Genomic DNA, 57,671 nt, shown 5'->3' on the forward strand with positions numbered 1-57,671 from the left:
GGCGGATTCGCCCCTTTTGTTTTTTTAAGTTTTAAATCAGCCTGCTACCTGAAAAAGTAAGGACGATTTTAGGTTTTTTAGATGTTAAACGATCTGTTACTCTCTATTCCCTTTATGACTCAAGCCCGTGTAGATTTGGTACTCAGTGGCTTCTGGCCAATGGTAAAAGCTGCATTTTTGGTCTCTATTCCGCTGGCGATTGCCTCATTTATCATCGGTATGCTTATTGCAGTGAGCGTAGCATTGGTACGAATTAGCCCTTCTACAAGCATTTTACACCGCCTACTACTTTTGTTTGTAAAAAGCTATATCTCGATTATTCGAGGCACACCTATGTTGGTACAGATCTGTATCGTATTTTACGGCTTACCTGCGATTGGCATTTTTATCGATCCTATTCCAGCAGCAATTATAGGCTTCTCGCTGAACATTGGTGCTTATGGTTCAGAAACTATTCGTGCCTCAATTTTGTCTGTACCAAAAGGTCAATGGGAGGCAGGCTACACCATCGGTATGAGCTATATGCAAACTTTCCGCCGCATTATTGCTCCTCAAGCATTCCGAGTTGCCGTTCCACCTTTAAGCAATTCTTTTATTGGACTATTTAAAGATACCTCACTTGCCTCAATCGTAACTGTAACTGAAATGTTCCGCGTTGCACAACAAGTGGCAAATATGTCGTATGATTTTTTACCCGTTTATATTGAAGCTGCAATTATCTACTGGTGCTTCTGTTGGGTGCTATTCTTAATTCAGGCAAAATTAGAAGTTCGCTTTAACCGCTTCGTAGCAAAGTAAAATAAGGCGAAGTAAGGGAAAACTATGATAAAAATCCGTAATATTCACAAAACCTTCGGGCAAAATACTATTTTGCGAGGCATTGATTTAGATATTCAAAAAGGGCAAGTGGTGGTCATTCTGGGCCCATCTGGCTCAGGAAAAACAACTTTTCTACGCTGTTTAAATGCCTTAGAAATGCCAGAACAAGGCACCATAACATTTACCGATAATACGCCGCTAGTAGTTGATTTTGCGAAAAAACCAAGTAAAAAAGATATTTTAGCACTACGGCGTAAATCAGGTATGGTATTCCAAAACTATAACCTCTTCCCACACAAAACCTCTCTGGAAAATGTGATGGAAGGCCCTGTCTTTGTACAACAACAAGCGGTCGAAATTGCTAAACAAAATGCAAAACGCTTACTCGCAAAAGTTGGGCTATCAGATAAAGCTGATCTCTACCCATTCCAGTTATCTGGCGGACAACAACAGCGAGTCGGTATTGCTCGTGCATTAGCCATTCAGCCAGATTTAATGCTATTTGATGAGCCCACTTCCGCCCTTGATCCTGAATTAGTGCAAGATGTATTAAACACAATGAAAGAACTTGCCAATGAAGGCTGGACAATGGTTGTAGTTACCCACGAAATAAAATTTGCCCTTGATGTCGCAGATATCGTTGTGGTAATGGATGGCGGTGAAATTGTCGAACAAGCCTCACCACAACAATTATTTAAAAACCCACAACACGAGCGAACAAAACGTTTCCTACATCAAATTCGTGCGGATAAATAAAGTAAAATGTCGCCAAAGTAGCGTTTTTATCAAAATGTGATGAGCACTACATTACTCAATAAAAAATCAAGGGCTAATTCTAATTAATAACTAGAATTAGCCCTTAAATAACGTATAAATCTTAATGTTTTAATTTAAGCTGCAGCCCATAGCCCGCCAAAAATTTGATAGAACAAACTGTTTAACAGTAATAATCCGAAACCTAAAATCATTACAGAGAAATCTAACATACCTGTTCTTGGTAAGAGTTTACGAATAATGCCTAAAACAGGTTCGGTAATTTGGGCAATTATATAATCTAGCGGATGATTTCCCTGTGTTACCCAACTCATTAATGCTCGGATTAAAGTCGTGAAAAAGAGAATTTGTCCAAAGGTTTTCACTAAACTTAATAATCCAATTAAAACAGCTCTCGGCACATCAACACCAAATAAAATAAACTGCAAGGCAACTAAAGTTGCCGCAATGAAAAGCGCAGGAAAGCAGATATTTCTGACCGTTGGAATAAGCTTTCCAACGGGAAAAACGAAAGGCTCCGTCATTTTAAGTAAGGTTTGCGAAATAGGCAAACGTGGATCAACTCGGCAAAATTGTAGCCAAGTTCTTAAGACTAAAATAAAACTAAGGAAACCAACAATTAACGAAATAACAGGGGCTAAAAATTCCATCTATTTATCTCTTTTATACTTTAGTTAAAAAAACAAGCGGTCGTTTTTAAGAAAAAATTGGCAAATTTTCAGAAAAATATGACCGCTTGTATCTGTATAAATTAATTAAGCTTGTGCTGGGTAATCCCACCAGATATCAAATAACTCGCTTACTTGAACATTTTGTAAGCCGTTGTTTTCTAACCAAGTTTTAACTAATTGGCGGTGAGATTCATCACATTTGCCTAATTTTTCTAAGCAGATTAAACCTTCCCAATTTAAGTAGCCGTTTGCTTCTAACGCTAGGCCGTTTGGTCTAATCACCTCATCAATGAAACGATCAACAGTTTCATCAATTTGATCAATACCTGTGCTTTCAGCAAAGCTGAATTTAATTAAAAAACCTAGCTCTTGGTATTCGCCCAAGTGCATTTTTTTACGCTGACGTGCATTACGCTGAACTGCCATTTTTTCTCTCCTCTATTAAGTAAACTGTCACTCTTTTTTAATAAAATATAGATCCCATACACTATGACCAAGCTTGTGTCCTCGCTCTTCAAACTTAGTTAAAGGACGGAAATCTGGACGCGGTATAAAATCATTCGTTGCTGATGTATTTTGCAATTTATCGTCAAATTGGCGTAATACCTCAAGCATATGCTCAGCGTAATTTTCCCAATCTGTTGCAAAATGAATAAAGCCATTCGGGCCCAATTTCTGAATAACTTTTGTGATAAACTCAGGCTGAACAATACGACGCTTGTGGTGTTTTGCCTTCTGCCAAGGGTCTGGAAAATAGAGCTGTAGACCACCCAATGAGCCATCTGCGATACTATCTCGTAAAATCTCAGTTGCATCGTGGCAAATCACCCTTAAATTTTTTATTCCTTTTTCTAAAGCGTAAGCAATACAAGCACCAACACCTGGTGTGTGAACTTCAATCCCAATATAGTTTCGCAACGGATTTTGTGCTGCCATTTCCACAAGCGATTTACCCATACCAAAACCAATTTCTAGCACAACAGGATTATTATTACCAAAAATCTGCTCAAAATCAAAAGGCGTTGGTTGATAATCTAGCCCTAAATTAGCCCAATTATTATTCATCATATCACGCTGATAATCGCTTAAACGACCTGTACGTAACACAAAACTACGCACTTTTCTTAAATAACGACCATCTTCGGTAAACTCAGCTTGTTCAACGGTTTTACGTTTTTTATCTGCAAAGGTTTTTTCCATTCTCTCACCTTAAAACTTAACTAATGCAGAACCCCAAGTCCAACCGCCACCGAAAGCCTCAAGGAGTAATAATTGACCACGTTTTATGCGTCCATCACGTACCGCTTCATCAAGTGCAACAGGCACTGTTGCCGCACTGGTATTCGCGTATTTATCCAAGGTGACGACGACTTGATTCATTTCCATCTCTAATTTTTTCGCTGTTGCGGTAATAATGCGTAAATTTGCTTGATGTGGAATAAGCCAATCAAGATCTGACTTTTGTAAATTATTTGCTTCTAAGGTTTCTTCTACTACACTTGAAAGCTGGTTCACTGCAATTTTAAAAGTTGAATTGCCTTGCATTTCAATAAAGCCTGAACGCTCTTCACCTCGTTTTTGACTTTTTAACGTAAGATTATTTTCTAAATCTGGCGAAGCGTGTAAGTGGGTTGAAATAACCCCCTGCTCTTCACTTGCTTCTAAAATGATTGCACCCGCTCCATCACCAAATAATACAACTGTGCTACGGTCCGTTTCGTCTAGCATTCTGGAATTGATGTCTGAACCAATGACTAACGCTTTTTTTACTTGTCCATTACGCATAAATTGATCGGCAATGCTTAACGCATATACAAACCCCGTACAAGCTGCTGCCACATCAAACGCAATAGCATCTTGAATGTTCAGTAAACCTTGAATTTGGCACGCCGCACTCGGGAAAGCGTGCGAATTGGTGGTAGTTCCCACCACAATTAAACCAATTTCATTAGCATCCATTTTTGCCATTTCTAAGGCTTGTTGAGCTGCTTTCGCCCCCATTGTAGCAACAGTTTCCTCAGCTGTGGCAATACGGCGTTCACGAATGCCTGAACGAGTAACAATCCACTCATCAGACGTATCCACCATTTTTTCTAAATCAGCATTCGTGCGTATCTGACTTGGTAAATAGCTTCCCGTGGCTAAAATTTTGCTGTTCATATATTTGATTATTCTCAATCGATTAAAATAGTAATCCGCCATTATAGCTTGAAAATGTAGAAATACATAGACTTAACAAGCGGTCGTTTTTTGCAAATTTTTTACTAAAAACAACCGCTTGCAAAACTTATTGAATAGCAATTTTGACGCTTACCACTTCGTTTGGCTGGAGTAATGTATTCAACCGTGCAGTTTCTACACAAACCATTTTTTGATAGGCGTTTTCGCTCATTCCACTTGTTGGTTTATGCCAAGGGTTCCACAAAACTGTTTCCGTTGCATTATTATGCTCAATCACAATTGATCTCTGATAGACAGAGTCTTGAATCACATTTGTTGGTCTAGCGGCATAAATACAATCTATATTTTTATCTATACGGCGGGGAGAAGGCACATCAACTTCTTGATTCGTTAATTTATCAAAACAACGCGTTGGCAAACCTTGCACTTCCACGTTTTCAATATCACCAATATTAAAATAAGAGTGCAAAGCAAGTTGTGCTGGTTCTGGATCTAAATGGGTAAAATATAACTCACAAGTTTCGCCTAACATCATTTCCATTTTGGCTTTATTCTCTAAGGAGAATACTAAACGGACATTTTCATCAGAACAAGTATGCTCAACTAAACGCCATTCTTGAATGCGAGCTATGCCGTGGGCAGGCTCTTTTATTGAACCGAACCACGGATAACAAATTGGTATACCGCCACGAATCGCAGAGCCAATTCTAAACGGTTCTATCTCACTTAACCACAGTACATCTTGCTCTGCATTATACGGCTGCCAACTTAGCAATTGTGCGCCTTGTAATGCAATTTTAGCTTTGCATTTATTGTGATTAACTTCTAGCACGTCTAATTCATTATATTTGATTAATTTTAATGGATTGCTCAAGTTCATAATTTATTCCTTTGATGACTAAAATAATTGACAGCAAACACCAAATGAAACTTGGTAGTATAAATTTATATAAAGAGGTAAGACTGCTTGCCAAACTATCAGTTATAAGACAGAATAGCCAGAATTTTTTATTACTTATTAAGGATAAACTTCTCATTTATGAAGACCAAAACATTTACTCGTTCTTATCTTGCTTCTTTTGTAACAATCGTATTAAGTTTACCTGCTGTAGCATCTGTTGTACGTAATGATGTGGACTATCAATACTTCCGCGATTTTGCCGAAAATAAAGGACCATTTTCAGTTGGTTCAATGAATATTGATATTAAAGACAACAATGGACAACTTGTAGGCACGATGCTTCATAATTTACCAATGGTTGATTTTAGTGCTATGGTAAGAGGTGGATATTCTACTTTAATTGCACCACAATATTTAGTTAGTATTGCACATAATACTGGATATAAAAATGTTCAATTTGGTGCTGCAGGTTATAACCCTGATTCACATCACTATACTTATAAAATTGTTGACCGCAATGATTATGAAAAGGTTCAAGGAGGGTTGCACCCAGACTATCATACTCCTCGATTAAATAAATTAGTAACAGAAGTTGTGCCTGCCGCAGTCACCAATGCAGGTACATCTATTAAACCCTACTTAAATGAAGAACGCTTCCCTATGTTTCTTCGTGCTGGTTCAGGGACACAAGCGCTAAGAGGAAAAGAAAGTAATAAAACAACTGGAATCGCTGGTGCTTATGAATACCTTACAGGCGGTACCACATTACAATTATCTAAAAGCTCCCCTGATCACTGGTTAGATTATTCAAGTAACCTTTATCAAGTAAGCTATGGACCACTTTCAACCTATGGATTACCTGGTGATAGTGGTTCAGGTTCTTACGCCTATGATATGAACGAAAAACGATGGGTATTAGTGGGTGTGCTCAATTTCTATAATGGTATGGATAATCAATTCAACCGCTCTGCGATTATCCGTAAAGATTTCCACGAGAAAAAATTTGCCGAAGATATTGCAGGAACAATCAATAATACCGTACAAAATGCACAATTCAATTGGACTGCTCAAGGTAAATCCAGCTCTCTTAGTCAATCAAATAATGTGCAAAAACTCAACGTTGATCTAAAAGATAGTAGCATTGCAAACCAAAACACTTCTCTACCACAAGAAAACCACGGTAAAACCATTAATTTTAATGGTAAAGATGCAACTATTGTACTAAAACAGGATATTGACCAAGGTGCAGGTGCATTAAATCTGAACGCTAATCTCACTATTCGTCCTGAAACAGACCAAACTTGGCAAGGTGCAGGTATTATCGTCGGTAAAGATAAAAAAGTGAATTGGCAAGTAAAAAATCCACAAGGCGATCGTTTATCTAAACTCGGGGAAGGAACACTCTATGTAAATGGACGTGGACAGAATCTTGGCGATATCAGTGTAGGTGATGGTATTGTAATACTTAACCAGCAAGCCGATCACCAAGGAAGAAAACAGGCCTTTAATACAGTAGGAATCGTAAGTGGTCGCCCCACTGTTGTGCTAGGTAGTGCAGATCAAGTTAATCCCGATAATATTTACTTTGGATTTCGCGGAGGTCGTTTAGACCTAAACGGTAACAGCATCGCCTTTAAACGTATTCAAAACAGCGATAAACATGCTCGTATTGTAAACCACAATCGCGATCACATTTCTACCTTAATAATACAAGGCCAAGATCCTCTCACTAGTAATGATCTTATATGGGGAAAATGGGCAAGTAATAGCCCAGCAGACATTTACGAATATACCAATCCTTATCAAAATAAACGCAAAGATTACTTCCGTCTGAAAGGTAATTCGAGAGTATATTATCCAACGAATGCTACAAGTAACGATCACTGGGAATTTCTTTCCAGTAACCGCGAGCAAGCAATACAGAAAATCCTAGATGCCAAAAACTTAAGACAGCGCTATGACACGTTTAATGGTTTTATAGGGGAAGATGCTTCCAATAAAACTAATGGGATATTAAATGTCGTGTTTGATACAAAAACAGAAGTAAATACAGAACAAGATAAATTAAAGAATATCTACACAATGTCGGGAGGATTTAACCTTAATGGTGAACTCACCGTTAAAGGTGGTACATTGTTGCTTTCTGGTCACCCAACGCCACACGCTTATGATATTAAGAATAAGCATGATGTTGTGCGTGAAAACGATTGGCAAGACAGCCATTTTACTGCTAAAAATATCACGGTAAATAAAATGGCACAACTCTATATCGGGAGAAATGTCAATGAAGTAAATAGTCACTTTACTGCGACTGATAAAGCCAAACTCAATTTAGGATTTATTAATCGTTCAACGCCAAGTTGCTATGATTCTGAATACACAGGCACTACACATTGTGAAGTGCAAGCGGTCATTTCCGATAATATTTTTGCAAATCTAGCAACAACCGCCATTAAAGGTAATGTTAAATTACAAAACCATAGCCAATTAAATTTAGGCAAAGCAAACCTCACTGGTTCTGTACAAGCTGATCAAACAACTCATATCACTTTAGCAAATCACAGTCACTGGTTAAACAATGGTACGAGCCAGATTGGGCATCTTACAATGGAAAAAGGGTCGATCCTTAGCCTAAACGATAAATTTGCTACCACGGAAATCCCAGTCCGATTCAACAAGATGATCATCCAAGGTAATCTAAAAGGTAATGGACGAATTAACTATACCGCAAATTTAGCCAAGGGCGAATCTGATCATCTCCAAGTTGACGGTATTGCTGAAGGAAATTTTGTCCTTGCCGTTAGAAATAGCACAGCTGAAGCAAATCCAAAAAGCTCATTAAACCTACTAAGCTTAAAAAATAGTAACCAAGAAGGCAATAAAGTTTCTATTTCTCTAGAAAATAATTATGTTGATCTAGGTACTTATCGTTATGTATTAGAAAATCGTAATCACAATTACCATTTATTTAATCCATTAATACCAAATTCAACCTCTAAAGAGATGAATGCTACATCTGTATCCTCTATTCCAAAAAAGGAATCTGTTACTAATGTTCCTACTTTAGATAAGAAAGAAACTGAACAAAATCTTACTCAACTACAAAAAGATTTTTCAGCACACCAATTAGAAAATCAAAAAGCAAAACAATCTATGATAAATGCTCAATCTGAGCTAAAACGACTCAATTCACAACTGAATGTATTGCAAAAATATGTGAATTCTCGTCGCTTAGGTTACTATACTCAGCAGGCAGTTTTAGAACAAATTGGCATTATTCAAAATAAAATTAAACAAACACAAACAATATTTAATGACGCTAATGCAACTGTAAAACTCACAGATCAAAAGCTAGAAGAAGCCAAATTAGCTCTAGGCTCTGTAAACGATCTTGTATTAATAAAAGCCTCTGCTCCAGCAATGCAAGCAACTAATCAAGATACGAGTATGATGAATATTATTCAAGCAGATTGGATAAGCCAATACGCTAACACAGCACTTTCTGAACTCTCAGCACAGGCTAATTCTGCTCTGCAAATCAGTAATAGCTTAGATCGCCAACTCTTCAAGCAAAGCGATAAATTCAACGTATGGAGCAGCGTCGAACATCAGAAAACCGAGCATAAATCAGATTTATACCGCCCGTATAAACAACAAACCAACCTGACCCAACTGGGCATACAAATGCCGATAGATAACGGTTTAATGTTTGGAGTTGCATTATCTAAAAACCACGCTAACGCGGAATTTAACGAGGGTGTAAACGGTAAATCGAATCTACTAATGGCAAGCCTATATGGTAAGTGGCAATCTCAACAAGGCACTTTTATCAGCCTTGATGGCAGCTACGGTAAAGCAAAAAACCAACTCTACCTATTTGGTGAAAACCACTTTACCCGCCGAATTTCCTCTATTGGTGCTAACATTGGACATCAATTTGACCTCGCAGGAGTTCAAATTCAGCCAACAATAGGAGCAAGATACTACCATTTCAGCGGCCAAGACTATACACTAGGAGGAGCGAAAATCAGCTCACCAAATACCCACTTTATGACATACCAAGCGGGACTAAAAGCTAGTAAAACTTTTTCATTGGATGACTGGAAAGTTGAACCAAGCATTACAACCCACTATGTGGATGCAAGTAACAAACGCTTAGCAGTAAACGTCAATAATAACAATATCAACCAACGTTTCGGTCGCTATCTGAAAACCGAAGCTGGTATCCGATTTGAACATAACGAATGGCAATTCGACTTACATACTGGTTTCATCAATGGCAACGAAATCAAAAAACAACGTTTTTCTGGTGTTAAGCTAGGATATAGCTGGTAAGAAATTAGCCCCTAGAACTATTTCTAGGGGCTTTTTCTACTCTTAAAAAGAGTATCTAACTTGCCTTATTTTCTAACCAATTCTTAATAAAATCTGCTATTTCCCCAATATTATTAATATCTAACCAATTTTCTCTATCAAGCGAATAATCTGTTGCTGTCGCAATTGTCCATTGATCTAAATCAGGCAACGGCTGAACAATGCCCTTACGGTGTAGCTGAATTTTGGGCAAAGTTTCGTGCTTAAAGCCTTCCACAAAAATTAAATCAATTTCTTGCGGATTGAATTTTGCAATTAATTGCGAAAATTCGACCGCTTGTTTGGTTTCCACCATTAATGCCCAGCGTTCATCGCACACAATCATCGTAGGGTTTGCCCCTGCCTCACGCAGTCTGTAGCTATCCTTGCCTTTTTTATCCACATCAACATTGTGATGAGAGTGCTTAATTAGCCCAACTCGAATGCCACAAGCGGTCAATTTCGGCATTAATTTTTCCAATAAGGTTGTTTTACCTGTGCCACTGTAACCAGTAATGGCAAGGGTTTTAACAGGAAACGGGCTTAGTCGACTTAAATCCTCAAGTGTATTAAAGTTGGTGAATGCTGATTTTTGTTCGGAAAAATCAACTGCCACGCTTTTTTGTGATTGGAAGAATGCAAGCAATCGCTGTTGGTTTGAGCCTAAATAGGCTTTCAAATCTTCTTGTACCGAACGATGAATCAACGCAAAAGTGGGATGTGGACGCTCACCATCATGGGCATATGCAATTTGTGCGTTATTTATCCGCAAAGCAGTTTTTAATTTTTGCAATAACAGCTCAGGCATAAAGGGCGTATCGCAAGGCACAAAAAGCAAATAGTCACTTTCAATTTGCTCAAATCCTGCCAGCATTCCACTGAGTGGACCTTGAAAATCAGGCAAGCTATCTTGATAGTAAGAAAAAGCAGGATAAAGCTGCTGATATTGCTCAATAGAACGATTGACATTAAGCCAAATATCGCTTACTTGCGGTGAAAGCCGCTTTAAAATGTGTGAAATCAATGGTTTGTCTTCAAAAAGTTGTAATCCTTTTTCTACTCCATTCATTCGACGAGCTAATCCACCGGCTAAAATTACAGCTGAAATGCACTCTTCCATTCTTATCCCTTAAAATTTTGCAAAAACTAAAGCAAAAGTATATTATTTCAGTGAACTTCCAACAAGATTTTTAAGGGGCAAATAATGAAATGCAAACGCTTAGAGGAATTATTAACACTGCTCGGCGCACATTGGCGTAAGAATCCCGATTTACATTTAATTGACATTTTGCAGCAACTTTCCATTGAGGTAGGCGAGCCAAATAATTTTAATGCCTTGAGAGATGAGGTGTTAATTTATCAACTAAAAATGCGAAATGCTAATAAACACGAACCCATTCCAGGCATTAAAAAAGATTATGAAGATGATTTTAAAACGGCTTTATTACGTGCACGTGGAATTTTAAACGATTAAGACTGTCTTATTCATCACTCATTTAACAGTTAGCACCTATCAACATTTTTTGAAGGAATCATTATGAAAAAATTAGTATTAAAAACAACTTTTGTTGCACTTTCTGCTCTTTTTGCCTTTAGCTCAACAGCAATCGCAGCAGAGTTAACAGCAGGCAAAGAATATACCGAGGTGCGTAAAGCACCTTCTGCACAAAAAGAAGTCGTGGAGTTTTTCTCATTCTACTGCCCACATTGTTATAATTTTGAATTAAGCTACAAAATCCCAAATCAGATTAAGGAAAAATTACCAAGTGATAGTAAATTAGTGCAATATCACGTTAATTTCTTAGGGCGTCAATCTGAAAATTTAACCCGTGCTTGGGCATTAGCGATGGCATTAGGGGCCGAAGATAAGGTAAAAACTGCTTTATTTGAAGGTGCACAAAAAGATGCGTTCAAATCAATGGATGATATTCGTTCCGTATTTTTAGCAAACGGCGTTACCGCCGAACAATTTGATAGCGGCATTAATAGCTTTGCGGTAAACGGATTAGTAAATAAGCAAGTTCAATTAGCGGAAGATTTTAATATTCGTGGCGTGCCTGCGTTTTTCGTCAACGGTCAATACCAACTAAACTTAGAAGGCTTTGCGGATTCTGCATCAACCAACGATTTTATCAAACGTTATGTTGATGCGGTTATATTCCTGAGTAAAAAATAATTGCTCGGTATCGGCATTGTTAGCAAATGCTGAATAGGTAAATCCTATTCAGCATATTTTTTCACGCCCATTCAATTAAGAAACTGCTTTGCTACTAGGCTTACGGCGTTTACCAATGTTCTTTGTATCTTTATGACGAACTTTGACTTTTTGCATCACCGCTTCTTTTTTCACTTCTTTTTTCTTTTTGATACGTGCTTTTTCTTTTTTGCTAATCACATTTAGCTCGCCATCCTTCGGGGCTTTAGTACGAGGTTCTAAACCGTCGATAACACGAGGTTTTAATGCTTCTTCTGTGTAGCGTTTAATTTTACCGAGCAGCTTGTAATCGTGAGCCTCTACTAACGAAACCGCAGAGCCTTTTTTGCCTGCACGTGCAGTACGCCCGATACGGTGGAGGTAAGTATCAGCACTGTAAGGCAAATCATAATTGATGACAAAATCCACATCATCAATATCAATACCGCGTGCTGCTACATCGGTTGAGACCAACACATTCACAACCCCCTCTTTTAAGCGAGAAATCGCCTGATTACGCTTAGTTTGTGCCATCTCGCCTTCAAGATAGGTAGAACGCAGACCTCGTTTACGCAGCGTTTCGCTCAGCTCTCGCACATCTTCACGACGGCGAACAAACACAATCGCTTTTTCAATTGAAAAATCCCCAAGCAATCGAGCCAATAATTTAGTTTTATGTTCCACATTATCCGAATGATAATACCATTGCTGAATTTTTTTACGCTCACGGCGGCTTGGTTCGGCATCAACTTTAACAGGATCGTTTAATAACCGCGTAGAAAAATCTTCCAGCGATTCCCCTTCAAGGGTTGCTGAAAATAGCCAAGTATGTTTACGCCAGCGAGTTTCAGCTGCGATTTTCTCCGCATCTTGTCCAAAACCCATTTGCAACATTCGATCGGCTTCGTCAAAAATAAGCACTTCCACCGCACGGCAGTCAAAATTCTCTTCCTTAATGTATTGCATTAAACGCCCAGGTGTTGCCACTACAATATCTTGATTGCTGTTAAATACTTCTCCGTGATTTTGATACGCCACGCCCCCCGTAATAGTTGCAATGCTTAATTTAGTAAATTGAGCAAATTCTTTTGCTTGTTCTGCCACCTGCATTGCTAATTCTCGGGTTGGTGTTAGGATTAAAATACGAGGGGCACCCGGCTTACGGCGTGGATAATCTAATAAATGCTGAATGGCGGGTAATAAAAATGCGGCTGTTTTTCCCGTTCCTGTGGGGGCAGAGCCTAGCAAATCACGCCCTTCAAGTGCAATTGGAATCGTCGCTTGTTGAATAGCTGTTGGACGACTGTAACCTTTTTTTGCTAAGGCCTTGAGTAGTTGAGGGCTTAAATCAAACTCTTTAAAAGTTATTAATTCGGTCATACTTTCCTCGGTATATTATTTTAAGATAGAGTATATCATATTAAAGGGTACGATGATGGGGAATAAATCTTACGTAAAGTTGTAAAAAATTGTTACAATGATACTGCTTGTAAAGCGTAATTTTTGATTTTTATAGAAGGAGTATTTTTTATGTTTGTTGAAATTTATGGTCGTTTATCTTGCCCATATTGCGTCCGTGCAAAAGCATTAGCAGAAAAAATGAAAAACGAATTAAACGGTTTTGATTTTAAGTTTGTGGATATGGTTGCAGAAGGCATTTCGAAAGAAGACTTAGCCCCTCGAGTTGGTAAGCCTGTTGCTACCGTACCTCAAATTTTTGTCGATAACACTCACATAGGCGGTAGTACCGATTTCCAAGCTTTTGTAAAAGAGAAATTTGGAATTGTTTAATGAAATATGACCGCTTGCAAGCGGTCATATTTTTGTTTATTTTTGCTCTTCTTTTGGTAGATGCTTAATTGAGAAAATTAATCCACCCCAAATGATCACAATCGCCACCACCATTGTAATAATTGCTGCTGTACTCATTATAGCTCTCCTTTTGGTTCATTTTTCCAAGCTAGTTTTGACAATAAATATGCCACTACAATTAATGCAATCGCCATACCCCAACCAAAGGTATTTATAAACCAGCTTGGGTAACCTTCATAGCCTTCTCGGTACACTTTGGCAATTTCACTAAACAACATAAAAGCTAATACACCTGCAGTAATTATGATACATAAACGCCAGATAAAACCTACTTTGAATGAAGAAACTTCATTTAAATGCCTCTCCAATATGCTGAGTTTTTCGCTAGTTACAATTGCAATTAAAGATACAAATGCCACAGCTACAATACCAAATTGGTTCACAAATTTATCCAATTACATCAAGCATTGGTAAGCCTGTTGTTGTACCAAATAACAACACAGAAACGATCATCATTGGAATACCCACTAATAACGTGGCTTTTACACGACCTGCATTGAGCTTATCTTGCACTGCTGCAACAATTACCTCTACCACAGAGATGAATGAAGTTAAAGCAGCAAATGTTAATGAACCGAAGAATAATACACCAACAAGGGAGCCCATTGGAGCCTGGTTAATAATAGTTGGGAAAGCAAAGAACGCTAAGCCGATACCGCCTTTTGCCACCTCATTGACCTCTTGACCTGCTGCCGTTGCCATAAAACCAAGTGCAGCAAATACACCGATACCCGCTAATAATTCAAAACCACTGTTTGCAAAACCGACAACTAAACCCGAGCCTGTTAGGTCTGTGTCCTTTTTCAGATACGATGAATAGGTAATCATAATTCCGAAGCAAATTGAGAGTGAGAAGAAAATTTGTCCGTATGCAGCAATCCACACACTCGGATCAGACAGTTTTTCCCAGTTTGGAGTAAACAACGCATCTAAGCCTTTCATCGCTCCTGGCAGCGTCAAAGAGTATCCAACTAACACTAAGAACATCACCACAAGTAATGGCATTAAAATGTTAGAGGAGGCGGAAATCCCTTTTTTGATTCCAAGAGCAAGCACTGCAATTGCCACTAACCATACAGCAATTAACGGCCCTGTAACCATTCCAACAAATTCAAAACTTACACCTTGACTTACATCACCCATTTTTAAAAACTCGCCGATGAAGAAATCAACAGGCTTTTCTCCCCAGGCTCCATTTAATGAAAAGTAGGTATAGCTTGCTGCCCAGCCAAGAACAACCGCATAGTAAATACCGATAATAGCGTTGATAAGCACTTGCCACCAACCGAAGGTTTCAAATTTTGAGCTGAAACGGCGGAATGAAAGTGGTGCACCCGCACGGTATTTATGACCGATAGCGTAATCTAAGAATAACAATGGAATACCCGCCGTCAGTAGTGCGATAATATATGGCAAAATAAACGCACCACCACCATTTTCATAAGTAGTATATGGGAAACGCCAAATATTCCCCAAGCCAACAGCAGAACCAATCGCTGCCATAATAAATGCACCACGACCGGCGAAGGTTTCTCTGGTAGATGCTTCATATTTTTGATTAGACACGAAAAATACCTCAAGTAAAAATTATTTAATCATCATTGTTTGTGTAAATAAACTGTATTGACGAGGCGAAATATGCCGAAAATTAATAGAAAAGTAAATAGAAAAAAATAAAAACAAAAGGAGGTAAATATTATATCTGATAGATTATAAATCCATAAAAAAACGATAATTAAGAACATATAACTAAAATATATCAGAAAAAAGAGGAATATAAAGATAGAGCGAGAGAAATTTAGCATAATTATTTTATGATTTTTTATAAAAAAAATAACATATTATTTACAAATAATATGTTATTTCAAAATGCCGATTTGCAAAAAAATTTAATTTTCTAACCGCTTGTATCTCTATTATCTTGCGTATTTTTTTCTGGTAAATATTCTACTTTCGCTTGTTTTACCATATTCTCTGCAACTTCAAGAATGATCACTTTAAGATTATAAAGTTCGAACTCCATTCCTTCGTCAGGAATTTTTTCCAAATGTTCTAGAATTAAACCATTAAAGGTTCTGACCTCATCAAGGGGTAAATCCCAATCAAATAATTTATTCAGATCACGTAAGTTCGCTGAGCCTTCAATAATCACTGTGCCATCTAACTGTTTCTGGACTTCTTGCTCAAGCGTTGGGGCAGATGAAGTAGTAAATTCCCCCACGATTTCTTCTAAAATATCAGCGAGCGTGACTAAACCTTTAATATCGCCATATTCATCCACCACTAAACCAATTCGCTCTTTATTCGCTTTGAAATTTATTAATTGAGTAGTAAGCGGCGTACCTTGAGGAATAAAATATACTTCATCTATCGCTCGCACCAACATCTCTTTTCTGAACTCGTTTTTCTCAAGCATTAAGCGAAATGCTTCTCGCACACGTAAAATACCAACAATATTATTATCCATATCACCTTTGTAGATAATTACTCGTGCGTGGGGGGCATGGTTAAGCTGACGCATAATTGCTTTCCAATCATCATCAATATCAATACCGCTGATATCGTTTCGAGGTACCATAATGTCATCTACCGTCACTTTTTCCATATCGAGAATAGAAACCAGCATTTCTCGATGCTCTTCTGGGATAAATTTACCCGCTTCAAGCACCACGCTACGAAGTTCTTCGGCACTTAACCCCTGCTTGTCATGTTTCTGAATACGCAATAATCTCATTAATCCAGCAATAATCATATTCATCAAAAAGACGATAGGGCTTAACATTTTTTTCAGTGGCGTTAAGATAAAACTAGCAAAAAAACCCACTTTTTCAGGATAAATGGCGGCAATGGTTTTCGGTAAAATTTCAGAAAACACCAACATAACAAAAGTGAGTAACCCCGTTGCAATTGCAATGCCAGCTTCACCTGAAAGCTTCATACCAATCATTGTGGCAATTGCTGAGGCAGCAATATTAACAAGGTTGTTACAAATTAAAATAAGGCTAAGTAGCACATCGGTACGTGCCAACAGTTTTTCCGCCAATTTTGCGCCTTTATGCCCACTGGCTGCAAGGTGTCGCATTTTATAGCGGTTTAAAGACATCAGGCCTGTTTCAGAGCCTGAAAAAAAAGCAGAGAGTACTAAAAGAATAGCTAAGGTAATAAATAAACTACTCAGGGGAATACTGTCCAAAATTAAATTCCTATATAAATTAATCGTAAAGTTATAACCTAGTCACGTTGTGGTTATAACTCGCTTTCATCTCAAAAGCCCGATTTGCAAAAAATCGGGCTTTTTTAACCGCTTGTTGCGATTAGTGGACGATCAAACGGCTACCGAAATAGCCGATTGTGAGTAGCATCATACCTGAAATCGAATAAATAAGCACCCGTTTTCCACGCCAGCGTAATTTCCACTGACCTAGAATTTGTATGTTATAGATAACCCACGCCAAGAATGAGAAAATCGCTTTGTGAATATGTTCTGAAGAAAAAAAGTTATGTAAATACACCATTCCTGAGATAAGCGTTACAGTGAGCATGGCTTGTGCAGCCAGAGTTAGTGTAAAAAAATGACGCTCCACGGTCATTAGTGGTGGCAAAACCGAACAGAAAAACATTTTTTTGCTTTTGAGCTTTTTATCTAGCCATTTTAGTTGGAATGCGTAAATTAAAGCGAGGAAAAATAACGCATAAGAGAAAAGAGCAATGCCGAGATGAAATAAAAAACCCGCATTCTCTTCCAAGTTACGGATAAAACTGCCTTGAGTTAGGCTTGCCACCGCTATGCTACAAATTGCAAAAGCATAAACAATAATCAGTGGGAACCACACTGTTTTCCATTTAAGTAGCGCAAATGTCACACATATCGCCATGATAAAACTCATAAGTGAGACGACGTTGGCAACAGTAAAGTTTTGCCCGATGACTAATATAAAATCATTATATAACGTTGCTGAATGCAAAATCATCGACAATAATCCCAATCCAAATACCAAGGTAATATTAGGATTTTTGTCTGTAGCTGTAGTACGCTCCAAATTTACCAAAGTTGGCGCAACCGAAAGTAAGCTCAACGAGTAGGCAAGAATAGCTAAAATAGAAAGTAACATTTTCTCTCATCCGTTAAATAAGAATAATTTTCAGAATTCTAATCAAAAGTGACCGCTTTCGCTAGTTTTTACTATGATTAGATAAAAATTTATCTCGAAAAATAATGACTTTTACCTCAATTTTTTGCTAGATAATAAGCCTGCGAATAATTTGGTAAAAAATAAATTTTCTTTTGACTAATTTGCTTTCTATCTGTAATATGCACACCCTATGCAAAAGGTAAAACTACCCCTTACGATTGACCCTTACAAAGACGCTCAGCGTCGAGTGGATTATGAAGGCTACATTCCTGGTAAACTTCTAAAACGCTTGGGTGAATCAGTATGTAATGTGCTAAATGATGCACAAGTTACTCTTTCGTTGTATGTTGATCCACAACGCTTAACCGTCATTAAAGGCACGGCAATAGTTAATGTGGAATTTGATTGCCAACGTTGTAGTAACACGTTTACACAAACGCTAGACTGTTCATTTTTTTTCAGTCCAGTGTCCAATATGGATCAGGCGGACAACTTGCCCGAAATTTATGAACCTATCGAAGTAAACGAGTTCGGTGAAGTAAATTTGCTAGAAATGATTGAAGATGAATTTATTCTTGAATTACCTTTAGTCCCGATGCATAGTGAAGAACACTGTGAAGTGTCCGCAACCGAACAGGTATTCGGTCAGTTGCCTGAAGAACTGGCAAGTAAACCAAATCCGTTCGCAATATTAGCTAATTTAAAGAAAAACTAGATCTAGGAGAAAGCCCGTGGCTGTTCAACAAAATAAGAAATCTCGTTCACGTCGTGATATGCGTCGTTCACACGATGCATTAACAACTGCAGCAATTTCAGTAGATAAAACAAGTGGCGAAACTCACTTCCGTCACCACGTAACTGCAGACGGTTACTACCGTGGTCGTAAAGTAATCAACAAGTAATTCCTCTTGAGGTTTTATTTTGAATGATATCACTCTTGCATTAGATGTGATGGGCGGGGACTTCGGTCCCCGTGTTACTATTCCTGCTATCGCAAAAGCCTTAACGCAAAAGTCAAATCTCTCATTTTTACTATTTGGTGATGAAAACCAAATTACGCCATTATTACAAAAATATTCTCTGCTAAATCACCCTAAAATCCAACTTCATCATACTGAACAAGTAATTGATAGCGATATTCCTTTTTCCAAAGCAATCCGTCAAAGTAAGAACAGCTCTATGCGTTTAGCAATTGAAGCGGTGAAAGAAGGAAAAGCACTAGGCTGCATAAGTGGCGGTAATACAGGAGCATTAATGGGATTAGCAAAATTACTCATTGAGCCATTACCTAATATTGAACGCCCTGCACTCACCTCTCTGATACCAACAACAAATGGTAAATCTAGTGTGATGCTGGATTTAGGTGCAAATATTGAAGTAAGTAACTACCAGCTACAACAATTTGCAGAAATGGGAAATCTATTTGCTCAGGTGATGCTGGACCTCGTTTACCCTCGCCTTTCTTTATTAAATATTGGCACAGAAGAAAACAAAGGTAAGGCACAACTTCAAGCAGTCCACCAATTACTCAAACATAGACAAGATATAAACTACATCGGTTTTATTGAAAGCGATAAATTAACCAATAATCTCACAGATGTTATTATTTGTGATGGATTCACTGGTAATATTGCCTTAAAAGCGTTAGAAGGGGCAGCAAAAAATCTGCTTTCTCTATTTAAAAAGGAGAAAGCAGATTTTAACATTTGTCGTAATACCAAACGCTATTTACTCAAACTCATTTTTTATCGTTACTACCGAAAACTACAAGAAATCAATCCTGATCGCCATAATGGAGCAACATTACTGGGCTTATCAAAAGTGATTGTGAAAAGTCACGGCGGAGCAAATGCTAATGCGTTTTACTATGCAATTGATTATGCTGTTCAGCAAATTCAGAGTGATATTCCGAATAAAATTCTACAAGGTTTAAACCAGTCTTACACAAAATAAGCGAACAAGTTGTTCGCTTGTGTGAGCTAGCCCTTTAATTTTGCAACCCTAAGACTTACTGCATTACGATGAGCATCTAACAACTCTGCACTCGCCATTTTCTCAACTGTTTCTGCTAATGCTAAAAATCCTTGCTGAGTAAGCTCCTGAACTGTCATTCGCTTACTGAAATCCGCCAATCCTAAGCTGGAATAGGTTTTAGTGTAACCATAAGTTGGCAGAACATGGTTTGTCCCGCTGGCATAATCGCCCATACTTTCTGGTGAGTAAGCACCTAAGAAAATTGAGCCTGCATTATCTAAATCGTCCAAAAGTGAACGAGGATCTTCTGTTTGAACAATTAAATGTTCAGGTGCATATTTATTACTAATTTCGACCGCTTGTTGTAAATTCTCTGCAATAAAAGTACGGCTGTGAGCCAGTGCTTTCCGTGCAGTCTCACCACGGGGCAAAACTTCAACCTGTTTTTCCAACTCTTTATCCACCGCTTTAGCTAAAGCAGCACTTGGAGTGACTAAAACCACTTGAGAGTCTGCCCCGTGCTCTGCTTGCGAGAGTAAATCACTTGCCACAAAAGCAGGATCAGCAAATTCATCTGCAATAACTAACACCTCACTTGGACCCGCTGGCATATCAATTGCCGTTCCCTGTTGCATAACCTGTCGCTTGGCTTCTGTCACAAAACTATTACCTGGTCCAAAAATTTTATCCACTTTGGCTACTGTTTCTGTGCCATTTGCCATTGCAATAATGGCTTGAGCGCCACCAATAGCATAAATAGTCTCAACTCCACACAAATTCGCAGTGTAAAGAATTTCATCTGCAATTGGCGGAGGGGAACAAAGCACTATTTTCTTACAGCCTGCAATTTTAGCAGGCACTGCAAGCATAAGCACAGTAGAAAAAAGTGGTGCTGAACCACCAGGAATATAAAGCCCCACGGCATTAATTGGGCGAGTAATCACTTGGCAGCGCACACCAGGCTGAGTTTCAATATCCACTTCTTGATTTTGTTGAGCTTTGTGAAAAGTTTGAATATTCACTTTAGCATTTTGAATCGCTTTTTTAAGCTCTGGGGAAATACGGCTCTCTGCCTGCTGAATTTGCTCTTTTGAAACAATAAGGCTGTCTAATTTAATTTTGTCAAACTGCTCACTTAATTCAAACAAGGCTTTGTCGCCATTCGCTAACACATTCGCTTTAATATTATCAACGGCTGCTTTAATACTCTCGCCAATAACTTGTGCAGGGCGATCGAGGTAGTCTTGTTTTTCGGTATCAGTAAGGTTATTCCAAATTAGGGTTTGCATATTGCTGTCCTTTTTTATGTCTATCGGATAGTTTCATAACGAACTCCATTTATTACAAGTTAACTTTTTAAAATGCTAAGCTCCAAGCCATTTAAACGGCTTAGAAAGGAGCATTATACTAAGAGACTAAGCGAGCATTTTTTCAATCGGCAATACTAAAACTGAGCTTGCGCCCATCTCTTTAAGCTTTTCCATTGTTTCCCAGAATAAATTTTCTTGACTTACCACGTGCATTGCAACACGGGTTTGATCATTCGCTAATGGGAGAATAGTTGGGTTTTCCACTCCTGGTAGCAATGCCGTAATTTCAGCTAATTTATCTTTTGGTGCGTGTAACATAATATATTTCGATTCTGTAGCTTGTTGTATGCCTCGAATACGAGCCAGTAATTTATTCACCAACGCCTGTTTTTCTGCTGATAGTGGTTCTTTACGCTGAATGACACAAGCAGTTGAATGGTAAATAGCTTCAACTTCTTTTAATCCGTTCGCTTCTAATGTAGCCCCTGATGACACCAAATCACAAATTGCATTCGCAATACCAGCACTTGGTGCAACCTCTACAGAGCCTGTTAATAAAATACTTTTAAAAGATACGCCCTGTTCTTTCATATAGCGTTTTAAAAGGTTTGGATAAGAGGTTGCAATGACTGCATTTTCTAAGTCTTTCACATTGCTATAATTTTTATCACGATCTATAGCCAGTGATAATCGACAACCGCCAAAGTCTAACTGGCAAAGTTTTTTATAATTAACGTCTTCACCTGAACTCAAACGCCCTAGCTCTTCTTCCTCTAAAACATTTTCCCCAATAATGCCAAGATCAACTACGCCATCGAACACTAAACCAGGAATATCATCATCACGCACACGCAAAATCTCAATCGGCATATTTTCTGAGTAAGCGATGAGGCGTTGATCGTTCCAAATAATTTTGACACCACATTGCTTGAGCAACTCACTACATTCCTGACTTAAACGCCCCTTTTTCTGCATAGCAATTCTTAATCGATTTTTTGTTGTCATTGTTGTTTCCTTCTTTTAAATATGAAAAAACCCTATCGAAATAGCTTCCGAGAGGGTTAAATTTTGCTTTTTATGCGTACTCGGAAGTTTCTATCTTCCGCACACACCAAATGCCCGAAAGATTATCCAGGGAAATGATGGTGATGATGCGTACGAATAAATGTCATTTTTTGTTCTCCAAATGAATGGCTTAAAAGATACGCCTAAATTTTGGCAATAGCAAGTCTTTTTTCATAAATTTTTTGTGCTTTATTTAAGCATAAACAATCAATAGCAAACGTTTGCGTAAAGCGGTATAATTTTGACAATTTTTTACAAATCAGACGAATATATAGGAATGTGAAAATGCAAATCAGCTTAAAAAAAATCTACTCAGGTAAAGTGCGTGATCTCTACGAAATTGATGAAAAACGAATGCTAATGGTGGCAACCGATCGCTTATCCGCATTTGATGTAATCTTAGATGATCCCATTCCTCGTAAAGGCGAAATTCTTACCCAAATTTCTAATTTCTGGTTTGATAAATTATCCTATATTATGCCAAATCATTTTACTGGCGATAGTGTCTTTGATGTTTTACCCAAAGAAGAAGCACAAGCAGTCCAACACCGTGCCGTGGTATGTAAACGCTTAACGCCTGTGAAAATTGAGTCTATCGTGCGTGGTTATTTAACAGGTTCGGGGCTGAAAGATTATCAACAAACGGGCACAATTTGTGGCTTGAAATTACCAAATGGTTTGGTTGAAGCAAGCAAGTTGCCACAGCCCATTTTTACCCCCTCTAGCAAAGCAGAAGTAGGCGATCACGACATTAACATCAGTTATGAAGAATGCGAACGCCAAATCGGTATAGAATTAGCAGCCAAAGTGCGTGATGCCGCACTCAAACTCTATACAGAAGCGGCAGAATATGCACTGACCAAAGGAATAATTATTTGTGATACTAAATTTGAGTTTGGGCTAGATGAAAATAACGTATTAACCTTAATGGACGAAGTACTCACGCCAGATTCTAGCCGCTTCTGGTCGATTGATACTTACCAAGAAGGCACAAATCCACCTTCATTTGATAAACAATTCGTACGTGATTGGCTAGAAAGCAGCGGTTGGAACAAGCAAGCCCCTGCCCCACAAGTACCCACTGAGGTGATTGAAAAAACTGTCGCAAAATACCAAGAAGCGCTCGATTTATTGACTAAATAATAACAAGCGGTTGTTTTTTTAATGATATTTTGCAAAAGAAAAAGTGCAATATTACTACCGCACTTTTGCAAAAAATTTCGTTTTTTCGACCGCTTGTAGGGGCAATTATCATTTGCCCCTTCCATACCAAATCACCATTAATTTTGTGAAGAAATACGTTTCATATCCGTCATATAACCACGTAATTCTTGACCAATTAACTCAATTGGGTGGTTACGGATGGCATCATTTACGTCACGCAATGTAACGTTGTCAATTTCAACTGCCGGTGTTGGTTCGCCTAAATCACCTTTTTCTAAGGTTGGAATAATTTTCTCCGCTAAAATTGGGGTTGCAACGTGAGAGAATAGGTAATTGCCGTATTCTGCAGTGTCGGAAATAACCACATTCATTTCATATAAACGTTTACGAGCAATGGTATTTGCGATTAACGGTAACTCGTGTAGCGATTCGTAGTACGCAGATTCTTCATAAATACCTGCTGAAACCATTGTGTCAAACGCTAATTCAACCCCTGCTTTTACCATTGCAACCATTAACACGCCGTTATCAAAATATTCTTGTTCCGCAATTTTAATGCCGTCTGCTTGTGGTGCGTTTTCAAAGGCAGTTTTGCCGGTTTCTTCACGCCATTTTAATAAGTTCGCATCGCCATTTTTCCAGTCTGCCATCATCGTTGATGAGAACTCACCGCTAATAATATCGTCCATATGTTTTTCAAATAAGAACGCTAATTCTTCTTTGATTTGCTCAGAAAGCTCAAATGCACGTAATTTTGCACTGTTAGACAAGCGATCCATCATTAAGGTGATACCACCTTGTTTTAATGCTTCCGTAATCGCTTCCCAACCAAATTGGATCAATTTACCTGCGTATGCTGGATCTTTACCTTCTGCCACTAGCTTGTCATAACATACAATTGAACCTGCTTGTAGCATACCGCAAAGAATAGTTTGCTCACCCATTAAGTCAGATTTCACTTCTGCTACGAATGAAGATTCTAATACGCCTGCACGGTCACCACCCGTTGCACTTGCCCAGGCTTTCGCAATCGCTAATCCCTCGCCTTTCGGGTCATTTTCTGGGTGAACTGCAATTAAAGTCGGCACGCCAAAGCCACGCTTGTACTCTTCACGCACTTCTGTACCTGGGCATTTTGGGGCTGTCATCACAACGGTGATGTCTGGGCGGATTTGCTCGCCTTCTTCCACAATGTTGAAACCGTGTGAATAACCAAAGGCTGCCCCCTGTTTCATTAATGGCATTACATCTGCAACTACTTTTGAGTGCTGTTTGTCTGGGGTTAAGTTGATCACTAAATCTGCTTCAGGAATTAATTGTTCGTAAGTACCCACTACGAAGCCGTTTTCTGAAGCACGCTTAAATGATGCACGTTTTTCAGCAATTGCTTCAGCACGCAATGCGTAAGCGATATCTAATCCGCTATCACGCATATTTAAACCTTGGTTTAGACCTTGTGCCCCACAGCCTACAATAACCACTTTTTTGCCTTTTAAGAAATCGCAACCATCTACGAATTCGTTTCTATCCATAAAACGGCAGCGACCTAGTTGATCTAATGTTTGACGTAAATTTAATGTATTAAAATAGTTAGACATTGTTGTCTCCTTAATTAAATGAGGTTGTGAAGTGATTATACATTAACGCATTATTGCGTAAATTGAAAATATTAACATTTTATATTGCAAAATACGCAATTATTTTTTATTTGCACATTTTTTTGAAAATTTAACCGCTTGCAATCTTCCAGATAAAGTAGAAAATAGCGATTTAAATTGGCAATAGATAAGATGGCACTTTAACTATCTTATATTTAATAATGCGTAGGACAGGTCGATATACTCGCCCCACAAGATAAAAGATAAAAATGAAGATCAAAAGCATTGTTCTACAAACCTGCCTTGAATGTGGTCAAGCAGTGCGAGTTTCTTTAGCAGAAAAAGGAGACTCCCTCTGCCCGACTTGCAATCATATTATACGAAAAGGCAATACCTGGAGCTTACATCGCAGTGCATTTCTCGCATTAGCGATCTTGATTTTATTGCCGTTTGCTCTTGGCTTTCCGCTACTCAGCATTGATTTACTTGGCGTAAAAATTAATGCAACCGTCTGGGACGGCATTTGGAAAATGGCAACTGCAGGCTATCATTACACCGCATTTATGGTATTAGTCTGTGCTGTAATTATGCCTGTTGTTTTCGTTTTGTTGATTTTAACTATTCAAATCCAACAAATCACCCGCCAGCGCCCTCGTTATACATTAATATTTCTCACTAAAATTCAAGAGTGGGTAATGCTTGACGTTTATTTAATTGCACTTGCCGTTGCCGCTTTTAAAATTCGGGATTATGCCGATTTACAATTTGATAGCAATTTAATCGCTTTCGTATTGGTGGCAATACTAAACACGCTCCTTTTTATCAAAATAGAACCTAAACAAGCCTGGGAGCAATTTTACCCTGAATATCACTCGCTACCTTTTGATCACAATAGTAAGCCAACGCTTTGCCCAACTTGCGAATACTGTTTTGATGAAACCATTTTAGACTTGAAGGGACAACAACGCTGCCCTCGTTGTGAGAGCAATTTATCGATTGCCGATAATATTAAAATTCAGCGTATATGGGCATCTTTGATTGCTGGCACGATTATGATGATTCCTGCCAATATTTTCCCAATTTCAATTACCGAAATGGCCGGCAAAGTGTCAGCAGATTCATTAATGTCAGGAGTGATTTTATTTGTTGAAATGGGCAGTTATCTTGTGGCTGCTATTGTATTTGTCGCAAGTATTGCTGTGCCTGTGAGTAAAATAACGATTATTTTGTATCTATTACTCGCGATTCACTACAAATGGCAGCACCCAATACACTTACAAATGAAATTACTCCATTACGTTCACTTTATAGGGCGTTGGTCAATGCTTGATTTATTTGTACTTTCATTGATGATGTCGCTACTTGAACGTGGGCAAATTTTAAGTTTTTCGGTAGGCGAAGCTGCTTTCTATTTTGGTGCAGCGGTTTTCCTAACAATGTTTGCCTCCGCCAATTTGGACGCTAGAATGCTGTGGAAGATTCATTTTGATCATCACGCAAAAACGCATAATTAAGTTGAGATTGCAAATTAGGTAAATGTGTAATGACAAGCGGTCAATTTTTATAAAAATATGACCGCTTGTTATCAGCGATAATGCTAACCCAAACGATCAGCTAAATAACCATCATAATCTGGCACAATGACCTCAACTTCTTGGTTAAATAAATCAGCATTTAACAGAAAATTGGCAGAAGTTTCATTAATTGCCACAGGAATATTCCACACCGTTGCAATTCGCATTAAGGCTTTAACATCTGGGTCGTGCGGGGCGGCATTCATTGGATCCCAAAAGAAAATTAACATATCAATTTTCTTTTCTGCAATCAGCCCGCCTAATTGTTGATCTCCGCCCATTGGTCCGCTCATTAACGAGGTAATTTCAAACCCTATTTCTCTGGCAAGCAAATGCCCTGTCGTCCCCGTTGCATAGAGTTTATGAGAGATAAGCTGCGATTTATGCGCTTGTGCCCAACGAATTAAATCAAGCTTGCAGCTGTCGTGAGCAACCAAAGCAATCTGTTTTTGTTTTGCAATTTTTCGTGTTGTGGTTTCCATTTTTATCTCCTTTGCAACATTTTTACGAAATCATACCGCTTATTTCTCGCTTTTGCATTGACTAATCACTGCTTATAGCTAAAATCAGTTAAAAATGGCTATTTTAAACAAGGACCCCTCAATGAACTTATACAACATCAAACATCCTCAAGAGCAAGTCAATTTCGCCCAAGCCGTACGCCAAGGTTTAGGCACAAATCAAGGATTATTTTTCCCTGACATTTTACCCAAATTAGACAATATTGACGAATTACTTGATTTACCTTTAGTAGAACGTAGCCAAAAAATTCTTTCCGCATTAATCGGGGAAGAATTACCCACAGAAACGTTAAATGCAATGGTAAAAAATGCGTTTACGTTCCCTGCACCGCTTGCCAAAGTCAATGATAATATTTATGCGTTAGAATTATTTCATGGTCCAACCCTAGCCTTTAAAGACTTTGGTGGACGTTTTATGGCTCAAGCGTTAGCGAATGTGCGTGGCGATGGTAAAATTACTATTTTAACCGCAACTTCAGGTGATACTGGAGCGGCAGTGGCTCACGCATTCTATGGCTTAGAGAATATCAATGTGGTGATTCTTTATCCAAAAGGTAAAATCAGCCGATTACAAGAAAAATTATTCTGTACATTAGGCGGTAATATTCGCACGGTGGCGATTGAGTCAGATTTTGATGCGTGCCAAGCATTAGTAAAACAAGCCTTTGATGATGTAGAACTTCGCCAAGCAATCGGTTTGAACTCGGCAAACTCTATTAACATCAGCCGCCTATTGGCTCAAGTTTGTTATTACTTTGAAGCAGTAGCACAGCTACCTAAAGAAAAACGTGATAACGTTATAATATCTGTACCAAGTGGTAACTTTGGTAACTTAACAGCTGGTTTAATTGCCAAGTCAATGGGCTTACCTATTAAACGCTTTATTGCCTCAACGAATGCTAACGATACCGTTCCACGCTATTTACAATCAGGCAAATGGGAGCCAAATGCAACCATTGCAACCCTTTCTAATGCAATGGATGTAAGTCGTCCAAATAACTGGCCACGTGTTGAAGAATTATTTAAACGTAATAACTGGAGCTTATCAAATTTAGGCTCAGCCACATTAAATGATGAAGAAACTGAAGCAGCCTTAAAAGCCCAATATGCAGAAGGTTATTTATGCGAGCCACACGGTGCAATTGCTTACCAAAGCTTAAAAGACCAACTACAAGCAGGCGAAACAGGTATTTTCTTATGTACCGCTCACCCAGCTAAATTTAAAGAATCTGTTGAGCGTATTTTAGACATTGAATTACCACTTCCAGAAGCATTAGATAAACACAATAAATTACCGCTGTTATCTGATGAAATGCCCGCAGATTTTGCCACCTTACGTGCTTATTTATTAAAATAAATCGCGTCTAAATGGGGCATTAAGCCCCATTTTCTGTTATTGAGAAAATTCTCCTCGTCTCTTATTAATTTATTTAACCGAATTAAAAATCAAAACTTATCGTCAAATCCTATCAACTAACAAAGTTATATTGTAAAATGCTCAACATTAACCTTGCAAATATGGCATAATCCACCCATCGGATGAATAGGAAAATATCAAATTGGAGAAATAAATTGAATATTCGAGATTTAGAATACCTAATTGCCCTAGCAGACTATAAACATTTCCGCCGTGCGGCAGAATCTTGTAATGTCAGCCAACCAACATTAAGTGGGCAAATCCGTAAATTAGAACAGGAGCTAGGCACAATTTTACTAGAACGCACCAGCCGAAAAGTGCTTTTTACGCAAGCAGGCTTAACGCTAGTGGAACAAGCAAAAGTCGTATTAAGAGAAGTGAAGATTCTAAAAGAAATGGCAAGCAATCAAGGTAAAGAGATGTCTGGCCCACTTCATATTGGGGTCATCCCTACACTCGGGCCTTATCTTTCTCCCATCATTATTCCTGCATTGAAAAAAGAGTTTACTGATTTAGAGCTTTATCTTTACGAATTACAAACCAATCAACTATTAGATCATCTTGAATCAGGGCAATTAGATTGCGGAATTATCTCATTTGTCAAAGAAAGTGAACCTTTTATCGAAGTACCTATTTTTGATGAAGAAATTTATTTAGTTGTGCCAGAAAATCACGAATGGGCGAAGCTAGATAAATTAGATATCGGTTTATTAAAGAACAAAGAGTTACTATTCCTTGATGGTGGGCATTGCTTACGAACCCATACGCTTGATTACTGTTTATCTATTGGTGCAAAAGAAAATCCGCATTTTAAAGCAACTAATTTAGAAACTTTACGCAATATGGTTGCAGCAAATATCGGTATAGCACTGATGCCTAAACTAGCAGCCAAGCCAACAGAGGGCATTTGCTATATACCTTTTAATAATCCCAAACCCTTCCGTACAGTGGGTATGGTTTACCGACCAGGTTCACCATTACGTGTTCGCTATGAGCGTTTAGCCCAAGCAATCACACAGATTACCAAAGCTGAGGTTTAAAATGGTAAATGTAGTCAGCATACGAGCCATTCAAAAAGAAAAAACACGCAGAGCATTAGTTGAGGCTGCGTTTAACCAATTAAGTCCAGAAAAAAGCTTTTCCAACCTCAGCCTAAGAGAAGTTGCCCGTGAAGCAGGCGTTGCCCCAACGTCGTTTTATCGCCATTTCAAAGATATGGACGAGCTAGGCTTAGCAATGGTTGATGAGTCTGGTTTACTGCTCCGACAATTAATGCGTCAGGCACGCAAACGAATTGCTAACGGTGGCAGCGTTGTGATTGTATCCGTTGACACTTTTTTTGAATTAATTGCCGATAGACCTAATGTATTCCGATTACTGCTACGAGAAAGCTCGGGTACATCACAAGCCTTTAGAACTGCCGCTTCACGAGAAATCCAGCACTTTGTTGCCGAATTAGCTGATTACATTATGGGAAAAGATAACCACAGCAAGCGAGCACTCGCCTATATTCAAGCGGAAGGATTGGTGACTTTAGTGTTTACTGCTGGCTCTCACGCACTAGATATGAATAACCAAGAACGAGAAAAGCTCAAACAACGTGTGATTATGCAGCTTAGAATGTTAATTCGTGGTTCTGCTTATTACGCTAACAAACAAGTCCCTCACGAATAAAAAATAGATGCTCACTTTAGCATCTGTTTTTATTTTATTCTTTCGTAATATATGCGGTTGATAATTTCAACCACTCTAACGCTAATTGATGTTGTTCTGATAACGCATTCCACAGCGCATCTTCAGACAACACACTATAATTGCCCTTTGTCTCTAACTCTTCATTAAAACTTTCATGCAATTTACGCCATTTCGGACCATCATAAAATTGGCTTAATGGCTCTAAAAGCTCGACGGCTTTCTTCCACTGTTCAAGGCTTTTTTCCAACTCAGGCAGTAATTCCGCCCATTCGTTATAACGATCTTGCATTTTTTGGATGTCTTCTTTTTTCATTATTCCTCCATTACAAGCGGTTGAATTTTAGCAATTTTTTGCAACTGCTACATAATAGCAAAATTTTAACAAAATTTAACCGCTTGTGCTGATTGCTCTATACCAAGTAAAAATCCCTTTCCAAGAAAGGGATTTAAACCACTATAAATAAATTACCACTGGTAACCAACTCCCATAGAGCCACCAAAGTCTCCGCTAGTATTCGCATTACCTTGTAATTTCAAGATAACTTTGCCGTTATCGCTTGAGCGAGAGTAACCCACTGCAACTGCATTTTCACCTTTGAAAGTGCCTGCTGATGCAGCAATCATTGATTTACCTGGAATGTAAACCTGTGGTAAGCCTGCTGCGGCATTCGCCCCTGCAATGCCTGCTCGCAAGTTACGATTGTTACGGTTGATCTTATTATCAAGATGACTTACCGCACCTTTTAACTGGTTTACATTCACTGCATCTGTGCCTTTCACACCTGGAGCAACATTTGTAATACGTGTTGGAGCATTATTCGTACCCACCAAGTTCACTTCATTTACACCGTCTTGTGCAATAGATGAACTGATAGTGGTATTGCCTACTTTCACGGTATCAAATTCAGGAGTACTTGAAGTGGCAACTTCAACTGTTGAATCTTTACGTGAAACAACCATATTTTTACCACCAGAAACCGTTACTTTCCCTTTATTTTTTACCTTTTTAGATCCCTGTTCTGAACCTTCAGCAGTCTTGCCGCCAACAGCGAGATCCCAACCGATATTATCTAATTCACTCTGTAATTGACCGCCTGGGCCTTGTGGCCCCTGTGGACCGATAGGCCCTGTTGGCCCTACAGCACCTGTTTCACCTTTAGGACCCACTTCACCACGGTCACCTTTGGCACCCGCTGGCCCCTGTGGACCGATAGGCCCTGCTGGCCCTACAGCACCTGCTTCACCTTTAGGACCCACTTCACCACGGTCACCTTTGGCACCCGCTGGCCCCTGTGGACCGATAGGCCCTGCTGGCCCTACAGCACCTGCTTCACCTTTAGGACCCGCTTCACCACGGTCGCCTTTGGCACCGTTTTTGATCGTTAGTACTTCTCGGGTGCCGTCTGGCTTGATGATGGTTAAATCATAGCCATAATCGCGCTCTTGTTTGCTGATACTGGTACCCTTAACAGTGATAAGCTGCACACCCTCAGCAGTAGTTTCGCCTGATACCTGTACGCCATTATCACCGACAAACTTTACCATACCACCGTTTTGAATGACCTTACTAAATGTAAAGTCATTCACAGGAGCACCCACATTGCCAGTACCAATCGCCCAAGCCATCGCACGCAAATCGCCCACCGTGGCTGCCGTGTCATCTTTGATTTTCGGATCATTAAGATTCAAAAGCCCTGTACTATCTACCTTAGTCAAACCACTTTTCAGATTGTTTAAAATCATTGGCGTTTTGGTAGAGCCATCATGATTTTTCAACGCAACGCTGAGCGGATTGTCTTCGGTGACTGTTACTGTAGCACCATCTTCATCAACAAAAGTGCCATCAGGCTTTTTGTACACTTTCTTACCGTCTTTGTTGACATAGATGACAGGAATTTGGTCCAAAGTACCTTTTGCCACAAAGTATAGCTGCGATCCGTTAATCGCATCGGTTGAGCTCTCGGTAATAGCACCAGCCGCCACATTTTGGATACGGCGTTCTTTGTCTTTATCACCCACCGAGATCACACCTGTGGTGATATCTGCATTGCCTACAAAATTGCCATAGGTAACATTATTAATAGTAGCATCTGCTGCTTTTACCAAACCTGCAGTATTATTACCTACGGTATAGGCTGAATTTGAACCTAAAAATACAGAGTTATTAGTAGTCTGGGTAATACTATTACCTAAGGCAAAGACATCGTTTTGTCCTTGTACCAAGTTATTATCATTACCCACCGAATAGGAATTATTGGCATCAATAGTGCTTGGATTACCAAAAGCACCTGAATTGTTGCCATTAACGGTATTGCCCTTACCGATAGAAATCGCATTGTCGCCAAGTGCTTTTGCACCTGTACCGATGGCAATAGCATTTATCTTACTAGCATACGCACCTGTACCTAACGCAATCGCATCGTCTGCAGTGGCACGAGTACCATTCGGATTATGCACGCCATCGGTATTCTTGCCATCAGTTTCTACCGCCCCAATGGCAATCGTACGCTTACCTGTAGCTTGTGCTGAATGCCCTACTGCAAATGCACCATCTGCTATGGCAGATGCCACATTGCCGATAGCGGTCGCATAACTACCAGATGCTACCGATTCACGCCCCATAGAGAGCGTGCTATTGCCTGTTGCCTGCGCCCCCTGACCAACAGCGACACTATTATAACCTTTGGCGGATACTGCTGAACCCACGCCTACTGCATAAGTGCCTTTAGCTTGGGCATATCCACCGATAGCAGTTGCCCCTTTTCCTGCGGTGGCTTTATCGCCCAATGCCACACCATTTATAGATTGAAATACTTTGATATTTTGGGAAACCTGCGTGGGTGCTACGGTGTTATGGTCGGTTGAAAAATTAGGATTTTGTCTAAACCCAATGCCTGGATTCTGACCACTTGCAACAGTAGCCCCCCTACCAATCGCCACAGAATTAGCTACAGCACTGGTATCTTTATCACCAATTTTAACCCCTTGCTGGGCGTCAAACTGCAAGCTAGACAAACCCTTCACATGCGAACTTAGCTCCACCGATACAGTGTTGGTGACAGTGTCAATGGTGGTGATGATATTTTGGGTATCAGCACGATTTTTAGCATCTGTATCTTTTTTTTCTGTTTTTGTGTCTGTTTGAGCAGCAGTCTCTTTACCCTTAATTCCTAGCACACGATTAGGCATAGTTTTGGCAGTGGCTGTATCAATGGCAGGCTTGTCAGCAGACAAATCTTTATCGGCAAAGTATTTGGCGGCCGTGGCTTTTAACTGTGCCACATTGACCGCATCAGAGTCGGCACTCCCTGCGGCCACATTGATGATTTGGCGAGTGGTTTCATCTGTTGCACCTACCGACACTGCACCATTTTCAGTGCCTTTGACGGTTGCCAAAATACCAGCATTATCTGCTTCGGTATTGGTTGGCGAATACACGCTGTTTTGGGCAGCATTCGGTGTGGTGATGGCGGTGGTTGTACCTTCTGGCAGTCCAGCACGATCTGCCAAAGAGAGCGAACCCAATGCAATTGAACCTTGTTTTTTTGCAATAGCATTTACACCAACAGCAATGCTTTCTTTAGCCATAGCAGTAGAACTTACACCGACAGCGATACTTGTCTCACTCATAGCTTTGGCAGCCGTACCTAATGCGGTTGCAGCAATTTCGCTCGCTTGAGCATATGCACCAAATGCTGATGCATACTCGCCATCAGCTTTTGCATTACTACCCACTGCTGTACTATATTTAGCATTTGCTTTTGTGTCATAGCCAATTGCTACGCCATATTCACGCTCAGCCCAAGCACCATATCCTAATGACAATCTCCCATATATCGGATCAAAAAGATAGGTCATATTGTTTTTATAAACATCATTGCCGCCACATCTTTCCATTAACCTATCAAAGTCATCATTAAAATCCCCTCCTTGCAATTCTCCTAAGTTGGAAATACAAGTGTAATCGATCGCGTTCCCTATTATGCGATGAGTGGCGTTTGTTGGAGGAAGTACAGGCGTAAGCTGAGCAATTGCATTTGGAATAGCCAGTATGACCGAAGCAGCCAATGCACTCAGCGTTAATATTTTGACAGTGCTACGGCACTTTCCTTGATTTAGCATTTTCACATACAGCTTGAAAGGTGTATGTATGTGTGTGTGTGTGTGTGGGGGGGGGGGGTAAAAACTACACGATAGATTTTATTCATATTGTCCTCTTTATATAGGTAATTTTCATTATTTAAAAAAAGCCGTGTATATTATCAAATTACTTATAATTTGTCTTGTTGCTTTATTTAAAAATCCAGTAAATTCGTTCACGAAAAGGATGATAGTGCATAAAGGCACAAGCGGTCATATTTTGTGAAAAATTTACCGCTTGTGTTTATTGGTTTAATGCTTTTTCTATCTGTGCTAACTCGTTGAGATCGTCAAGCTCTGCTTGCTGTTGTTTTAGGTATTTACGTTTAACATCAAATTGTTCATATTACTCTCTGGCAACGCTTTCCATTTGTTTATGCGTAATTGTGCCGCCATTTGTTAATACGGGAAAGCCGTTAAACTCAATGAGCATATCTACATTTTTTCGCCAAAAGCCTAAGGTTAAATCTTGATTATTTTTTACTCTTAATTCTGCACTTTCAAGAAAAATCACTACTAGGCGATTTAGCGCATCTAACTCATCATTATTCAAATAATTTTTCGCCGTAATAATATCCCCTTTACGCACCATTTTACCTTTCCAACCCGTTAGCCCCATATTGGCTTTTGTGGCATCTGCCCGTTGGCAAATAAGTTCGGCCGCGGTTTGTTTAGTAATGGCATAAATGAGCTTATTTTGCGTTTCGGCAAAGAACATTTGGGTATTTTTGTCTGTTTTATCGTAATCGCTTGATAGCTTAAATAATTCTCTTACTTTTTGATAAAAACGTAGCTCACTGGCTCGAATTTCTCGAATTTGTTCGAGCAATTCATCAAAGTAATCTAGCCGCCCTCGCGGATTTTTGAGCCGTTCGGTATCAATTAAAAAGCCTTTATCCAGATAAGAACGCAATGTGGTGTTTGCCCATTTTCTAAATTGTACACCTCTTGAACTACGCACCCGAAAGCCTATGGCTAATATCATTGCCAGCGAGTAGTGTTTTACTTGATAATTTTTACCATCTTGGGCAGTTATCAAATAATCCTTGATAACTGAATTTTCATCTAACTCATTGTCTTTTAAGATATTTTTAATATGTTCGGCTATATTTTGCACAGAGGTGTCAAAAAGTTCTGCGAGTTGGCTTTGTGTTAGCCAAGCCTCATTTTCAACCACGAGTAAGGCAACATTGCTTTTGCCGTCTTCCGTATTATAAATAATTAAATCGTTCATATTTTATCCTGTTTATTGTTGAAAATATTCGCCATTATTTTCAATAAATCTGTATAAATATCCAGAATTTATTTTCATTTTTTCGATGCAGATCACAAAAATGGAAGAGGCAGCAGACAAGCGGTCATATTTTGTGAAAAATTTACCGCTTGTGAGATTTATTTATCGGCTAATTTAGTAAGTAGTTTTTGATGAATGCCGCCAAATGCCCCGTTGCTCATCACTAAAATATGGTCAGTTGGTTTGGCTTGTTTGGCGATTAGGGCGACTAAATCATCTAGATTTTCCGACCAGTAGGCAGGTTGCGATAAAGCATTGGTAATCTCGCTCACGTTCCAGGTAAGCATTTCGGGCTGATAGATAAATACCGCTTGGGCATCGTGCAGGCTGGGAGCAATCTCGTCTTTATGTATGCCCATTTTCATCGTATTTGAACGTGGCTCTAGCACCGCTAAAATCCGTTGATGTTGCCCTACTTTGCCACGTAAGGCATCAATGGTGGCTTCAATTGCGGTTGGGTGGTGGGCAAAATCATCATACACTGTAATGCCGTTTATTTCGCCTTTGACTTCTAAACGGCGGTTGGCGTTAATAAATGTGCCTAATGCGTGGCAGGCATTTTCTACTTCAACGCCTGCGTGGTGGGCGGCTGCAATTGCCATTAGGGCGTTGTGCATATTGTGTTTGCCAATGAGAGACCAATGCACTTCGCCTTTTTTATTGCTTAAATGAAAGACTTCAAATTGTGAGCAGTCGGCGTTGAGTGGCTTTGCAAACCATTCTTTTTGTTCGCCAATAAATTGTAATTGGCTGTAGCTGCCCATTTTGAGCGTTGCTTGTACGTTTTCATCAGAAAGGGCGGATAAAATACAGCCGCTTTGGGGTATGGTGCGGATAAGGTGATGAAATTGGCGTTGAATGGCGTTTAAATCCGCAAAAATATCGGCGTGGTCAAACTCCATATTGTTGATAATCAGCGTTTTTGGGCTGTAATGCACAAATTTAGAGCGTTTGTCGAAGAAGGCGGAATCGTATTCATCCGCTTCAATCACAAAGAATGGGCTGTTGCCTGCTCTGGCAGAAATACCGAAATTACCTGCCAATCCGCCAATTAAAAATCCTGTGTGAATGCCGTTTTGGTCTAAAATCCAGGCAAGCATTCCTGTGGTTGTCGTTTTGCCGTGTGTGCCAGACACCGCGAGCACCCATTTGTCTTTTAATAAATGATCGTGTAGCCATTGTGGGCCTGAGGTGTAATGAAGTTGATTATCTAGCACATACTCTACGCACGGGTTACCACGGCTCATCGCATTACCAATAACCACCAAATCAGGTGCAGGGTGGAGCTGGCTAACATCATAATGCGGAATAATTTCAATGCCGTGAGAAGCTAAAAAAGTGCTCATTGGGGGGTAAACGTTAATATCTGAGCCAGTTACTTTGTAGCCAAGCTCTCGGGCAATCATCGCGATACCGCCCATAAAAGTGCCACAAATACCTAAAATATGGATATGTTTTTTCATTTCGTTTTGAGTAGAGAGAACAAGCGGTGTTTTTTTGCAAAAAAATGGTAAAAACCACCGCTTGTATGATTAATCAATATTTTTCAATTCTTCTTCAGAGAGTTGTTCTTGTTGGCTTGGCTCAACATTGCCATCTTTCACTTTAAATTCTAAGTTTTGAAAGTAGGCTTCGCGGAAGGTGACATAAGGGTCTTGTGCTTGCGTTAACAATGCCTCTTGTTCTAATAATTTAGAGCGGGTGTCAATGCCTTGTACAACGTATTTAGCAATCGACCAAGGTGTTGTACCTACATAAGTTAAAACAGAGTAACCTGCTTCCACCGCACTGCCAACGCCTTGGCGTGGCGTGGTGGCACCATAAGCAGGCATCATAATATAAGCACCAGCAGGCACACCGTTTGCACCTAAACTTTCGCCTAAACCACGTTGCCCATTATTTAGACGCAAGTCTTCATCTAAGCTTGCCCAGTCAATTAATCCGCCAAGTCCAAAGACGGTGTTGATCCAAAAACGGTTGAAGTGAACCATTGCTTTCTTGCCTTCCCCTTCAAGTAGGCGGTTAATAAAGCTCACTGGCTCATCAAGATTATTCGCAACATTAACTAAGCCCGTTTTTACTGGACTAGGCACATAATCTTTCCAGCCTTTTGCCACAGGTTTTAGCACATAAGGATCGAGATAATCATAATTGACCTTCCACATTGCTCGGTTAAAGCCTTCAAGGGGATCATCACGCACACCTGTTTGAGGGTTAATACTGGAAGAACAAGCCGCTAACAGCACGACGCTGAATACAACAAAAAGTTGCTTTAATGAGGATAATTTCATAAATTTTCCTTTTAGAAATAAATTTTAGCCATTTTAACGAAGTTAATTAAAAATACAAAACAAAAAGCCATTTTTAATCCTAGAAATCCAGACGTCTAGATTGTTATGTACTTCACTTTTAATTACAATACGCACAAAATTTGAGGAGTAATCAATAATGGCAGACTGGAACGGTGAATATATCAGCCCCTATGCAGAACACGGTAAAAAAAGCGAACAAGTAAAGAAAGTCACAGTTTCTATTCCAATTAAAGTATTGGAAATTTTAACTAATGAACGTACACGTCGCCAAATCAAGAATCTTCGCCACGCAACAAATAGCGAATTATTATGCGAGGCATTTTTACACGCATTTACTGGACAGCCTTTACCTAATGATGAAGATCTGATGAAAGAGAGAGCCGATGAAATTCCTGAAGAGGCAAAGCAAAAAATGCGTGAGTTGGGTATTGATCCTGACAATTGGCAATATTAAAACATCTTAGATTAGCAAATGTTATTTTTATCTCTCTAATATCAAGGTACATTATGTCTCCACAATTAAAAAAAGAAGCACGTTGGGCAGTTTGGCTCACTCTGATTTATATGTGTGGTTGGGTAGGCTTTGCTTATTTTTCGCCACAAGGCAGAGGCATTTTTGGCTTTCCAATTTGGTTTGAGCTTTCTTGTATTTTTTTACCTATTATTTTTACGCTTATCGCCACTATTGTGATTAAAAAAGTATATAAAAATATCGATCTGGAAGTAAATGAATGAATAATGAAATGATCTTGCCCCTCCTTGCCTATCTCTTTTTCGTATTTGGTGTCGCTTTCTACGCGTATCGAAAACGTCAAGGTGGCAGTTTTATATCAGAATATTATATCGGCGGACGTTCAATGTCAGGCTTTGTTCTGGCTATGACAACCGCTGCAACCTATGTGGGAGCAAGTTCGTTTATCGGCGGACCAGGTGCGGCTTATAAATATGGCTTAGGCTGGGTTTTACTTGCAATGATTCAAGTACCTGCGGTGTTACTTTCTTTAGGTGCATTAGGCAAAAAATTTGCCTTGCTCGCCCGTAAACATAATAGCGTAACCATTAATGATATGTTGCTTGCCCGCTATCAAAATAAAGTTGTTGTATGGCTTGCCAGTTTCGCCTTGTTGCTCTCATTTTTTGCTATGATGGCGGTGCAATTTATTGGGGCAGGACGCCTGCTTGAAACGACACTCGGCATTCCTTACCAAATGGCCGTAATTGTTTTTGCAGCTACTGTAGGGCTTTATACGTTTATTGGTGGGTTTAGAGCAGTTGTGCTCACCGATACTATTCAAGGCTTAGTGATGATAGTTGGTACCACCATTTTGTTTGGTGGTATTGTGTATGCCGCAGGCGGCGTAGAAAATGCAATGAATACGCTTGAAGCGATTAACCCGCAGCTAACCAGCCCCTACGGTATTGATGAACGCCCACTGGATTTCACGTTTATGACATCATTTTGGGTACTGGTCTGTTTTGGCTTAATAGGTTTACCGCATATTGCAGTGAGAAGTATGGCATATAAAAATAGCCAAGCATTACATCAAGCAATGATTATTGGTACGATTATGATAGCTATTTTAATGTTGGGTATGCACCTTTCAGGCGTATTAGGCAGAGCGATTGTGCCTGATCTTAAAGTACCCGATCAAGTGATCCCAACGTTAATGGTTCAAGTGCTTCCACCTGTTGTGGCGGGTATTTTCTTAGCTGCCCCAATGGCTGCCATTATGTCATCTATTGATTCTATGTTGATTCAATCTTCCTCAACGTTAATTAAAGATCTTTATTTAGCCGTTAAACCCAATGCCATCAACAACGAAAAAAAAATCAAATTATTCTCAACCATTACGACACTCACATTCACCGTGTTTTTAGTGTTTGCGGCAATGAATCCGCCTGATATGTTAATTTGGCTAAACCTACTCTCTTTAGGCGGCTTAGAAGCAACATTTCTCTGGGTAATTATACTTGGGCTCTACTGGAAAAAAGCCAATGCCACAGGGGCAATTTTCTCGATATTAGCGGGGCTAAGCAGCTATGTTTTAATGACGATATTTAAATTCTCAATTTTCAACTTCCACGCCATAGTTCCCTCTCTCATAATTGGGTTAATTGCCTTTATTATCGGCAATCAATTTGGGGCTAGAAACCTAATTAAATAAGCCATTAATATTAAAACCAGCGAGTAATTTACTAGCTGGTTTTAATTACCTCCACCATTAAGCTAAAAGTCTTGTTTCCATTTAAAGTGCTTCATCGTCTGTTTCACCCGTACGCGTGCGAATCACCTGCTCAATATTGGCAACATAAATTTTTCCATCGCCTACCTGCCCTGAGTAAGATGCACTTAAAATGGCATCAATAACCGCATCGGTTTGATAATTTGAAACCAATATTTCAATCTTTACTTTCGGGCGAAAATCAATCCCTTTGATTTGTGTAAGCTCTTCCTCACTGTGCCCATATTGCCGCCCAAAACCTTTCACTTCGGTAATTGTCATACCTTGCACGCCCATTTCTAAAAGTGCATCTCGCACTTGGTCTAATCTTGAAGGTTGAATAATGGTTGTAATGAGTTTCATCTTATTTCCTACTATAGATAGTTTGTTGAATAATAGCGTTTTGAAGAACCGTTTGTAAATCTATTTACTGTATTTTATTCATCTACAAGCGGTCACTTTTTTCGAAAAATTTGCAATTTTTTTTATTTTGCTCTTGAAGCTTTAAATTTTGCCCCTATTTATGGTTTCGTCTGAACGGGAAAGCAAAATCCCGTTTATTTAAAACTGAATTTATAACTAGAGGAATCAAATATGGGTAAAATCATTGGTATTGACTTAGGTACAACAAACTCTTGTGTAGCGGTAATGGACGGCGACAAACCTCGTGTAATTGAAAACGCAGAAGGTGCTCGCACAACCCCATCAATTATTGCTTATACAGATAAAGAAACTTTAGTCGGTCAGCCAGCAAAACGTCAGGCGATCACTAACCCAAAAAATACATTATTCGCTATAAAACGTTTAATTGGTCGTCGTTTTACTGATGCAGAAGTGCAACGTGATATCGAAATTATGCCGTTTGAAATCAGCAAAGCAGACAACGGCGATGCGTGGGTAAGCGTAAAAGGCGAAAAATTAGCACCGCCACAAATCTCTGCAGAAATCTTGAAAAAAATGAAGAAAACAGCGGAAGATTTCTTAGGCGAACCAGTAACTGAAGCCGTCATCACGGTTCCTGCATACTTTAACGATGCACAACGCCAAGCCACTAAAGATGCGGGTCGTATTGCAGGTTTAGATGTAAAACGTATCATCAACGAACCAACAGCGGCGGCACTTGCCTACGGTTTAGATTCTAAGAAAGAGAACCAAACTATCGCCGTTTACGACTTAGGTGGTGGTACATTCGATATTTCAATTATCGAAATCGACAACTTTGACGGCGAGCAAACCTTTGAAGTGCGTGCAACCAATGGTGACACCCACTTAGGTGGTGAAGACTTCGACAACCGAGTCATTAACTACCTAGTAGAAGAATTCAAAAAAGAACAAGCCGTTGATTTACGCAACGATCCAATGGCAATGCAACGTGTGAAAGAAGCAGCGGAAAAAGCGAAAATTGAGCTTTCTTCGGCACAAGAAACTGAAGTAAATCTTCCGTACATCACAGCAGATGCAAGTGGTCCGAAACACTTAAACATCAAAGTGACTCGTGCGAAATTAGAATCTTTAGTTGAAGATTTAGTAAACCGTTCATTAGAGCCATTAAAAACGGCTTTATCTGACGCTGGTTTATCAGTTAGCGACATCAACGATGTAATCTTAGTGGGCGGTCAAACCCGTATGCCATTAGTACAGAAAAAAGTGGCAGACTTCTTCGGCAAAGAACCACGCAAAGACGTGAACCCAGACGAAGCGGTAGCAATCGGCGCAGCAGTGCAAGGTGGCGTATTAAGCGGCTCGGTAACAGACGTATTGTTATTAGACGTAACCCCACTTTCATTGGGTATCGAAACAATGGGCGGCGTGATGACAACCTTAATTGAGAAAAACACCACGATTCCAACCAAAAAATCGCAAGTGTTCTCAACAGCGGAAGACAACCAAGCTGCGGTAACCATCCACGTGTTACAAGGTGAGCGTAAACGTGCAGCGGATAACAAATCGTTAGGTCAATTCAATCTTGAAGGCATCAACCCAGCTCCACGCGGTATGCCACAAATTGAAGTCACTTTCGATATTGACGCGAACGGTATCATCAACGTGTCTGCGAAAGACAAAAACACTGGCAAAGAACAACAAATCAAAATCCAAGCATCTTCAGGCTTAAGCGATGAAGAAGTAGAACAAATGGTGCGTGATGCGGAAGCGAACGCTGAAGCAGACAAAAAATTTGAAGAGTTAGTTCAAACCCGCAACCAAGCAGATGGTATTGCTCACGCAACCCGTAAGCAAATTACTGAAGCAGGCGATGCGTTAAATGCAGACGACAAAGCGAAAATCGACGCAGCCATTGCAGAATTAGAAACCGCTGCAAAAGGCGAAGACAAAGCGGAGATCGAAGCAAAAATCGAAGCATTAATCAAAGCCTCAGAACCGCTAATGCAAGCCGCTCAAGCAAAAGCCCAAGCTGGCGAGCAACCACAACAAGCTCAAAAAGATGACGGTGTGGTTGATGCGGAATTTGAAGAAGTGAAAGACAACAAGTAATCTTCCATAACTGTAGGGGCGAAAATCTTTCGCCCCTTTTGCATAAGAACGTAGGGGTAATTCGCCCTACAAATGATACAAGCGGTGGAATTTTACTAAAATTTTGCAAAAGGCAAGCCTATGAGCCGATATCTTATCACCTTCGATATGGACACCAACTGTCTAAAAGAACACTATCACGGCAATACGTTTAACAACGCTTATTACGATATTCATAATGTATTGAAGCAGCACGGCTTTGAAAATTTGCAAGGAAGCGTTTACTTAGGAAATGAAGGGGTAAGCGAAGCGCACGGCACGATTGCAATTCAAGAGCTTACCGCAAAATTTAAGTGGTTTTACCCTTGTGTCTCGAATATCAAATTTTATCGGATTGAAAGTGACTTGAACGCAGATTTTATCGCTTACAACGTGCATAAAGCTCGTGAAAAATTTGAAAAACAGTTGCAGGTTTTAGAACAAACATTAGTTGATAGCGGCTTAAGTCGTATTCAAATAGATGAAATTCTGAAAAAACAGCGGTTTAGTTTAGAAAATCAATCTTAACAAGCGGTCAAATTTTAAGGAAATGTTGCAAATGCTCAAACTTTACACTACAACTGAAAAAGTGCAAATTCCGTTCTATAAAATCTACAATCACAAAACGAACCAAACGGTGATTGCAACGGAAACCGAAAACGGCAATGAGCCGATTTTGATGGAAGATTTTATCTGGTTTGAAAAAATTCCCACCACAGAAGCTCTGCTTTCAGAAACTTGGGAAAGCATTGAAAACCGTTCCAAGCAAGGCTTGTTAAAACGAGCCTACACGGTGGATTTTGAAAAGCATTTACCTGGCGGCAAAGTCGAAATTTATATTGCGGTGAATCCGCATTGTTAATATAACTAGAGATCTGATCCCCCTCTTTAGAAAAGAGGGGTTAGGGGAGATTTGATTACGATTTCAAAGTTTCGTAGGAGCGTAAATCACTTCTGCCAAATCTCCCCCTTCCCCTCTTTGCTAAAGAGGGGAGTAAAACAAGCGGTCATTTTTTATAAAAATTTTGCAAAAATACGGAAAAACTATGGCAAAAAGAGATTATTACGAAGTCCTTGGCTTGTCGAAAGGGGCAGATGAGAAAGAGATCAAACGAGCCTATAAACGTTTGGCGGCAAAGCATCACCCAGACAAGAACCAAGGTAGCAAAGATTCGGAAGAGAAATTTAAAGAGATTACCGAAGCCTATGAGGTCTTAACAGACCAAGAGAAAAAAGCGATGTACGACCAATATGGTCACGCCGCTTTTGAGCAAGGCGGTAGCGGCTCGGGCGGATTCGGTGGCTTTAGCGGCGGTGGCTTCGGCGGCTTTGAAGATATTTTCAGTGAAATGTTTGGTGGGGGCTTCGGAGGTGGTGGTCGTCGCCAACGTGTAGTGCGTGGCGATGATTTACGTTACGACATCGAAATCACGTTAGAAGAAGCGGTGAAAGGCTGTAAAAAAGATATTCGCATTCAAACCTTGGCTGAATGCGATACTTGCCACGGCTCAGGGGCAGAAGCAGGTAGTAAAGTGGAAACCTGTTCCCACTGCCACGGCACAGGGCGTGTTCGCCGTCAGCAAGGTTTCTTTGTGACCGAAGCGGTTTGCCCAAGCTGTCACGGCACAGGGAAACGCATTGAAAAACCTTGTCGTTCTTGCCACGGCGATGGTCGTGTACAAAAAGCGAAAAATCTGTCAGTTACCATTCCAGCAGGAGTGGACACTGGTAACCAACTTCGTTTATCAGGCGAAGGAGCAGCGGGTGAAAATGGGGCACCAGCAGGCGATTTATACGTTGTTATTCACGTTAAAGAACACGATATTTTTGAACGTGATGGCTCAAATTTATATTGTGAAGTGCCAATCAGCTTTACGCTTGCAGCATTAGGTGGCGAAATTGAAGTACCTACTTTAGATGGCAAACTCAAATTAAAAATCCCAGCTGAAACCCAGACGGGTAAACTATTCCGAGTTCGTGGTAAAGGCGTGGCAAGTGCACGTGGAGGCTATACTGGCGACTTAATTTGCAAAGTAGTTGTTGAAACACCAATTAATTTAAGCGAAGAACAAAAAGCACTATTACGTCAATTTGAGGAAAGTTTAGAGGGTAAAGCACAACACCGCCCAAAACACGAAGGCTTTTTTGATGGCGTGAAGAAATTTTTTGATAATTTAGGGAAATAAATCCACCATCTTATTGATTAAAAAGTACCTGTCTCAGATAGGTACTTTTTTCTTTATACATTTGCAAAAAATTTACTAAAATCAGCCGCTTGTATCACACCTATAAATAGTTGACAATTATAATCAGCTATTAAACAGCAAATTTTAATAGTCATAAATTATCAAATTAATAGATTGCGAAAAAAAGCCTGATCTCTATAATCAATACTCGAATTGATTACCTATCTTACTTTTTATGAGGATTCTATTATGTCAAAATGTCCTGTTATACACTTAACAAGAAACAACGGTGCACCTGTTGTTGATAACCAAAACAGCTTAACTGCAGGCCCACGTGGTCCATTATTATCTCAAGATTTATGGTTACACGAAAAATTAGCTAACTTCGTACGTGAAGTTATTCCTGAGCGTCGTATGCACGCTAAAGGTTCTGGTGCATTTGGTACTTTCACTGTTACTAACGATATCACTAAATACACTCGTGCGGCGATCTTCAGTCAAGTGGGTAAAAAAACTGAAATGTTTGCACGTTTTACCACCGTTGCGGGTGAGCGTGGTGCTGCAGATGCTGAGCGTGATATTCGTGGTTTCGCATTAAAATTCTATACCGAGGAAGGTAACTGGGATATGGTGGGTAACAACACACCCGTATTCTTCTTACGTGATCCACGTAAATTCCCAGATTTAAACAAAGCAGTTAAACGTGACCCACGTACCAATATGCGTTCTGCAACAAACAACTGGGATTTCTGGACATTGTTACCTGAAGCATTCCACCAAGTGACTATCGTAATGAGTGAGCGTGGTATTCCCGCTTCTTACCGCCATATGCACGGTTTTGGTTCACACACTTATAGCTTTATCAATGCTGAAAATGAGCGTTTCTGGGTGAAATTCCATTTCCGTACACAACAAGGTATCAAAAACTTAACAAACGAAGAAGCCGCTGCAATCATTGCAAACGATCGTGAAAGCCACCAGCGTGATTTATATGATGCAATTGAACGTGGTGATTTCCCGAAATGGAAAATGTATGTACAAATTATGCCTGAAACTGATGCAGGCAAAGTACCATACCACCCGTTTGATTTGACAAAAGTATGGCCGAAATCTGATTATCCATTAATCGAAGTAGGTGAATTTGAATTAAACCGTAATCCTGAAAACTTCTTTGCTGATGTTGAGCAATCTGCTTTCGCACCAAGCAACTTAGTTCCAGGTATCAGCGTATCTCCAGACCGTATGTTACAAGCTCGTTTATTCAACTATGCAGACGCTCAACGTTACCGTTTAGGTGTAAACCACCACCAAATCCCTGTAAACGCACCACGTTGCCCAGTGCATAGCAATGCTCGTGATGGTCAAGGCCGTGTGGATGGTAACTACGGTAGTACCATCCATTACGAACCAAATAGCTTCGGCAAATGGCAAGAGCAAGCTCAATATGCTGAACCACCACTCAAAATTAACGGCGATGCAGCACATTGGGATTTCCGTGAAGATGATTCAGACTATTTCAGCCAACCACGCGTATTGTTCAATAATATGAATGATGAACAAAAACAAGCATTATTCAACAATACGGCAGCTGGTATGGGTGATGCATTAGACTTCATCAAATACCGCCATATCCGCAACTGCTATGCTTGCGATCCAGCATACGGCGAAGGTGTTGCTAAAGCATTAGGCATGACGGTTGAAGATGCCATTGCAGCTCGTGCAACAGACCCAGCGTTAGGTCAGCCAGGTTTACTATAATTCTTAGATAAAACGCAAAAAAAGCTCTACGAAAGTAGAGCTTTTTTCATTTAATAATTCCCTCACAACCATCTTCTTTACCATCTTCTTTAGCCCAATTTTAAATGGCTTCTGTGCTGCAATTTGCATAAAAAATACCTCTCAAAACAAAATCTGAGAGGTATTAAAGTATAAGTAGATAGCTACTAATAATTTTTAGCGAAATAGTATGTATTTTTTATATTACACATACTAAATATGCGGAATAAAATCGTCTTTACCACCAAGTTTGTTAAAGGCTATTCGTCTTGGATCAACTAATTTCGCCTTTTTAATCATTGGTTCGATAGTTGAACCTTGTACTAGAATGGAGAATGTCACTACTGCATAAGTCATCAACAAAATTAAATCACGCACATCAAGATTACCAGCTGAACTTGAAATCATAGCAACGCCTGAAGGCACGGATAAAGCCATCGCTAAACCTAATCCTCCACGTAAACCACCCCACGTCATAATTCTTAATGTATAAGGATTATAAGTACGGAAACGTTTTAACACTTGATATGGAATCCATAAACTCACATAGCGAGACAGCAAGCATATTGGAATAGCAGCAATCATCAATACACCACCGATAAAAGTAAAATCAACCAATAACGTACTTAATCCAATAAGCAGGAATAACAGATAGTTGAGGGAGTGATCAATCATTTCCCAAAAATGATCGAGGTATTTCTGGCTCTGTTCAGAAAAGCCTGAGCGGCGTGTCCAGTTACCAATCATAATCCCTGCAACTACCATCGCTAATGCACCAGAAACATGTAAGTAGTTTGCCATTACAAATCCGACAGTTGGAATGGTTAGTGTAATTAAAATTTCCAGGCTACCATCATTAGTTGCAGAAATAAATTTATGGGCAACAAAACCAGTTAATAAGCCAAATAAAATGCCACCAACTGCTTCTTGCAAGAATAACATCATTACCCCACTCACTGTTGGGGATTGCCCACCGAATGCCACCGCAAAAATAGTTGTAAAAATCACTAGGCCAATACCATCATTAAATAGAGATTCCCCTTCAACATTCATAGAAAGACGTTTTGGGGCTTTTAAACTTTTGATAATCGCCAGTACAGCAATTGGGTCGGTTGGAGAAATTAGCGAGCCAAATAATAGACAATAAACAAAGCCAATCTCTAATCCACACATTATTGCTACACCATAAATTAATGCTCCGATCAAAAAAGTGGAGATTAATGTAGAAAATAAAGCATAAACAGCAATTTCTCGACGTTGATCTTTCATTAAAGGGAGTTTGATACCAAGTGAACCTGCGAATAACAAAAAGCCAAGCATGCCGTTTAATAAGAAACTGTTGAAATCAAGCTGTTCAAAAATGGAAATGGCCAGTTTATCAACATTAAACCAACCGAAATAGCCGAAAGTAAGAATAAGAAGAGAACCAATCAAGGCGGAGGCTGTAATTGCAATGGTTATTTGAATATTTTCGTTCAGTTTTCTTGTAAAAAAAGAAATGAACATTGCAAGCCCAAATAATAAACAAATATAGAAGTAGAGTTGCATAAAGGTTTTCCTGTAAATATAAAACTAGGATAGTGTAAACTTTATATTAAGTAATGGCTATATAAAAAATAAACAAAGTGATTATTTATTACCCTTCCTCTATTTCCGCTATGCTATGCTTTAATTAAGTAAGTTATCTAAAATTTGGTAATAAATCTCACCGCATTTTGCTAAATCATCTACACTCACACATTCATTCACTTTATGAATAGTTGCATTTAACGGCCCAAATTCCACTACTTCAGTACCCATTAAGGCGATGAATCTACCGTCTGATGTGCCACCGCTAGTATCTAAACGAGGGGTGATTTTTGCTACATTTTCAACCGCTTGCACCGCTGCCTCCACCAATTTTCCCTTACCTGCAAGGAAGGGCTTACCTGATAAATGCCAACTAATACGATATTTTAAGCCATATTTCTCCAACATTTCAGCAACAACCGTTTTAATGATTTCATCACTCACTTCAGTACAGTAACGTAAATTAAACTGCACATAAAGCTCGCCTGGAATAACATTATTGCTACCCGTACCTGCTTTAATATTGGCTATTTGCAAGCTAGTGGGTGGGAAAAAATCATTACCGTTATCCCATTTATATTGAGTCAATTCAGTTAAAAAGCCCAGTGAAGTATGCACAGGGTTTTCAGCCAAATGAGGATAAGCAACGTGCCCTTGAATGCCTTCAATATACAAATCAGCAGTTATGGAGCCACGTCTGCCATTTTTAATTACATCGCCCAATACTTGACTACTTGATGGCTCGCCTACTACACAATAATGTACAGATTCATTACGAGCCATCAAGGTTTCCACTACTTTTACCGTACCATCTTTTGCAGCAGCTTCTTCATCGGAGGTAATCAGTAATGCTACTTTTCCCTTGTGGTTCGGATTATTTTTTACAAAAGTTTCTGCTGCAATCACTAATGCAGAAAGCGAGCCTTTCATATCTGCACAACCACGCCCATAAAGCATTCCATCTACAATTTCAGCAGAAAATGGCGGATATTGCCATTGGTTTTCTTCGCCTACAGGCACAACATCAGTATGCCCTGCAAAAGCAACACAAGGTTCATCTTTGCCGTTTTCCGTACCGTGTGTTGCCCACATATTTAATGTGTCGCCAAATGGTAGCCATTCAATATCAAAGCCAACTTCACTTAAGCGTTCAGCAATTTCTTGTTGGCAGCCTTTATCATCAGGGCTGATAGAATCACGGCGAATTAAGTTTTGTGCAAGGGAGATAATTTCATTTTTCATAAGATTACAAGCGGTTATTTTTTACTTATTTTTTGCAAATATAGCTTGGTACTCGTTCTTATTAAAACCAAGCAACGCAATATCATTTTGAATAACAATTGGACGTTTAATTAACGTAGGCTGTTCTATTAACACCTTTAATGCAGTTTCACTATTAAGATTATGTTTGATCGCTTCATCCAAATTACGCCAAGTAGTGCTACGTTTGTTTACCAGATTTTCCCAACCAAATTTCGCTGCCATTTTCACTAACCAGTCAGAATCTAAACCATCGGCACGGTAATCGTGAAGTATTGGGTTTTGCTGATTCTCTTCTAACCATTTCAAGGCTTTTTTGACGGTATCGCAATTTTTAATACCGTAAACTAAGGTAATCATTTTTACTCCTAAATATTAATTATCTGATTCAACGGTTGCCTGCCAAATTTTTAGCATATCGGCAGTTTCGGCAACATCGTGAACACGTAAAATCTTTGCCCCATGTTGCACAGCAATAAGAGCCGCAGCAATTGAACCCGCTAGCCTTTGCTCTACGGGTTTATCTAACACTGCACCAATCATCGATTTCCGAGAAAGCCCTGCAAGCACAGGAAATCCCGAATCGGCAAAGGCTTTTAAATGTTTCAGTAGTTGATAATTATGCTTAACCGTTTTTCCAAAGCCAAAACCAGGATCTAAAATAATATGCTCTTTAGGAATGCCTGCTGTAACGCACTCGAAAATACGTTGATTTAAAAAATCCGCCACTTCTTCTAACACATCATCATATTCTGGATTTTGCTGCATATTTTGCGGATTACCTTGCATATGCATTAAACAAACCGGCAACCCCAGCTCAGCAACGGTTTCTAATGCGTTTTGCTCAGTTAAAGCTCGAACATCATTAATCATATCCATACCCACTTTTGCAGCTTGTTTGAATACCTCAGCCTTGGAGCTATCCACTGAAATTAAACAGTCAAAACGATTATGAATGGCTTCTACTACTGGCACAACACGCTCAAGCTCTTCTTCTAAAGTCACAATCGCTGCATTCGGGCGAGTCGATTCGCCACCGACATCAATAATAGTTGCTCCTTCATTTAGCATTTTCTCGGCGTGGAACAACGCTTTATCAAGGGAGAAAAACTGACCTGAATCAGAAAATGAATCGGGCGTGAAATTTAAAATGCCCATAATGTGTGGCTTAGTCAAATCTAACAAGCGGTCATTTTTTTGAAAATTTTTGAAATAGATTTTCATCTTATTTCTCCGTCCTCAACTTCGCCAACACACCTTTAAGCTTTTTATCCAGCGGTGCAGTAATCACCATTTCCTCACCAGTTTTCGGATGTTCAAAACGAATAGAATAGGCGTGTAAGAACAGGCGGTGTAACCCAGCTTCTTTCATTTTAATGTCGAAATCGCTGTCGCCATATTTATCATCTAAAGCAATCGGGTGTCCTGCATATTGAGTATGCACTCGGATTTGATGCGTTCTACCCGTAACGGGAGAAGCTTTAATCAGCGAGGCATTAGCGTAACGCTCTTCAATGCTAAAGCGAGTTTCAGAGGGTTTACCTTCTTCACTGACTCGCACAATTCGCTCACCACTTGCTAACTCACTTTTAAGCAACGGGGCTTTAATCACTTTAGTATGAGTCTGCCATTGCCCACGCACCAACGCTAAATACTCTTTTTGTACGACTTTTTCACGCAGTTGCTCGTGTAATGAACGCAATGCAGAGCGTTTTTTAGCCACCAGCAAAATGCCCGAAGTATCGCGGTCTATACGATGAACAAGCTCTAAAAAGCGAGCTTGAGAACGTAACGCTCTTAACGCCTCAATTACCCCAAAACTCAAGCCACTACCGCCATGAACTGCAATGCCTGATGGCTTGTTGATAACAAGCATAGAATCATCTTCATACAAGATTTGGCTTTCCAGCTCGGCGACTTTATTCAATTTGGTAGAAATCTGTGGCTCATTTTTCTCTGTCACACGCACAGGTGGAACACGTACTATATCATCAGCGTGCAGTTTGTATTCAGGCTTAGTTCGTCCTTTGTTTACCCGCACTTCGCCTTTACGGACTATACGGTAAATCAAGCTTTTCGGTACGCCTTTGAGTTTTGCCAATAAAAAATTATCTAAACGCTGCCCTGCTTCATCTTCACCAATAGTCAAAAATTTAACGCTGGCACAAATTACTTTTTCTGTTGTCATTATGTTGTCTTTTAGAGAAAATACTGTTTTGAATTCTAACACAAAACCGCCAACCTATTAGTGAGTCGATGGGTTAAATTTTTAATTTTTATTTTAAAGGAACAGATATGACAGATAAAGCTACAGAAATAGCTCCAAAGATTGATGTCGTTGCACAAACAGGGAAAATGATCAATAAAATGAGTTCGATGGATTTTAATACTATTCTTTATGAGTGGATTATTCCTTATGGTACAAAAATCCTACTTGCAATTGCGATTTTTGTCATCGGTAGATTTCTTGCTCGCATCATTAGCACTTTACTAGGAAAAGCTGCATTAACATCAACCAGAAATGAAATGTTGCAAAGTTTTATTACTTCGATCAGCTATTTCTTACTACTATTAATTGTGGTGATTGCCTCACTTTCACAAGTGGGTATTAATACCAGTTCATTAGTCGCATTAATCGGTGCAGCAGGTTTAGCTATTGGTTTATCACTGCAAAACTCATTACAAAACTTCGCAGCAGGTGTGATGCTTCTCATTTTTGAGCCATTTCGTAAAGGTGATTTGATAGAAACGAGTGGCATGAGCGGTGTGGTTGAAAAAATGGGTTTACTCGTTTTAGAGCTTCGTACTGGTGATAACAAAACCGTACTTTTACCAAATGGTAAAGTATTCTCAGATAAAATTGTTAATTACTCGAATAACCCAACTCGTCGCATTGATTTTACGTTTGATATTGCTTACGGTGCTAACTTAAAAAATGCAAAAGAGGTTATTCAACGTATTTTAGAAAATAACGATTATGTATTAAAAGATCCTGCTCCTGTCGTTGCTGTAGGTACGCTAGGCTCAGATAGCGTACAGTTAATTGCTCGCCCTTGGGTACAAACGACAAACTACTGGGTAGCTTATTGGGATATTCTTGAAAAAATTCAATTAGAATTTGATAACTTAAGTATTTCTACTACAGAAGACGATCAAACAGATTTACATCTTAAAAGCGGTACTTTAGATCCCAAAGGAGAATCTCAAATCTAACAAGCGGTCTTTTTCCAATATCATTTTGCAAATTGAGAGCTACAGTTTATACTCTCGCTATATGATTTAAACAGGAGCATATTATGCGTATTGATACCTCTGAGCTTTGCGATCTTTATTCTGACCAAATTGATGTTGTTGAACCGATTTTCTCAAGTTTTGGGGGTGCCTCTTCCTTCTTTGGCAAAATCACTACCGTCAAATGTTTTGAAAGCAATGGCTTAATTGCTGAAGTGCTGGAAGAAGAAGGCGAAGGGCGTGTGTTATTGGTTGATGGTGGCGGTGCTGTTCGCCGAGCATTAATTGATGCAGAGCTGGCTCAACTCGCTGTGGATAATGGCTGGGAAGGAATCATCGTTTATGGTGCTGTTCGCCAGTTAGATATTTTGGAAAGACTAGAGATTGGCATTCACGCACTTGCTCCTATTCCAGTCGGGGCAGATAATACCGATATTGGCGAGGTAGATACCCCTGTTAATTTTGGCGGTGTAACGTTTTTCCCTGAAGATTATGTCTATGCCGATTTAACAGGCATTATTCTTTCGCAAGAATTGTTGGATTTAAACGATATTAGCGAATAACTTGCAAAAAATTCACAAAAACCGACCGCTTGGTCGGTTTTTTAGTCTGTATAGCAGATCAAAAATTCAAATAAAAATCGCGAGTGATCCGTTTAAATTCCGCAGTGTAACAGTTATTCCGATCATAAATGACCAACTTTCTTTGTACACATCGCCTCTCCTGCAAACGAAAACTCACTATGCTTCGCTTAGGTGCTTTCTCTAATTTAGTAAAAATCGTCCATTGCTCAGTACAATACAAACCCATTTTTTCACTTTGTGAAATGAGTTTTTCTGCCGCTTCCGTGGGTAAAATCAAAGTAATTCTGCCCTTTTCTGCCAACCAACTTTTGGCTTGTTTTAACCAATCAAAATGGGTGTGCTGCTGAATGGCACGGGCAAGATCTCGTTGTTCAGTTTGGCTGGCAAGCGAGTGTTCAAAATAGGGCGGGTTACTTACAATTAAATCGAATTTCTGTTCAAATTGTTGCTGCATCACATCACCTTGTAAAACAGAAATACGATTTGCCCATACAGATTTTTTTACATTTTCACCCGCTTGTCGGCAAGCATTTGGTTCAAGCTCTAATGCAGTAATCTGGCAAGTCTCACTGGTTCGTTGAGCAAGCATAAGGGCAACCAAACCTGAGCCTGTGCCTAAATCTAAAATTTGCTGAGCATTTTCGATATAAGCGATGGCACCAAGCAAAATACCATCAGTATTAACCTTCATCGCACATTTATTATGCTGAATAAAAAACTGTTTAAATTGAAAACCGTTCGACATAGTGATTAAAAAATAAAACCCCGATGAGTATCGGGGTTAAAATCATAAAAACTGTTATGAGTTGCAAGAACAACCTTGTGCGTAATCTGAACATTCTGCACAAGCAGCGGTGAACATCCATACTAATTTTTCTTGCTCTTTGATGTAGTCACTCATTTGAGAAGCTGTACCTTCATCATCAGCCTCATTGGCTAACGTTAAAATTTCACGTTGCTGAGCTAAGAGTGTTTTAAAGCCATCTAATGTGCCTCTTAAACACTCTTGTGCCGCTGAAACACCAATATGTTCTTTAATTTGAGAACGTGTTAAATATTGGCTAAATGCGTTATTTGGCGTATGACCTAAAGTTAAAATACGCTCTGCAATTTCATCTACTTTAGAAACTAAATCATCATAAATTTCTTCAAATTTTGCGTGTAATTCAAAGAAATTTACACCACGCACGTTCCAGTGATAGCCACGCACATTCGTGTAAAATACTTGATACGTTGCTAATAAATCATTTAATTCATCTGCTAATTTTTTTGCGACTTCTTTATTTAAACCGATATTTGACATTGCCATAATATGCTCCTTTTTATTGGTAATTATCTTTCAAATTAAATACATACTGCTCATTTAATTTATAGTTATATTACTACTCAAATAACAACGTGGCAAATGGTTATAATATATACTTATCATAGATATAACCTATCAAGAATTCAAATTCAAATAATAATAACTATCAAAACTATTCTTATTCCTTCGGAGCAACCTCTTCATTTGGAATAAATTGGTTGTCTTCCGCCTCTTCAGCTTTTGGATTATTATCCTCTTTCAATGAAAGAGCATCCCATACACTTGATTGAGCGGCAACAGTGCCTGTGCTGGTACAATAACTCTGCCCATTATCACGCCAAACAGGAATTTGTCTGCTGCTATCGCAGGTCCAGCTACCGTAGCTATTAATGCCAACCCATTGCATCGTATTGAGTTTAGGTAATTTATAAGCCTGTGGTAAAGCACGTTCAAGATATTGCTTATAAACATATAATGCTCCGCTTGAGCCAGTTAAATGGGTATCACCATTATTATCTTTCCCGAGCCAAACCGTTGTAATATGTTCGCCATCAACACCAACAAACCAGGTATCACGAGCATTATTGGTTGTACCTGTTTTGCCTGCTAATTTTAACTTAGCAAAATGACCTTGCAGGCTACGAGCAGTACCTCGCTCTACTACTTGTTGCATTGCATACATCGTTTGTACGGCAGCTTCTGGAGGAAGCACCTGATCACCGATTTTACTATTATCTCGCTGGTAGAATATTTCACCATTATGAGAAATAATGGTCTCAATCGTCGTTAATGGTATTTTTAAGCCTTCATTCGCAATCACTTGATAAGAACGCGTTACATCGTAAGGAGAAATAGAATAAGAACCTAACAAAGTTGAAGGATATAACGGAATTTCAGTGGTATTCCAGCCCATCTCTTTTTGTTTAGCGATCACTTTTTTCAAGCCCACTTTCATACCAATATTCACAGTTGGAATATTAAGCGAGCGAACCAATGCGTCCATAAACATTACTGAACCGCTGAAGCTACGGTCGTAGTTACGAGGGGTCCAATAAGTTGAGCCTACTTTAATTGAAATTTGTCTGTTTTGAACAGGTGTATTTAAACGAAACAGATCAGGCTGAGCTAAAGCAATTGCATAGATAGACGGCTTAACTAAAGAACCTATCTGACGTTTTGACTGTATAGCACGGTTAAAACCTGCAAATTGAGTTAAACGATCGCCAACAATAGCTCTCACTTTGCCTGTACGATATTCCACCACGACAATTGCAGATTGCAGATCTGTTACCTTCTTATTATTGCTCTCTAAATCTTCCAAGCCAGTAATAACGGCTTGTTCTGCTGAACGCTGCTGCTTGCGATCTAGCGTAGTAAAGATTTTTGTGCCTGAAAGTTGTGCGGCTCTAACTTCTCCTAATTCATTTTTTAAATCAATCGTTAATGCCTGCATAAACGCAGGTTGTTCGCGGTAAATCGTGCCTTTTTCACGCACATTTAATGGACGCCTACTCAACAAATCATAAAGTTCTTGATTAATCACTTGATGATCACGTAATAAACGCAGTACGACATTACGGCGTTCTGTCGCACCTTGTGGGTTTCGCCACGGATTATAAAGTGATGGACCTTTTACCATTCCCACTAATAAAGCAATTTGGTCAAGGCTGATTTCTTGAATTGGGCGACCAAAATAGAATTTACTTGCTAATGCAAAGCCGTGAATTTGATAGCTACCATTTTGTCCTAAATAAATTTCATTGAGGTACGTTTCTAGAATACGATTTTTCTCATATCTAAAATCTAAAATAACCGACATCAAGGCTTCGTTAATTTTACGCCCCAACGATCGTTCATTCGTTAAAAACAGGTTTTTAACCAACTGTTGTGTTAAGGTACTTCCACCTTGCACAGTTCTGCCTGCTTGATAATTCGTCATTAATGCTCGTGCAATTCCAATCGGGCTGATTCCATCGTGCTGATAAAAGCGACGATCTTCAGTTAAAATCAACGATTCAATCAACAAACGAGGATATTCTTGTAAACGTAACGCTTGACGTTCTTCATCACTATCGGAGTGCAACATCGCAAGCAATTTCGGATCTAAACGAAATTCCTCGATCAACTTTCCCTGCACAAGATCTTCGATATAGGTTAATTTATCATCTTTGAACGTTAAACGTAGAACACGTTGCGATTCAGGCGTTTCAGGAAATGGGAAAGCACGACGTAGCAAAACTAAACGATTCTCTTCTATTTTAAAATCACCTGGTGTAGCCACCTGTGAAACTTGACGATAACCGTTATCCAACAAAGCCTGTTTAGTTTGTTCAAGCCCTAAATGATCCTCAATTTTAATGCTTTCAATACGGGCATAAACCTCAGCAGGTAACGCCCAAACTTGCCCGTCCATTTTGCGACGAATCTTGCCGTCTAGGTAAATCCCATAGAAAGCGACACTACAAGCTCCAATCAGCCCAAGCTTAAATAAAGTGGAGAGAATATAACTTCTCCTTTTCGGTTTTGACTCAGGATCTTGGCTCTGCGCTTGATTCTGATCGTTTAGCTCAACGTCTGACATAACATTAACTTAAATTAGAAAGGTAAGCGGTCAAATTTATAAAAAAATTTGCAAATGATGCCTTTACTCCAACACAGCTTACTGCGCTAGGCTTTTTCTTGGAAATACTACGGATTACGGCGGAACTTACTGAAATCAGGCTCACGCTTTTCATTAAACGCATTACGCCCTTCTTGCCCTTCTTCCGTCATATAGAACAACATTGTAGCATTGCCTGCTAATTCTTGAAGACCTGCTTGACCATCGCAGTCGGCATTCAAGGCAGCTTTCAAGCAACGTAAGGCAATTGGGCTGTTTTGCAACATTTCACGACACCAACGCACCGTCTCTTTTTCTAAATTTGCATAAGGCACAACAGTATTCACTAAGCCCATATCTAAGGCTTCTTGTGCGTCGTACTGACGACATAAAAACCAAATTTCACGGGCTTTTTTCTGACCAACAAGACGTGCCATATAGCTTGCCCCCCAGCCGCCATCAAAT

53 protein-coding genes, 2 pseudogenes and 1 other annotated feature (1 of these 56 cut by a window edge) are annotated in these 57,671 nt (G+C 39.4%); of the genes and pseudogenes, 24 read left to right on the top strand and 31 right to left on the bottom strand.

All coding sequences use genetic code 11. The features are described 5' to 3' along the window. Positions 1 to 81 precede the first annotated feature (81 nt). Both GM698_RS03835 and GM698_RS03840 read left to right on the top strand, forming a co-directional pair. A complete protein-coding gene (locus GM698_RS03835; protein WP_176807610.1) occupies positions 82 to 798 on the top strand; it encodes an amino acid ABC transporter permease in 717 nt (238 codons plus the stop codon). 24 nt (positions 799 to 822) lie between these two features. Further along, positions 823 to 1,575, top strand: a complete 753-nt coding sequence (locus GM698_RS03840; RefSeq protein WP_176807611.1) for an amino acid ABC transporter ATP-binding protein — start codon at positions 823 to 825, stop codon at positions 1,573 to 1,575. 134 nt (positions 1,576 to 1,709) lie between these two features. On the opposite strand, the gene GM698_RS03845 is transcribed toward GM698_RS03840, so the two are convergent. The 5 genes from GM698_RS03845 to GM698_RS03865 all read right to left on the bottom strand — a co-directional run bounded on the left by GM698_RS03845 (position 1,710) and on the right by GM698_RS03865 (position 5,325). After that, on the bottom strand, positions 1,710 to 2,243 hold the full coding sequence (locus GM698_RS03845; RefSeq protein WP_209289681.1) for a YggT family protein: 534 nt from the start codon (positions 2,241 to 2,243) through the stop codon (positions 1,710 to 1,712). Positions 2,244 to 2,348: 105 nt separating this feature from the next. Continuing rightward, entirely contained in the window at positions 2,349 to 2,690 is a 342-nt protein-coding gene (locus GM698_RS03850) for a YggL family protein (RefSeq protein WP_159629014.1), read from the bottom strand. Between the two features lie 27 nt (positions 2,691 to 2,717). Beyond that, positions 2,718 to 3,464, bottom strand: a complete 747-nt coding sequence (gene trmB, locus GM698_RS03855; protein ID WP_209289682.1) for a tRNA (guanosine(46)-N7)-methyltransferase TrmB — start codon at positions 3,462 to 3,464, stop codon at positions 2,718 to 2,720. A 9-nt stretch (positions 3,465 to 3,473) separates the two neighbouring features. Next, a complete protein-coding gene (locus GM698_RS03860; RefSeq protein WP_176812163.1) occupies positions 3,474 to 4,424 on the bottom strand; it encodes a beta-ketoacyl-ACP synthase III in 951 nt (316 codons plus the stop codon). 127 nt (positions 4,425 to 4,551) lie between these two features. Further along, positions 4,552 to 5,325 carry a D-hexose-6-phosphate mutarotase gene (locus tag GM698_RS03865; RefSeq protein ID WP_209289683.1) on the bottom strand — a complete coding sequence of 258 codons (774 nt, stop codon included), beginning with the start codon at positions 5,323 to 5,325 and terminating at the stop codon, positions 4,552 to 4,554. Between the two features lie 159 nt (positions 5,326 to 5,484). On the opposite strand from GM698_RS03865, the gene GM698_RS03870 reads away from it, so the two are divergent. Beyond that, entirely contained in the window at positions 5,485 to 9,681 is a 4,197-nt protein-coding gene (locus GM698_RS03870) for a S6 family peptidase (RefSeq protein ID WP_209289684.1), read from the top strand. A gap of 55 nt (positions 9,682 to 9,736) precedes the next feature. On the opposite strand, the gene mobA is transcribed toward GM698_RS03870, so the two are convergent. After that, positions 9,737 to 10,819 carry a molybdenum cofactor guanylyltransferase MobA gene (gene mobA / locus GM698_RS03875; RefSeq protein WP_209289685.1) on the bottom strand — a complete coding sequence of 361 codons (1,083 nt, stop codon included), beginning with the start codon at positions 10,817 to 10,819 and terminating at the stop codon, positions 9,737 to 9,739. Between the two features lie 84 nt (positions 10,820 to 10,903). Here mobA and GM698_RS03880 point away from each other — a divergent pair, with 84 nt between their 5' ends. Together GM698_RS03880 and GM698_RS03885 are read left to right on the top strand one after the other, a co-directional pair. After that, positions 10,904 to 11,173 carry a YihD family protein gene (locus GM698_RS03880; protein ID WP_159629008.1) on the top strand — a complete coding sequence of 90 codons (270 nt, stop codon included), beginning with the start codon at positions 10,904 to 10,906 and terminating at the stop codon, positions 11,171 to 11,173. A gap of 63 nt (positions 11,174 to 11,236) precedes the next feature. After that, entirely contained in the window at positions 11,237 to 11,875 is a 639-nt protein-coding gene (locus GM698_RS03885) for a DsbA family protein (protein ID WP_176809574.1), read from the top strand. Between the two features lie 75 nt (positions 11,876 to 11,950). Here the strand turns inward: GM698_RS03885 and srmB are convergent, their stop codons facing one another. Beyond that, positions 11,951 to 13,273 (bottom strand): ATP-dependent RNA helicase SrmB, encoded by a 1,323-nt coding sequence (gene srmB / locus GM698_RS03890; protein WP_209289686.1) that lies wholly within the window; start codon positions 13,271 to 13,273, stop codon positions 11,951 to 11,953. A 150-nt stretch (positions 13,274 to 13,423) separates the two neighbouring features. Between srmB and GM698_RS03895 the strand changes: the two genes are divergently transcribed. Beyond that, positions 13,424 to 13,684 carry a GrxA family glutaredoxin gene (locus GM698_RS03895; protein ID WP_176807620.1) on the top strand — a complete coding sequence of 87 codons (261 nt, stop codon included), beginning with the start codon at positions 13,424 to 13,426 and terminating at the stop codon, positions 13,682 to 13,684. A gap of 36 nt (positions 13,685 to 13,720) precedes the next feature. Here the strand turns inward: GM698_RS03895 and GM698_RS03900 are convergent, their stop codons facing one another. The 4 genes and pseudogenes from GM698_RS03900 to GM698_RS03915 all read right to left on the bottom strand — a co-directional run bounded on the left by GM698_RS03900 (position 13,721) and on the right by GM698_RS03915 (position 17,877). Then, positions 13,721 to 13,822 carry a methionine/alanine import family NSS transporter small subunit gene (locus GM698_RS03900; RefSeq protein ID WP_159629004.1) on the bottom strand — a complete coding sequence of 34 codons (102 nt, stop codon included), beginning with the start codon at positions 13,820 to 13,822 and terminating at the stop codon, positions 13,721 to 13,723. Then, positions 13,822 to 15,268: pseudogene (locus tag GM698_RS03905) on the bottom strand (sodium-dependent transporter). Before GM698_RS03905 ends, GM698_RS03900 begins: the two are co-directional and overlap by 1 nt. Before the next feature lie 394 nt (positions 15,269 to 15,662). Beyond that, complete coding sequence (locus GM698_RS03910; RefSeq protein WP_176809571.1) at positions 15,663 to 16,958, bottom strand: HlyC/CorC family transporter; 1,296 nt, start codon at positions 16,956 to 16,958, stop codon at positions 15,663 to 15,665. Positions 16,959 to 17,079: 121 nt separating this feature from the next. Continuing rightward, the gene (locus tag GM698_RS03915) at positions 17,080 to 17,877 is read right to left on the bottom strand and encodes an inner membrane protein YpjD (protein WP_176807623.1); all 798 of its coding nucleotides are present in this window, start codon (positions 17,875 to 17,877) and stop codon (positions 17,080 to 17,082) included. A 211-nt stretch (positions 17,878 to 18,088) separates the two neighbouring features. On the opposite strand from GM698_RS03915, the gene yceD reads away from it, so the two are divergent. Genes yceD through plsX form a run of 3 tightly spaced genes read left to right on the top strand, consistent with a single transcriptional unit; the run spans position 18,089 to position 19,851 of the window. Then, entirely contained in the window at positions 18,089 to 18,613 is a 525-nt protein-coding gene (gene yceD, locus GM698_RS03920) for a 23S rRNA accumulation protein YceD (RefSeq protein WP_159629000.1), read from the top strand. Between the two features lie 16 nt (positions 18,614 to 18,629). Beyond that, positions 18,630 to 18,800: a 50S ribosomal protein L32 gene (gene rpmF / locus GM698_RS03925; protein ID WP_159628999.1), complete on the top strand. Its 171-nt coding sequence runs from the start codon at positions 18,630 to 18,632 to the stop codon at positions 18,798 to 18,800. A gap of 19 nt (positions 18,801 to 18,819) precedes the next feature. Then, positions 18,820 to 19,851 (top strand): phosphate acyltransferase PlsX, encoded by a 1,032-nt coding sequence (gene plsX / locus GM698_RS03930; RefSeq protein ID WP_176807624.1) that lies wholly within the window; start codon positions 18,820 to 18,822, stop codon positions 19,849 to 19,851. Positions 19,852 to 19,877: 26 nt separating this feature from the next. Here plsX and hisD read toward each other — a convergent pair whose 3' ends face one another. Both hisD and hisG read right to left on the bottom strand, forming a co-directional pair. Continuing rightward, positions 19,878 to 21,161 (bottom strand): histidinol dehydrogenase, encoded by a 1,284-nt coding sequence (gene hisD, locus GM698_RS03935; RefSeq protein WP_209289687.1) that lies wholly within the window; start codon positions 21,159 to 21,161, stop codon positions 19,878 to 19,880. Positions 21,162 to 21,287: 126 nt separating this feature from the next. Beyond that, a complete protein-coding gene (gene hisG / locus GM698_RS03940; RefSeq protein WP_176807626.1) occupies positions 21,288 to 22,187 on the bottom strand; it encodes an ATP phosphoribosyltransferase in 900 nt (299 codons plus the stop codon). Positions 22,188 to 22,208: 21 nt separating this feature from the next. Continuing rightward, positions 22,209 to 22,334: a sequence feature (His leader region), on the bottom strand. Between the two features lie 198 nt (positions 22,335 to 22,532). On the opposite strand from hisG, the gene GM698_RS03945 reads away from it, so the two are divergent. Next, a complete protein-coding gene (locus GM698_RS03945) occupies positions 22,533 to 23,390 on the top strand; it encodes a phosphoribosylaminoimidazolesuccinocarboxamide synthase (RefSeq protein WP_209289688.1) in 858 nt (285 codons plus the stop codon). A 137-nt stretch (positions 23,391 to 23,527) separates the two neighbouring features. Here the strand turns inward: GM698_RS03945 and ilvC are convergent, their stop codons facing one another. Then, entirely contained in the window at positions 23,528 to 25,009 is a 1,482-nt protein-coding gene (gene ilvC, locus GM698_RS03950) for a ketol-acid reductoisomerase (protein WP_209289689.1), read from the bottom strand. A 269-nt stretch (positions 25,010 to 25,278) separates the two neighbouring features. On the opposite strand from ilvC, the gene GM698_RS03955 reads away from it, so the two are divergent. Continuing rightward, positions 25,279 to 26,523 (top strand): paraquat-inducible protein A, encoded by a 1,245-nt coding sequence (locus tag GM698_RS03955; protein WP_176807629.1) that lies wholly within the window; start codon positions 25,279 to 25,281, stop codon positions 26,521 to 26,523. 83 nt (positions 26,524 to 26,606) lie between these two features. Here GM698_RS03955 and GM698_RS03960 read toward each other — a convergent pair whose 3' ends face one another. After that, positions 26,607 to 27,065: a methylglyoxal synthase gene (locus GM698_RS03960; protein ID WP_159628992.1), complete on the bottom strand. Its 459-nt coding sequence runs from the start codon at positions 27,063 to 27,065 to the stop codon at positions 26,607 to 26,609. Between the two features lie 121 nt (positions 27,066 to 27,186). Here GM698_RS03960 and thrC point away from each other — a divergent pair, with 121 nt between their 5' ends. The 3 genes from thrC (at position 27,187) to fabR (ending at position 30,195) form a co-directional block, all read left to right on the top strand. Continuing rightward, entirely contained in the window at positions 27,187 to 28,461 is a 1,275-nt protein-coding gene (thrC, locus tag GM698_RS03965) for a threonine synthase (RefSeq protein WP_176807630.1), read from the top strand. A 215-nt stretch (positions 28,462 to 28,676) separates the two neighbouring features. Then, positions 28,677 to 29,561, top strand: coding sequence for a DNA-binding transcriptional regulator OxyR (gene oxyR / locus GM698_RS03970; RefSeq protein ID WP_176807631.1), 885 nt, complete (start codon positions 28,677 to 28,679; stop codon positions 29,559 to 29,561). A gap of 1 nt (position 29,562) precedes the next feature. Further along, positions 29,563 to 30,195, top strand: a complete 633-nt coding sequence (gene fabR / locus GM698_RS03975; RefSeq protein ID WP_209289690.1) for an HTH-type transcriptional repressor FabR — start codon at positions 29,563 to 29,565, stop codon at positions 30,193 to 30,195. Between the two features lie 34 nt (positions 30,196 to 30,229). Here fabR and GM698_RS03980 read toward each other — a convergent pair whose 3' ends face one another. From GM698_RS03980 to GM698_RS04000, 5 genes and pseudogenes are all read right to left on the bottom strand, one after another. Continuing rightward, a complete protein-coding gene (locus GM698_RS03980) occupies positions 30,230 to 30,529 on the bottom strand; it encodes a DUF4298 domain-containing protein (protein WP_176807633.1) in 300 nt (99 codons plus the stop codon). A 152-nt stretch (positions 30,530 to 30,681) separates the two neighbouring features. Further along, entirely contained in the window at positions 30,682 to 34,338 is a 3,657-nt protein-coding gene (locus tag GM698_RS03985; RefSeq protein WP_209289691.1) for a YadA-like family protein, read from the bottom strand. A 262-nt stretch (positions 34,339 to 34,600) separates the two neighbouring features. Then, positions 34,601 to 35,590 (bottom strand): annotated as a pseudogene (locus GM698_RS03990) (virulence RhuM family protein). Positions 35,591 to 35,748: 158 nt separating this feature from the next. Further along, positions 35,749 to 37,113 carry a UDP-N-acetylmuramate:L-alanyl-gamma-D-glutamyl-meso-diaminopimelate ligase gene (gene mpl, locus GM698_RS03995; protein ID WP_176809562.1) on the bottom strand — a complete coding sequence of 455 codons (1,365 nt, stop codon included), beginning with the start codon at positions 37,111 to 37,113 and terminating at the stop codon, positions 35,749 to 35,751. Between the two features lie 69 nt (positions 37,114 to 37,182). Beyond that, positions 37,183 to 37,941, bottom strand: coding sequence for a VacJ family lipoprotein (locus tag GM698_RS04000; RefSeq protein ID WP_159628986.1), 759 nt, complete (start codon positions 37,939 to 37,941; stop codon positions 37,183 to 37,185). Between the two features lie 157 nt (positions 37,942 to 38,098). Here GM698_RS04000 and metJ point away from each other — a divergent pair, with 157 nt between their 5' ends. From metJ to panF, 3 genes are read left to right on the top strand one after another with little or no spacing between them, the layout of a single operon-like run. Then, entirely contained in the window at positions 38,099 to 38,416 is a 318-nt protein-coding gene (metJ, locus tag GM698_RS04005) for a met regulon transcriptional regulator MetJ (protein WP_209289692.1), read from the top strand. Between the two features lie 53 nt (positions 38,417 to 38,469). Then, positions 38,470 to 38,697, top strand: coding sequence for a YhdT family protein (locus GM698_RS04010; protein WP_371739913.1), 228 nt, complete (start codon positions 38,470 to 38,472; stop codon positions 38,695 to 38,697). Continuing rightward, the gene (panF, locus tag GM698_RS04015; RefSeq protein WP_176812151.1) at positions 38,694 to 40,127 is read left to right on the top strand and encodes a sodium/pantothenate symporter; all 1,434 of its coding nucleotides are present in this window, start codon (positions 38,694 to 38,696) and stop codon (positions 40,125 to 40,127) included. Before GM698_RS04010 ends, panF begins: the two co-directional genes overlap by 4 nt. Positions 40,128 to 40,208: 81 nt before the next feature. Here the strand turns inward: panF and GM698_RS04020 are convergent, their stop codons facing one another. Further along, positions 40,209 to 40,547, bottom strand: a complete 339-nt coding sequence (locus GM698_RS04020; protein WP_159628982.1) for a P-II family nitrogen regulator — start codon at positions 40,545 to 40,547, stop codon at positions 40,209 to 40,211. 231 nt (positions 40,548 to 40,778) lie between these two features. Between GM698_RS04020 and dnaK the strand changes: the two genes are divergently transcribed. The 5 genes from dnaK to GM698_RS04045 all read left to right on the top strand — a co-directional run bounded on the left by dnaK (position 40,779) and on the right by GM698_RS04045 (position 46,639). Then, positions 40,779 to 42,677 carry a molecular chaperone DnaK gene (gene dnaK, locus GM698_RS04025; RefSeq protein ID WP_209289693.1) on the top strand — a complete coding sequence of 633 codons (1,899 nt, stop codon included), beginning with the start codon at positions 40,779 to 40,781 and terminating at the stop codon, positions 42,675 to 42,677. 120 nt (positions 42,678 to 42,797) lie between these two features. After that, positions 42,798 to 43,223 (top strand): VapD, encoded by a 426-nt coding sequence (locus GM698_RS04030; protein WP_176809559.1) that lies wholly within the window; start codon positions 42,798 to 42,800, stop codon positions 43,221 to 43,223. Between the two features lie 31 nt (positions 43,224 to 43,254). Then, positions 43,255 to 43,557 carry a hypothetical protein gene (locus GM698_RS04035; RefSeq protein ID WP_159628979.1) on the top strand — a complete coding sequence of 101 codons (303 nt, stop codon included), beginning with the start codon at positions 43,255 to 43,257 and terminating at the stop codon, positions 43,555 to 43,557. Between the two features lie 184 nt (positions 43,558 to 43,741). Continuing rightward, positions 43,742 to 44,881, top strand: coding sequence for a molecular chaperone DnaJ (gene dnaJ, locus GM698_RS04040; protein WP_176812148.1), 1,140 nt, complete (start codon positions 43,742 to 43,744; stop codon positions 44,879 to 44,881). A 249-nt stretch (positions 44,882 to 45,130) separates the two neighbouring features. After that, positions 45,131 to 46,639: a catalase gene (locus tag GM698_RS04045; RefSeq protein ID WP_176807640.1), complete on the top strand. Its 1,509-nt coding sequence runs from the start codon at positions 45,131 to 45,133 to the stop codon at positions 46,637 to 46,639. 3 nt (positions 46,640 to 46,642) lie between these two features. Here GM698_RS04045 and GM698_RS10665 read toward each other — a convergent pair whose 3' ends face one another. From GM698_RS10665 to rluC, 6 genes are all read right to left on the bottom strand, one after another. Then, on the bottom strand, positions 46,643 to 46,768 hold the full coding sequence (locus GM698_RS10665) for a hypothetical protein (RefSeq protein ID WP_256437775.1): 126 nt from the start codon (positions 46,766 to 46,768) through the stop codon (positions 46,643 to 46,645). Positions 46,769 to 46,870: 102 nt separating this feature from the next. After that, a complete protein-coding gene (locus GM698_RS04050; RefSeq protein ID WP_159628976.1) occupies positions 46,871 to 48,205 on the bottom strand; it encodes a sodium:proton antiporter in 1,335 nt (444 codons plus the stop codon). A gap of 120 nt (positions 48,206 to 48,325) precedes the next feature. Further along, positions 48,326 to 49,468 carry a succinyl-diaminopimelate desuccinylase gene (dapE, locus tag GM698_RS04055; protein ID WP_209289694.1) on the bottom strand — a complete coding sequence of 381 codons (1,143 nt, stop codon included), beginning with the start codon at positions 49,466 to 49,468 and terminating at the stop codon, positions 48,326 to 48,328. Positions 49,469 to 49,489: 21 nt separating this feature from the next. Next, positions 49,490 to 49,846: an ArsC family reductase gene (locus GM698_RS04060; RefSeq protein WP_159628974.1), complete on the bottom strand. Its 357-nt coding sequence runs from the start codon at positions 49,844 to 49,846 to the stop codon at positions 49,490 to 49,492. Between the two features lie 15 nt (positions 49,847 to 49,861). Beyond that, positions 49,862 to 50,710, bottom strand: a complete 849-nt coding sequence (gene folP / locus GM698_RS04065; RefSeq protein WP_209289695.1) for a dihydropteroate synthase — start codon at positions 50,708 to 50,710, stop codon at positions 49,862 to 49,864. Between the two features lies 1 nt (position 50,711). Beyond that, the gene (gene rluC, locus GM698_RS04070) at positions 50,712 to 51,674 is read right to left on the bottom strand and encodes a 23S rRNA pseudouridine(955/2504/2580) synthase RluC (RefSeq protein ID WP_209289696.1); all 963 of its coding nucleotides are present in this window, start codon (positions 51,672 to 51,674) and stop codon (positions 50,712 to 50,714) included. 107 nt (positions 51,675 to 51,781) lie between these two features. On the opposite strand from rluC, the gene GM698_RS04075 reads away from it, so the two are divergent. Together GM698_RS04075 and rraA are read left to right on the top strand one after the other, a co-directional pair. Further along, the gene (locus tag GM698_RS04075) at positions 51,782 to 52,699 is read left to right on the top strand and encodes a mechanosensitive ion channel family protein (protein WP_176812145.1); all 918 of its coding nucleotides are present in this window, start codon (positions 51,782 to 51,784) and stop codon (positions 52,697 to 52,699) included. 83 nt (positions 52,700 to 52,782) lie between these two features. After that, positions 52,783 to 53,280 (top strand): ribonuclease E activity regulator RraA, encoded by a 498-nt coding sequence (gene rraA, locus GM698_RS04080; RefSeq protein WP_176807646.1) that lies wholly within the window; start codon positions 52,783 to 52,785, stop codon positions 53,278 to 53,280. A gap of 58 nt (positions 53,281 to 53,338) precedes the next feature. Here rraA and GM698_RS04085 read toward each other — a convergent pair whose 3' ends face one another. The 4 genes from GM698_RS04085 to menB form a co-directional block, all read right to left on the bottom strand. Beyond that, positions 53,339 to 54,052 (bottom strand): tRNA1(Val) (adenine(37)-N6)-methyltransferase, encoded by a 714-nt coding sequence (locus GM698_RS04085; RefSeq protein ID WP_209289781.1) that lies wholly within the window; start codon positions 54,050 to 54,052, stop codon positions 53,339 to 53,341. A 48-nt stretch (positions 54,053 to 54,100) separates the two neighbouring features. Continuing rightward, positions 54,101 to 54,610: a Dps family protein gene (locus tag GM698_RS04090; protein WP_176807647.1), complete on the bottom strand. Its 510-nt coding sequence runs from the start codon at positions 54,608 to 54,610 to the stop codon at positions 54,101 to 54,103. Between the two features lie 175 nt (positions 54,611 to 54,785). Then, complete coding sequence (mrcB, locus tag GM698_RS04095) at positions 54,786 to 57,188, bottom strand: penicillin-binding protein 1B (RefSeq protein WP_209289697.1); 2,403 nt, start codon at positions 57,186 to 57,188, stop codon at positions 54,786 to 54,788. A 107-nt stretch (positions 57,189 to 57,295) separates the two neighbouring features. Then, positions 57,296 to 57,671, bottom strand: partial view of a 1,4-dihydroxy-2-naphthoyl-CoA synthase gene (gene menB / locus GM698_RS04100; protein ID WP_176812143.1) — the final stretch only. 482 nt of this gene lie beyond the right edge of the window; 376 of the gene's 858 nt are visible here — the last part of the coding sequence; its start codon lies off the right edge, out of view; it ends in the stop codon at positions 57,296 to 57,298.

This window comes from Mannheimia sp. ZY171111, assembly GCF_017750945.1.
In the GTDB taxonomy this organism is placed as follows: Bacteria; Pseudomonadota; Gammaproteobacteria; order Enterobacterales; family Pasteurellaceae; genus Mannheimia; species Mannheimia pernigra.

Excerpts from the sequence above, each read along its gene's own strand:
- thrC (WP_176807630.1), top strand. The coding sequence starts at position 27,187 with ATGAACTTATACAACATCAAACATCCTCAAGAGCAAGTCAATTTCGCC.
- GM698_RS03860 (WP_176812163.1), bottom strand. The coding sequence starts at position 4,424 with ATGAACAGCAAAATTTTAGCCACGGGAAGCTATTTACCAAGTCAGATA.
- GM698_RS03960 (WP_159628992.1), bottom strand. The coding sequence starts at position 27,065 with ATGGAAACCACAACACGAAAAATTGCAAAACAAAAACAGATTGCTTTG.
- GM698_RS03880 (WP_159629008.1), top strand. The coding sequence starts at position 10,904 with ATGAAATGCAAACGCTTAGAGGAATTATTAACACTGCTCGGCGCACAT.
- yceD (WP_159629000.1), top strand. The coding sequence starts at position 18,089 with ATGCAAAAGGTAAAACTACCCCTTACGATTGACCCTTACAAAGACGCT.
- GM698_RS04045 (WP_176807640.1), top strand. The coding sequence starts at position 45,131 with ATGTCAAAATGTCCTGTTATACACTTAACAAGAAACAACGGTGCACCT.
- GM698_RS04090 (WP_176807647.1), bottom strand. The coding sequence starts at position 54,610 with ATGGCAATGTCAAATATCGGTTTAAATAAAGAAGTCGCAAAAAAATTA.
- GM698_RS03900 (WP_159629004.1), bottom strand. The coding sequence starts at position 13,822 with ATGAGTACAGCAGCAATTATTACAATGGTGGTGGCGATTGTGATCATT.
- hisG (WP_176807626.1), bottom strand. The coding sequence starts at position 22,187 with ATGACAACAAAAAATCGATTAAGAATTGCTATGCAGAAAAAGGGGCGT.
- GM698_RS03945 (WP_209289688.1), top strand. The coding sequence starts at position 22,533 with ATGCAAATCAGCTTAAAAAAAATCTACTCAGGTAAAGTGCGTGATCTC.
- GM698_RS03955 (WP_176807629.1), top strand. The coding sequence starts at position 25,279 with ATGAAGATCAAAAGCATTGTTCTACAAACCTGCCTTGAATGTGGTCAA.
- GM698_RS03980 (WP_176807633.1), bottom strand. The coding sequence starts at position 30,529 with ATGAAAAAAGAAGACATCCAAAAAATGCAAGATCGTTATAACGAATGG.
- GM698_RS03865 (WP_209289683.1), bottom strand. The coding sequence starts at position 5,325 with ATGAACTTGAGCAATCCATTAAAATTAATCAAATATAATGAATTAGAC.
- rraA (WP_176807646.1), top strand. The coding sequence starts at position 52,783 with ATGCGTATTGATACCTCTGAGCTTTGCGATCTTTATTCTGACCAAATT.
- GM698_RS04010 (WP_371739913.1), top strand. The coding sequence starts at position 38,470 with ATGTCTCCACAATTAAAAAAAGAAGCACGTTGGGCAGTTTGGCTCACT.
- GM698_RS03915 (WP_176807623.1), bottom strand. The coding sequence starts at position 17,877 with ATGTTACTTTCTATTTTAGCTATTCTTGCCTACTCGTTGAGCTTACTT.
- GM698_RS04075 (WP_176812145.1), top strand. The coding sequence starts at position 51,782 with ATGACAGATAAAGCTACAGAAATAGCTCCAAAGATTGATGTCGTTGCA.
- mpl (WP_176809562.1), bottom strand. The coding sequence starts at position 37,113 with ATGAAAAAACATATCCATATTTTAGGTATTTGTGGCACTTTTATGGGC.
- mrcB (WP_209289697.1), bottom strand. The coding sequence starts at position 57,188 with ATGTCAGACGTTGAGCTAAACGATCAGAATCAAGCGCAGAGCCAAGAT.
- GM698_RS03845 (WP_209289681.1), bottom strand. The coding sequence starts at position 2,243 with ATGGAATTTTTAGCCCCTGTTATTTCGTTAATTGTTGGTTTCCTTAGT.
- GM698_RS03835 (WP_176807610.1), top strand. The coding sequence starts at position 82 with ATGTTAAACGATCTGTTACTCTCTATTCCCTTTATGACTCAAGCCCGT.
- GM698_RS04050 (WP_159628976.1), bottom strand. The coding sequence starts at position 48,205 with ATGCAACTCTACTTCTATATTTGTTTATTATTTGGGCTTGCAATGTTC.
- GM698_RS03850 (WP_159629014.1), bottom strand. The coding sequence starts at position 2,690 with ATGGCAGTTCAGCGTAATGCACGTCAGCGTAAAAAAATGCACTTGGGC.
- rluC (WP_209289696.1), bottom strand. The coding sequence starts at position 51,674 with ATGACAACAGAAAAAGTAATTTGTGCCAGCGTTAAATTTTTGACTATT.
- GM698_RS04035 (WP_159628979.1), top strand. The coding sequence starts at position 43,255 with ATGCTCAAACTTTACACTACAACTGAAAAAGTGCAAATTCCGTTCTAT.
- GM698_RS04020 (WP_159628982.1), bottom strand. The coding sequence starts at position 40,547 with ATGAAACTCATTACAACCATTATTCAACCTTCAAGATTAGACCAAGTG.
- GM698_RS03870 (WP_209289684.1), top strand. The coding sequence starts at position 5,485 with ATGAAGACCAAAACATTTACTCGTTCTTATCTTGCTTCTTTTGTAACA.
- GM698_RS03895 (WP_176807620.1), top strand. The coding sequence starts at position 13,424 with ATGTTTGTTGAAATTTATGGTCGTTTATCTTGCCCATATTGCGTCCGT.
- GM698_RS10665 (WP_256437775.1), bottom strand. The coding sequence starts at position 46,768 with ATGCAAATTGCAGCACAGAAGCCATTTAAAATTGGGCTAAAGAAGATG.
- GM698_RS03985 (WP_209289691.1), bottom strand. The coding sequence starts at position 34,338 with ATGCTAAATCAAGGAAAGTGCCGTAGCACTGTCAAAATATTAACGCTG.
- hisD (WP_209289687.1), bottom strand. The coding sequence starts at position 21,161 with ATGCAAACCCTAATTTGGAATAACCTTACTGATACCGAAAAACAAGAC.
- GM698_RS03885 (WP_176809574.1), top strand. The coding sequence starts at position 11,237 with ATGAAAAAATTAGTATTAAAAACAACTTTTGTTGCACTTTCTGCTCTT.
- ilvC (WP_209289689.1), bottom strand. The coding sequence starts at position 25,009 with ATGTCTAACTATTTTAATACATTAAATTTACGTCAAACATTAGATCAA.
- GM698_RS03840 (WP_176807611.1), top strand. The coding sequence starts at position 823 with ATGATAAAAATCCGTAATATTCACAAAACCTTCGGGCAAAATACTATT.
- fabR (WP_209289690.1), top strand. The coding sequence starts at position 29,563 with ATGGTAAATGTAGTCAGCATACGAGCCATTCAAAAAGAAAAAACACGC.
- panF (WP_176812151.1), top strand. The coding sequence starts at position 38,694 with ATGAATAATGAAATGATCTTGCCCCTCCTTGCCTATCTCTTTTTCGTA.
- mobA (WP_209289685.1), bottom strand. The coding sequence starts at position 10,819 with ATGGAAGAGTGCATTTCAGCTGTAATTTTAGCCGGTGGATTAGCTCGT.
- GM698_RS04060 (WP_159628974.1), bottom strand. The coding sequence starts at position 49,846 with ATGATTACCTTAGTTTACGGTATTAAAAATTGCGATACCGTCAAAAAA.
- folP (WP_209289695.1), bottom strand. The coding sequence starts at position 50,710 with ATGAAAATCTATTTCAAAAATTTTCAAAAAAATGACCGCTTGTTAGAT.
- GM698_RS04000 (WP_159628986.1), bottom strand. The coding sequence starts at position 37,941 with ATGAAATTATCCTCATTAAAGCAACTTTTTGTTGTATTCAGCGTCGTG.
- dapE (WP_209289694.1), bottom strand. The coding sequence starts at position 49,468 with ATGAAAAATGAAATTATCTCCCTTGCACAAAACTTAATTCGCCGTGAT.
- trmB (WP_209289682.1), bottom strand. The coding sequence starts at position 3,464 with ATGGAAAAAACCTTTGCAGATAAAAAACGTAAAACCGTTGAACAAGCT.
- dnaK (WP_209289693.1), top strand. The coding sequence starts at position 40,779 with ATGGGTAAAATCATTGGTATTGACTTAGGTACAACAAACTCTTGTGTA.
- metJ (WP_209289692.1), top strand. The coding sequence starts at position 38,099 with ATGGCAGACTGGAACGGTGAATATATCAGCCCCTATGCAGAACACGGT.
- dnaJ (WP_176812148.1), top strand. The coding sequence starts at position 43,742 with ATGGCAAAAAGAGATTATTACGAAGTCCTTGGCTTGTCGAAAGGGGCA.
- srmB (WP_209289686.1), bottom strand. The coding sequence starts at position 13,273 with ATGACCGAATTAATAACTTTTAAAGAGTTTGATTTAAGCCCTCAACTA.
- GM698_RS04030 (WP_176809559.1), top strand. The coding sequence starts at position 42,798 with ATGAGCCGATATCTTATCACCTTCGATATGGACACCAACTGTCTAAAA.